Genomic DNA, 46,561 nt, shown 5'->3' with positions numbered 1-46,561 from the left:
GCTTTTACTACCGATCGGCTAGAATTGTTAAAACTTTTATCTGCCCAAATTGCTATTTCCATTGAGAATGCTCAACTTTACAAAAATTTACAGGAGTTTAATCAAAACTTAGAGCAATTAGTGAGCGATCGTACTCAACAATTATCGAACACCCTAGAGGCTTTAAAAGCCACCCAAACTCAGCTAGTCGAATCTGAAAAAATGGCATCTCTAGGAGGATTAGTTGCTGGTGTTGCCCATGAAATTAATACTCCCATCGGAGTGGGCGTCACTGTTGCTTCAGCTTTGGCAGAAAATACCACAGAATTTGCATCTATTTATAAAAGTGGCAAAATGAAGCGCTCGGATTTAGAAGAGTTTGTCGATATTGCTAGTCAAAGCAGTAAAGCACTTCTAATTAACCTAGATCGGGCGGCAGCCTTGATTCAAAGCTTTAAGCAAGTAGCAGTAGATCGCTCTAGCGAAGAACGACGTACTTTCCAGATCAGACCTTATCTTGATGAAATTTTATTACAATTAAAACCAAAGTTGAAAAATAGCCAACATTCGCTTAAAATTAAGGGAGATAGCAAAATTGCTATAGATTCTTATCCAGGAGCCTTGTCCCAAGTTGTGACAAACTTGCTAATCAATTCTCTGATTCATGCCTATGAACCAGGAATTTCTGGGGAAATAATCTTTGCTTGGGAACAAGAAGGTAATCGGCTAAGGTTTGAATACGCCGATGAAGGTAAAGGTATTCCCCCAGAAAACTTAAGTAAAATTTTTGAGCCATTCTTTACCACTAAGCGTGGTCAAGGTGGCAGTGGGTTAGGGTTACATATTGTCTACAATTTAGTCACCCAAAAACTCAAAGGTGAAATTGAGTGTCTAAGTGAGGTGGGAAGAGGCACTAAGTTTATTATTAAATTACCCATGCAAATTGATTCACCAATGTAGAGTTCCAATTCCGATTTCCTGACCAAGATAACTAAGTAAGTCCACCTCATTAAAAGTAAAGTAAGGATGACTGAAAAGGTTGCTGTGTAACTCTTCTCCCTTCTGCCTTTTTCTTAACAGGTTTTCTAACTTCAAACCTAAACATTAGTAAAAAATAAAGGTGTACAGCAATGAAAAGTGATTTTGACGATTTGTTAACTCAACCATCTCCAGAAACAGTATACTTTGCCGAAGTAATCGACTCGGATGACGAGATATTGTTTGCAGATGAAACCACAGAAGAAAAACTGAGTGAAAGCTGGAAAATTTTAGTTGTAGATGATGAGGCTCAAGTTCACACCGCTACCGAAATTTCACTCAGGAAGTTTGTCTTTGAGAATAAATCTTTAACCTTCATTAATGCTTACTCCGCTCGTGAAGCTAAACAGCTAATCCAAGAAAATCCTGATGTTGCCATCATTTTACTTGATGTAATTATGGAAACAGATGATGCTGGCTTAAACTTTGTTAAATATGTCCGCGAAGTCTTATGGAACCAGTTAGTGCGAATTATTTTACGCACGGGTCAACCCGGACAAGTACCTGAAAAAAGCATTATTATCAATTACGATATTAATGACTATAAAACTAAAACTGAATTAACGACATCAAAGCTATACACTACGATGCTAACAGCTTTGAGAAGTTTTTCTCTAAGTCATAAATTGCAGTCTGAAATAGAGCGACGCGAACAAGTAGAGAAAGCACTCCGTCTCAGTGAAGAAAAAGAGCACCAAAAATCTGTTGCCTTAGAGCATTTTGTCAAAGAACTCCAAGAAACACAACTCCAGCTAGTTCAAAGTGAAAAAATGTCTAGTCTCGGTCAATTAGTTGCAGGTGTCGCTCATGAAATCAATAATCCGGTTAACTTTATTTATGGCAATCTGTCCCACGCCAACGACTATATTAAAGAACTCATTAATATGTTGAATCTTTACCAAAAGTATTACCCGCAACCAGAAGCAGAAATTATCCATGAAATAGAAGATGCAGAGTTGCCATTTATCATAGATGATTTACCAAAATTGCTTTCTTCCATGCAGTTAGGGATCGAACGCATTCGCAATATTGTTCACTCTCTACGCAATTTTTCGCGGCTGGATGAAACTGAAATTAAATCAGTAGATATCCACGAAGGCATTAATAGCACTTTGCTGATCTTACAGCACCGACTAAAGGCTAAGTCGGATCGGCCTGCTATTAATGTGATAAAAGACTATGGTGTATTGCCACTTGTGAACTGTTATGCCGGTCAGCTCAATCAGGTGTTTATGAACCTTTTAGCGAATGCTATAGATGCTTTGGAAGAGCGGGTAAATAGAGAAGATGGTGCTGTTTTTCACCCCCAGATTTTGATTCGGACTGAAGTTGTACCCGGCAATTCGCATGACAACATTAGCTCGGCTTCCCACATCCTGGTAACAATTTCTGATAATGGTGTGGGCATGACAGAAACAGTTCGTGCTAAACTTTTCACTCCCTTTTTTACTACTAAACCCATAGGAAAAGGTACAGGCATGGGATTGTCCATCAGCCGAAAAATTCTGATAGAAAAACACTGCGGTCAATTGGAGTGTATTTCTACGCCAGAGCAGGGAACGCAGTTTATTATTGATCTGCCCACTATCTGTAGAGCCACTAAGATCGCTGTAGCGAATGCCTAGAAAACTTATCTGGCTGAATTGATTGATCATATAGCAATCCTTGCAGGAGTCGTAAACTTTTTACCCCACCCCAACCCTCCCCTTATCAAGGGGAGAGAGTAAGAAATTCACAAATGATTTAGGATTGCTATATATCGGTTTTCAGTTGCATGAGAATAGGGTAATTGCTAATTCCTCATTCATCGGAATTCTGACAGAATTTTTTCCCGCAGCAAGTCCCGCCTTTGCTGGGGTGGGGACTTGCTGCGGCTTTAGCCATATTCTTCTAACTTAATTGTGTTGGTTTGCAATATATTTTTTAACAATCTCTTCCGAGGCGTTATTAACTGTGCCGTAAAAATACAGCATATTCCATGTATATTTAGTACGCTGCATTCCGTAGAGAAGCAGAAAAATGAAAATTTATGCGATCGAGTTTCGTGAAAAAATAGTCAAAGCTGATGAACCCGGTGATACATCAATTAGGGCGGTGTTGAATTGTTGAGCGCGTAAATACAAGATTAACACATCTTGATAGCTCGTTTGACAGGAAAAACTTTTTGTTATTCTACATCAGATAACAAGTTGCTCAGACATTCCCTTCGGTTATTAATTCACTATCTAAAATTGGCTAATCTTCCGATGCCATATCAAAATCAAATAAATTATTTTGGTTCTATGCGATCGCCGGCGTTGCTTAGTTATACCCTAATTTATAAACGCCTTTTTTGGTAAAATAATTTAGGCGCTCAACGTTCTTCCCTCTGCTGTAAATGCCGCCCGATTTCTTGATGACATACGTGCCAAAAATACAGTGCTAAATTCAGAAGAGCTAATAATTTAGTGCCATCTTCTAACATCGCGTGTACTCCTAGACTTTGAGACTCAAAAATATCCTCAAACCGTGAGATAGCAAACAAGAGGAATGCTACGACTAATGGCAGGTAAGGAGTGGTTTTGATGTCTCGCCAAAACTTAACTCCGTAAAAAAAGACAGCACTACCATAACAGAAATAAATTAATTTGCTAGATATTCCCAACCCAGAAAGAATCAAAGTCATCCGAAACCTGTCATCTAGGAAAAAGACTCCGAGTAGTAAAGCACTAAAAAATAAGAACATCCCCGATCGACTCTGCGGCTCTTTTTGTTGGCGCAGCACTCCGAAAGTAAATGCACAAATTGCTACTGGGATGCACCAGAGGACTTCGGAAACTCCGGTGAGAATTCCTTCGTAAGGGAACCAGAAATTAAAAGGGTCGCTAAACAGGCGTTCAACTCCGTCTCCCTGGTTGTTGAGTTTTGCGTATACACTCAGCCCGCCCAAAATCAGAACAGTCAGAATGTTAAAAGCAGCTAAAAACCGTACACGAAAAAAGTGTTTTTTGAAAATTTCTAAAGAATTTGACAACTTGGGAATTTTATCGAATAAAGGTAGATGCTTCATAAAAAATGTCTCTAAGCAATAGAGTTCGTTACTTATTCACTGGTAGCCAAACCACAAATGTAGTGCCGCGATCGGTTGGATATAATAAATTAGTTTCTGCAGAGGGCAGCCATTCTGGATTGACTGGGGAAAATACTTCTATTTCTCCTTGCATTTGGCGGACTAAATCGCGGGCGATCGCCAAACCCAATCCTGTACCGGGAATTTCTGTCTGCGCTTTTTCTCCCCGGTAGTGCCGCTCAAATAAATGCTCTAAATCCTGGGGAGGAATGCCGGAACCTGTGTCGCTGACGGCAACTGCTATGGCAGGCAATTGGCTGTATCCTGCCCGATCGCCATCCGCTGCTTTGTACCGGACTTTAATATAAATTTGGCGGCCGGCGGGGGTATATTTCAAAGCATTGTCAATTAAATTGCTCAAAACTTCGCGCAAAGCTCGATCGTTCGCTGAGACTGGTGGCAAATTCGCCTCCAGGTCGGCGACCAATTTCAGATTCCTTTCAGATGCGATCGCCTCGGCGGAAATTAACAGCGGTTTTAAGACTTCTGTAACAAAACAGGATTCCTCCAAATTGGCCGCAGGTGACAGCGAGAGAGGAGAATGCCGGATTGATTCCACATTGGACATTGCTTTTTCTGAAGTGTCCGATCGCAGTTTTAGATGTGCTTCGCCGGTGTCAACAGTTCGATCGAACTGGCCCAGCAACTCTTGTAGCCGATCGCTCTCTCGGACAATACTAAAAGCCACATTGCGGTTTTTGTCTTCCGGTACCAGCCGCCGCGCTAACAGCTTGCCAAAAGTTCGCAACGCTGTCAGCGGACTTTTGAACTGGTGCAGCAAATTGTGCATCGTGTCGTAAACCTGAGCCTGGATTTGTCGGGCCGAACCCAATTCCTGCTGCATCCACTGCGATCGCTGGTCTAAAATGCAGGCTAGGGCTAAGGTGCGAGCAATTTGTTGTATTTGAGCCTCTTCTCGCTCGTTCCAAGGCCTGTCTTGCCGACCGCTGACTAGGAGTCCCATTACAGCTCCCTCGTGTATCAGAGGCGTCACAATTTGCATCCGCTGCTGCCACAAATTCTCCGGGCCTTGGCACTGATGGGAACTGCGCTCCTTACCCGGAAGTCGATCGGGTGCGATTGCCTCTACCGTTGATTCTTCCACAGGCCGAACAGGCGGCGCCAGCAGTCGCGGTACCGGTTTCACTGTCGAGCTTTCGGAAGATTGCAACCTCAACCCCTGATTTTCTTCCAATTCGGCTGAGGTTTCTGGGTAAACTGCGATCGGCACCAACTTTGCTTCGCTGCCTTCTACCAACTCTTGTGTCAGGTATACCGCGCTGAATTTCGCTCCCAAACTAACGGCGATAGCCACCTGCGAACGGCAAAGTTTGACAAATTCTGAACTGGCTGGCATTAACATGAGCGCCACATTAAGATATCTAACGGAATTCTAAGTAAATTACAAATGATCGGCGGCCGATTACTGATGAGATACTTCTCGATTTCAGATTTATTCCCTTTGATAGAAGGCAGCTATGTTGAAGGCATGGGGCTTTCATGAACCAACATTGCCCCGCATCGCCCTCCGCGCAGCTTCCACCGATCCCCAAGCTTGGCTTTTGCCGGAACTTGCGGCCAACCATAGCACAACCGCTACACTTTTGTCGATCGGCACGAATGTTAAGATTATGTCGATATATTAAAAACAGTTGAAATTTTGAGCTAGAACGGATATACTGGCCTCGGATTTGGTAGCTATCATTACAACCTGTCTGCTCATACTGTCTGCTCACAGAGGAGGTAAAGAAATTGGCCAGGAGACGCAAACGCAAGAGTCGCCGCCGACAAGAAGGACGCAGAATTTTAGAGTGTGTGCCTCAATATAGCATCGAGAGCGGCGAAGATAAACCCGTAACAGCGGCTCGCAAGTTCATCCATGCAGAAGGCATTGCTCCCCCAGCTTTGCTGTTAGTCAAGCGTAACGAGCATACCACTGACAGATACTTCTGGGCTGAAAAAGGTTTATTTGGAGCCCAATACGTAGAAGAGAACCATTTCTTGTTTCCCAGCTTAAAGGTGATGTTGGAAGCTACCACAGAAAAAATTCCTGTGGTGTCAGCCAGCCGCGCATAGCTCAAAATGTTTAGCTCAAAACATTGACAGCAATGTTTTTCTAAGTTTTTTAACAAAAGCGCGAGAGTTCTCATTGTCTGGAGAGTGCCAACTGAAATTTCTGCGAAAAGTCCTTAGAAACTAGGGTATAAGGAGCCATCGCAACAGGCGTGATCGCAGCCCAAGGGTGATCGCCACAATTGGCACTTTCACGATAATGGTTTTTTTTTGACTGTTTTGTCGATCGAATTTGTCGATCGAACAAGTGGATCAAAAAAACAGCCACGGGTTTATCAACGAAAGAGCCACTCTTGAGTCATCGGTTTGTCAGCTCGAAGTCTAACTACGGCATCTAGCATATCAAAAAACGTTCCGCGTCAAACTTTATAATCGATCGGTTTCAAATCTAAAGCTTTTTGCATGGCTGCTAGTTCATCGCGGTGAGCTCTGACAGTAACAAAGCTCTTGGTTGGGCTTCCCGACTCAGCAACTGATTCGAGTTTGAGGGAGACTTGCTCAGAGCGTCCAGCTTTTTTCCAGTAAAATACCCCCGCCAGCGGGGACAGCAGTACCAAAGCTAGGAAAATTTGACCCTGCTGAGGAACTAGCATTCCCAAAACCAGTCCCAAGCACAGAGTGCCACCTGCACTCAGCAGAGTTAGAAAAATAGCTAGAAACCAACTCGGCCGCACAAAACCCTCAAACGTGACTTTATAGTTGGGGGCATCGACGGCTGCAACTCGGTAAGCTCTATCGGCAAAATACTGTTGTAAGTCGGTTAACAGTGACTCTTGGGCGCTCTCGGAAGCCAGCTTGACTTGTTCGATGCGATCTTTGACTGAAGCCTTGATGAAGAAAAACAAGCCTACGGCCAACAGCAGCGTCAGCACAAAGGTAGAGGGAAGAACAGCAGTATCCATTGGTAGAAGTTTGTGTAATTGAAATTATCTACTATTACTTTACAGAACTTTACATAAGAAAGCGATCGAGGACTTACGCAGACACTTTTTTATCAAAATTCGCAGAAAGCTTCTTCTGCAAGGCGTTTTGCTCTCCATCACCCAATAATTTCCATATCTCCCCATCATCCCTAATTCTTAAGTGACAATGCGTAAGTCCTGATGTAGTGTAGCTGCTTTAATCGCTGTGTGGCGATCGAGCAAAGCGAAGGCAATCGGGCAAATCGCTTTGCAAGTAGCGCCAGCATCTCCAGGGTTTAGGCATCCGATTCCAACTCGGCTAACCTGTGTGACCAGTTTCTAAGGCGCGGGAACGACGCTCTGACGAGCCGTTTCCCTGACCAATGTACTCATGCCAGAGACGAGCGAGGTCTTGAGCTTGGTGGCGCCACTCAGGGAGGATTTGATACATCCGGCGGGGGCGGCCGCGTCCTTCTACTTTTTTCCAGTAACCGGTGATTACGGCTTCATCTTCGAGGAATTTCAGAGCGCTGTAGAGAACGGTATCAGATAGTCGGTAGATGGGGAATTCCCTCTCTAGTTGGCCAATCAGTTCTGTACCGTAGGAATCTCCGCGCAATAACACGGAGAGAATGTAACACACAGCTAACTCCTTGTTTAGATAAACAGGAGGGGGGTCTTGAAAAAATTGATAGATATGTTCAAACTTCATCTGTCTTGTCCGCTGGAAACTCTCGTGATACCGTCAGGTTAACGGGAGAGGAAAGCGGGGCGGGGTGTGCCGCTTCCTAATGATTAAGTGGGACACCGGGGAAACAGAGGTGCAGTATTTCCCCAGTGAATGTTGATAGCCCCAAACGCTTGTCCTGCACTTCGGTAATGTGGGCCTGCGGCTTGGTTGAGCAGCGCTGACGTAACGCCGCTTACTAACTTCCTCTTCCAATCTATCGCAGCGACTATTGTCAAGTGTGCGATCGCCTGCAAGAATTGGCAGTTACTTTGGGAGTTAGTGTTTTAACTGAATTTGCCGTTGATGTTTGCGTTCAAGCGCAGGCTTTAAACCGAACTCAGGCCTAACATAGCCCGCAGTGTAAAAGTTAGAAAGACAAAAGTCGCTACAATCGAACTAATCAGGGCGATCGCACTTGTCGGTCGATCGAGCAGGGGTTTGAGTCGCTCGAACAGGAAAAAGAAAATTCCCAGACATATCGTAATGAAAAAGCGCGGGTAGCGAGAGACGTTATTAATAAAATCTTGCATTGGCTTGGTGGGGTAAAGTGTCACAGCACGATCTTTGACTGGTAACACTTGTGAGCGAGTTAGACAATTTTGGCACAGCCGGAGCTAAATCTGCCGATCGGGCGATCGGGCATTTTTGCCGGCCAGGCTGACATATATAATTCTAACGAAAACTTTTCGCCGATGGCTCCAGCACTGTCTGTTTAATGCCACGCGACCTCCGGTAAGAACTTCAGAAGTATGTCTATTGAGTTCTAGTTGTGATAAATATTATAGGGCCGTTATTTCTAGATAAATGTCTGCTGCCGCACCTTCTTTCGTCTTGCCACGTCCGTTTCTGAAATGGGCAGGAGGCAAAACTAGGTTGATTGGACAATATCAACCTTATTTTCCTGAAAAGTTCACAACTTACTACGAGCCTTTTTTGGGTGGCGGAGCTATATTTTTTTACTTAGCACAGCAGCACCCTGGTTTGCAAGCTGTTTTAACAGATATTAATCCTGAGTTGATTAATGCTTATCGCTGTGTCAGGGATAAAGTGGAGGAACTGATTCTACTTTTAGAGGAACATCAGTTAGAACATACCAAGGACAATAAAGATTATTATTACTCGGTGCGATCGCGCTCCTACAAAACAGATACAGAACAAGCAGCACGCCTGATTTACCTAAATAAAACTTGTTACAACGGCCTCTATAGAGAAAACTCAAAAGGTGAATTTAATGTTCCTATAGGTCGATACAAAAATCCTAACATTTGTCAAGCAGATTTACTGCGATCGGTCTCATCTTTACTCGCGCCCGCTCAAATTGAAGTCAGAAAATTCGATGAAATTTTGGATTTTGCTACCAGTAGCGAAGACTTTGTTTATTTTGACCCGCCTTATTATCCAATCAGTGCCACCAGTAACTTCACGACTTACAGCCGGGATAATTTCAAAGAATCGGAACAGATTAAACTGAGAGATATTTTTGCAGAACTTGCAGAACGGGGGGTGAAAGTTATGCTGTCTAATTCAAACTGCGATTTTATCGAAAAAATCTACAGCGATACTCAACTTTTTCCAAATAAATCTCTGCCAAAGCTCCTTGAAATATCAGCATCTAGGGGAATTAATTCTAATAGTTTTAAGCGCGGAAAAATCACGGAATTATTAATACGTTCATTTTAAGTCTTACTTACGCAAAGTCTCTAATTAAGTATATTTCGTAGGATCAATACGTGGTTGCCCCACACGCGGGAAAGTCCCCTAACTCCTGTTACAGATATTTGTTAGCCCAGGTAATGAAACCTTCGAGCTTGTGGACTGCCAACAGATTTTGATTGTCAGGAATTTGTTTTTTAAACCAGTCGATCGAACCTTGCCTCATACCGTCCCCACCCACTATAACAATAGTAGGAACCCGATAACAATTTTTAATATTTAAATTTAGGTAAGGATACTTCTCGTCTACTGAACCTTTGTCTTCTTGCCACTTGCACTCAACAATTAGACCCCGAGGAAACAAACCGGAATCAACAATATAAAAATCGACATTTATTTCAGTTTCATAGATGCTAGACCCGATATAAACCTGTTTAGCATATCGCTTGGGATTTTCAGTAGAGCTTAAGAGCCACTCTCGCTTGCGCTTTTTCGGCAACTGGGGGCATATTTCGAGATATCCGTGGCCTCTCAACGTACCTTCTACAGTTGTTTCTAAAACAAAACCAGTTTTATTGGCTCTAAAACCCCTATTCATTTTGTTGGCTCCTGAATATAATCTGAATTAAGCCGATCGCACTTCGATCACTCCCCTGTCAAAAACCCCTTTGTCAGTACCGATAGAACTGACAAACATCCGGTCTTCATAGACATCAAACGTCGCAAAACTCAGGCGGCTAGCAGAATACTCCGTCCACTCAGAACGGCTCACCGGACGAGTACCCGCGCCGGCCCCACAAATTAAATAAGTCGTACCGTTAATCGAGCGAGTGCGTTCGTAACTGTGATCGTGTCCGTTGATATAAAGCTGCACGCCGTACTTTTGAAACAAAGGCGTCAAAGTCTTAATAAAAGATTGACTCACTCCGTACACCCCAGAGGAATAAATCGGGTGGTGGCCGAACACAACTTTCCAAGGTGCGGTGCTCTGACTCAACTCTTTTTCCAGCCAAACAAGCTGATTTTTCCAATCCGCATTGTGATTGGTATCTAAAGCAAAAAACTGTACGGAATCGCGGCGAAAAGTATAGTAGCGACCTTGCATATTAAAACCCGCATATTTAACTTGCGGATCCCCGTTAGCAGTGCGGATGTCGTGATTTCCCAGACAAGCATAAAATTTTACACCTTGCTGTAATAAGGGCTGATAAGGCCGCTCGAAAACAGCATTAATTTTTTCAATTTCGCCGTTATTGTAGATATTGTCGCCGGCAAGAACAGCAACATTAAAAGGGTTTTCCCGGTGATATTGCGCCATCGCCTCAGCCACAGCATACTGACCTTCTGCGCCGGTACCGGTGTCGGCTACCGAAATAAAGCGTAAAATAGGCGGTGAGGCCGGCAAAGGAACGATCGCCCTTTCTGCCTCAACGTTAGAAGGCAAAGCAGCGTTGGCGTCTGTATCCCAGGCAGTCCGAAGCTGAAACATTTTCCAGACTCCGGCAAAACCTAAGCTGCTGAGACTGCCTAAAATTAGAAAGTGACGGCGTTTGATGCTCATTTTGATTCGGTTACAACTAATAAAATGATAAATTAAGGTTGAGATGGCTCAACTAAAATTTATCGCGTTTAGATATATTTGCAACGCCCCAAGGCAGAGAAAATGTCAGAAGAACAGCTAAACCAGTCAACTCCAGAACCCTCTCAATCTCCGACAGCGGAGGTTGATTCGGCCGCCAAGTCTGCCCCCACTGGCAGCACAACTCAAAATGCCAGCAGCGCGGTTCCCAAAAATCAGAGAATCAAAACTTTGATTGCATCGATCGGGAATTTGGGAAAAAAAGGCAAAAAATTACCAGCCGAACCGCCGTTGCAGCAAGAAAAGCCGCTCGCACCCACCGCTTCAGACTCAGCAACAGCAACTCCTCCGGCTGTTGCTGTGGAAGTTAACAGCGTGCCACCAAAAGTTGCTGTAAAAGTTGAGCAAAAGCCTGTATCCCAACGCAAGGAAGGGAGTTTTTTAGAGAAAGTCGTTGTACTTTGGCAAAGTATTGTACGGCTAGTGCGATCGCTACTGCCACCATCTGCCAACGAGAAGCTGTCCGATCCAATTTTAAACGCCGCCATAGCAGCAACTCTTATCGTTGTAGTCGGTTTAACTTTCAACAGTTTCTCAGCAAAACCGCCGGAGAAAGTAGCAAAAGTGCCTCTCCCAGCAACGCAGCAGTCGCCGCAAACTTTTGGTGATTTTATGGCATCGGGAACGCCGAAATCGCCAGAGTCGATCGTACCATCTGAGCCAATCTCTACTAAATTCAAAAGCAAGTTGCCCGATTTAGTGGCGCCGGAAAAACCCCAACCAGTAGAACTTATCCCACCGCCACCGCTGACGCCCGAACAGTCTCTGATTGCTGCGATTCAAAATCAAGTTACTGACATTAAGAATCGACTGGGCGGCGGTTTAGTTGAGTCTGTTCAAGTTAATTTTTCCAGCAGCATTTTGACAGTAAAAGTCGCTGAAGATTGGTACAAACTCAGCGAAGTTGAGCAAAATCAACTCGCAACAAAGATGTGGAAGGAGGCTAACTCACTCGATTTCAGCAAGTTAGAAATTGCGAATATGGAAGGGAAGTTAATAGCTAGAAGTCCGGTTGTTGGTTCGGAAATGATTATTTTAGATAGAGGGATTAATTAGAATTTAAAGAGTCTGTATCTGTAGACTCTCAAACAGATGTTATATCATTTCCGGCTGCATCGGAATCATACCGAGGACACGGCTTTTGGAGTGTCCATACCCCATTAATTGTAGGGACAAGGCAGTGCCGTGTCCTCCGTTTATACAGCATATTCCATGTATATGTGATACACACAATATTACGAGATCCCGTGTAAGGTGCGTCGCCATCTATAATCTGCAAGTTTTATCCAAGATATCGCAGCGACGCACCCTACCAAACTTATTTACCGGACATTAAATTAATTAACTTTGAGGGAAATTGAAAAATGACAATTTTAACTCAAGTCGAACAACTAGAAATTGAATATCCCAGCAGCGACGGAGAGCCGATGGCTGAAAGCGACATCACGCGCGATTACATGACTTACAGCGTTGAAGCTGTCAAGCTTTACTTTCAAGAACGTTCTGATGTTTACGTGTCAGCTAATTCTTTCATTTATTATGAACAAGGGAACAACCAAGCGGTTGTTGCTCCGGATATTTATGTGGTGTTTGGAGTAGCTAACCGCAAAAGGGATAATTATAAAGTTTGGGAAGAAGGCGGAATTACTCCCGATTTTGTGTTAGAAATTACTTCGGAAACTACTCAGACGAAAGACCAACAAACGAAACCGAAAATTTATCGGGATTTGGGAGTTAGGGAATATTTTCAGTACCATCCGTCGGGAGATTATCTGAATCCGATTTTACAGGGAGTACGTCTAATAAACAATCAGTACGAGCCGATTGCAGCCAACAATATCGCTTTCGATACGCTGTGGTTGTTCAGTGAAGTGCTGGGACTGGAATTGCATATAATTTCAGGAGAATTGAGGTTTAGAGTTCCTGAAACGGGTGAGTTTTTGAAGACTCATAAGGAAGAAAAACTGGGACGACTGGCCGCAGAGTCAAGATTACGATCGCTCGTAACTCAACTCTTAAATTCTGGAATGAGTGTGGAACAGGTGGCGCCAATGATGAATTTATAGACCGTGGAAGTGAGACGATTGGTAGGGGAAAACTTTTGAACATCGATCGCACTTTTCCCAGATATCAAGAATAGTGCGATCGAAGTATTGGACAAAATGTCAACAGTCAACAGTCAACAGTCAACAGTGAAGTCATGACTAGAGAGGCTTATTAGTAGGTTTAAAACCCTGCTTTTGGAAATAGGTTCGGAATACCTCTTGAGCAATTGGTGCCGCCGATACAGAACCAAATCCGCCGCCTTCAACTATAACTGCGATCGCAACTTCCGGTTTGTCAGCAGGAGCAAAACCCACATACATAGAATTGTCAGGATGACCGGGCATTTCCACCGTCCCAGTTTTGCCCGCACTTAAAGGAATAGTACCATCATTCAAGCCGCGGCCTGTACCTTTTTTCACCACCTCAATCAATCCTTGTTTAATGACATTTAAAGTTGCCGGCTTAATACCTGTTGAAATTTTTTGAGTAACAGGCGTATTGGTTTGAGAAGCCAACAAATGTGGCTGCACTCGCCAACCACCGTTGGCAATAGTTGACACCATCACTGCCAATTCTAGCGGAGTACAAAGTACCAAACCTTGACCGATCGCCATTGTTACCGTATCGCCAACATACCAATCTTCCCCATACATTTTCTGTTTCTCTGCTGGTATCGGAACTTGACCGTGATTGGCGCCGTCTATCCCCAAAAGATCTAAATTAATAGTACCGCCAATGCCCATTTTTTTAGCCCATTTCGCCATTTCTTCCGGCCCTGCAGTCATACCTACTTGATAGAAAAACGTATTGCTGCTGTAGGCTAAAGCATCGCGGAAACCGATAACGCCGTAACCGGCACCGTGTTCGTTAAAGGAAATTCCGCCGATGTTAATTGAAGCAGAACTTACCAAAGTCGAGTCAGGAGAAAACTTGCCCGACTCCATCCCGGCTACAGAAGTTACAATCTTAAAAGTGCTGCCGACTGGATAGCCTTGAACTGCCCGATTTAAAAATGGCTTGTCTGGCCCTTGCAGCCGATCCCATTCTGTTTGAGTTACCTTGCGGGTGAAAATATTGGGATCAAATGTCGGCCAACTAGCCATTGTTAAAAGAGCGCCGGTTTTCACGTCGATCGCCACAACTGCACCAAGGCGATCGCCCAAAGCTTTTTCCGCAGTTTTCTGCATATCTAAATCTAAAGTTAGCTGTACCGGTTTGCCGGGGATAGGCTCTTTTACACCTAAATCTTGGATTTCCTCGCCCTTAGCATTTACCTCGATTAAACGGTTTCCCCAAACACCCTCTAAAGTTGAATTGGCTAATTTTTCAACTCCCATTTGACCCACGATCATTCCCATCGGATATGCAGGATTAGCTTTTAATTGATCTAAACTAGCTTCGCCGACGTATCCCAAAAGGTGAGCTGCTAACTGCTGGTTGGGATTGTCTCGGCTCGATTCTACGCGAATTTCAACTCCCCGCAAAGCATTACTTTGTTCTCCCAAAGCGACGAAAGTACCGACATCAATATCCTTACTAATTCGCACTGGCAGGGCTGATCTGTAGCCAGCTACATCGATTTTTTTGATAATTTCGGCCGCGGGAAGTTTGACGATCGGGCCCAGTGTAGCGGCGATCTCTTGCCACTCCTTGGCCGATCGTTCTTTTGGCCACACATATACTGATCGAGATACGCGGCTGGCCGCAAAAATTTTGCCGTTGCGGTCTAAAATTTGACCGCGAGTCGCTGGGACTGAAACAGGGCGAATGCGGTTATTTTCCGCCCGCTGTCGATTGTAGGCTCCCTGTACCAGTTGCAGTTCGGCTAGACGAAATATTGGTAGCGTCACCAACGTAGTGACGAGCAGCATAAAAATCATAACTTGGAGCGATCGGCTGCGTTGCCGTGAAGCATTGTCCAAGCCATTTTTGTCGAATCGGATTTTAGAGTTAAAAGAAAAATCGCCAGCCATATTAATTAATCTGCTCTTTTTATTCAACTAACAGGTTGATACGGTTCCCATCCGGATGATTTGGCAGAGGATACAGGGATTATAACTTCTAACTCTTTAGTAACAGACATAAATTCTATCGATTGGCAGATGAATCAGCCGGATTTGTTGACTAAGTTAGACATTAAATATCAGGTTTTTCTGACAATTCAACTGTTAAGGAGGTAGGTGCTCTGTGGAACCGATCGATTTTTTGATTGCTTGGCTCGTGACGGGCAGCAGCTTGCTGCTAATTTCTCAACTGCCGATCGGCGTAGAAATTGACAGCACACCGAAAGCAGTAATTTCCGCTGCGGTTTTGGGAATGTTGAATGTTTTAATTTTGCCAATTCTGAAAGCAGTTTTTTTCGTGCCGAACCTACTGACGCTGGGATTGCTTTCCGGCGCGTTTGCTTTTGTAATGAACGTGATTGTTTTTGCCTCGGCTGCGAAGTTAGTTGAAGGATTTAGTTTGCGGATGGGCCTTTGGAGCGCGGTACTGGGGGCGATCGCCTTGGCTGTAGTTAGCAGCTTTATCAACGGCGTACTGATTTAGTAACTTCCCCTGATAAAGGGCGATAGAAATCGCCCGATATTTCCCACCCTTAGCAGGCGCGTTTCCTGTGCCTACAAGCCATTTCTATCGCCGAATATTTCTTCTCCCTTCTTCCTTCAATCCGTTACATCCGTTACATCCGTTAAACAATCGGTTGCCGAACTTCCTTCAATCCGTTACATCCGTTACATCCGTTAAACAATCGGTTGCCTAACTTTTTTCAATCCGTTACATCCGTTACATCCGTTAAACAATCGGTTGCCGAACTTACTTCCCCATCAGCGACTTATAGGCCGTCACCTTAAGATCAATCCCAGTAATATCTGTCCCCACAACAACAGCCATCGCTCCTAAATCCAAGGCTTTTTTAGCCATTTCCGGCCCCGATATCCCGCCTTCGCAGATAACGGGAACCTTAAGCTTTTCTACCATTTCTGCAAGCAAATCAAATCCCGGCGGCGAAAAATTTTCCGTCTGGGCAGTGTAGCCAAAAAGAGTAGTTGCTACAGTATCTGCACCAGCTTCGGCGGCCGCGATCGCAGCTTCTATTGTATCTACATCCGCCATCACTAATTTACCCAATTCACTGTGAATTCGCCCGATTAATGTCTTTAACTCTTCGCCAGCAGGACGGTTTCTCAGAGTAGCATCAACGGCGATAATATCGGCTCCAGAAGCCGCGATCGCCCCCGCGTCTTCAAACCGAGGAGTAATGTAAATCTCGCATCCCGGCAATTGCTGCTTCCAAATCCCAATTATGGGAGCGGATATCTGTTTTCGCACCGCTGCAATGTGAGCCGGAGTGTCAATCCGCACGCCCGACGCACCTCTATTGATGGCGGTTCGAGCCATTGCCGCAATTACGATCGGATCGTGCAGCGGCGAATCAGCAGGTGCTTGACAAGAAACAATTAATCCTGTAGGAATTTGACAATTAATCATGGGGAATTGCGGATGGGGCATGGGGCATGGGGCATGGGGCATGGGGAATTGGGCATGGGGCATGGGGAATTGGGCATGGGGCATGGGGCATGGAGCATGGGGCTTTTTTGTAATTTATTCCCTGTGCCCTATTGAAATCAAATAAGCGTTAAGTTTTGGTAGTAATTTACCGACAATTGGTTTAAATTTGCTTACTTTTTCGCTTGTGATAAGTTGTCTAGCGTAGGCTAATCTTAACCAGTTTACTGTTTCGTACAAAGAGCCTCTCGCAATTTTTACAAAACGCCGATTATCTTGGTCATTATAACGACCTCTTCCTTCAGCAATATTAGCACAGACACTATCAGCAGACCGAACGATCTGTTTACCCATCGTATCTTTTGTGAAGTAATCCCATTTTTTAACAATTTCCCAAATCTGATTCGCCAAACTTTCCGCCAACTTATAAACCTCTAATTCCTCAAAATCAGGTCTTCCCATAATTGCCTCAAAAACTGAATTATATTAAATGACCAATGCCCCATGCCCCATGCCCCATGCCCCATGCCCCATGCCCCATGCCCCATGCCCCATGCCCAATTACCCATTACCAATCCCGGCCATTAAAGAAATAATTTTGTCCAGCAATTGCTCAGGGTGAATCGGTTTAGCCAAACAATCGTTAGCTCCCGCCGTCACGAAAGATATCTGATCTAGCGGAATTTCATGAGCGCTTAAAGCTAGAATCTTGATATTTTCAGTAGCTAGTCTTTGGCGCAGTTGGTGAATTATTTCGCAGCCATTCATACCCGGCAAACGCATATCGACAATCACAGCATTGGGCTGCAAAAGTTCAATTTGTTCCACCGCCGCCGAACCTTCAATCATCCACACCACTTGCAGTCCTGCTGCTGTCAGGATATCGCAAATCAGCATGGCAGTTTCTTCATCTTCTTCGACGAGCACGAGACTGCCCCGCAAGGAGGAAGAATGCAGCGGTAAAGATGAATTGGATTTTTCATATGTGAATTTTGTGGATTCATCTTTGGTTAGAGTTTGGATGGGTATAAAAACGGTAAAAGTAGAGCCGACATCAACTGTAGAGTTGACTTCGATCGCACCGCCGTGAAGCTCTACTAACTGTTTAGTTAAAGCCAATCCCAGACCGGTGCCGCCGTATTCGCGGCGGTAGGGGGAATCCAACTGCTGGAATTTTTGAAACAACAGCGATCGCTGATTTTCGGGAATTCCAATGCCAGTATCTTTGATTTGAAAAACAGCGGTACTGCCAGCAGGTGCAGTACCGGCCTGCCGAAATGCCGGCGTTCGATTTTGATCTTCTGTCACCCAAACTCGCAGGATGACTCGCCCGCCTTTGGGAGTAAACTTAATCGCATTTCCTATAAGATTGAAGAGAATTTGTCTCAAGCGGCGCGGGTCAGCGATGAAGCGATCGCACTCTTGTTTTATTCGCTGTTCTTGCAGCAGTTCCACGCCTTTAGTCGCAGCTTTTTCTTTGAGGGCGTGCAGGCTCTGAGAAGCTAATTTAGAAAGTGAAAATTCACTAATTTTTAATATTGCTTTTCCAGCTTCTACTTGCGATAAATCTAAAATATCGTTAATTAATTCTAATAAATGGTCGCCGCTGTCTCGGATAGTTTGCAGGTACTGCCGCTGCTTTTGTATCGGCACTTCTTTGCTGCCAACTTTGCCGTAAGACCACCGCAGCAGCGTGTCGGAAATACCGATGACGCAAGTGAGAGGAGTCCGCAATTCGTGGCTCATAGCTGCCAAAAATTCGCTCTTGGCGAGGCTGGCAGACTGGGCGGCAACCAGTGCATCGCGCAGTTCTCGCGTGCGCTCTATTACGCGCTGTTCTGAGGTGCGCTTTTGCTGCTGGACTTGTGCATAAAGTTCGGCTTGGTAAATGGCGATCGCCAAATGTTCTGCTATTTGTCGCAAAAAAGTTTTTTTGCTTTCTTCCCACTCCCGAAAAGTACACTGGTGGGCAATTAGCAGCCCCCACAAGTCATCTTGAACTACGATCGGCACTAGCAACTTTGCCCGCACCTTGGCCCGCCGCATCAACTCTAAAAAACAAGGCTGCGAAGAGTAAGTTGTTTCCACATCCGCGACGCACAAAGCCAAACCTTTGCGATATTTCTCTCGGTCAATGACTCCATTAGTAAAACACTGCGCGCCATCACTAAAATTCAGTACAGACGAGATAGCATCGTTGGCTAAAGCTTCGTAGGTAACGCGACCTAAATACAAGTAAGACCCGGAATTTTCTGGGATTTCGCCAGACCCAGAAACCGCCGTAGGTCTTTCTTTCGCTAACTCGATCTTGTGCGGTGCTGGCACTTTTTCAAATTGATAAATTAACAGGCGATCGACCTCCAAAAACTCTCGCACTTGCTCGACTGCTTTTGACAAAATTACAGGCAATTCCAAACTCTGGCGGATTTGAGTTGTGACCTGATTCAAAAGTCGCTCTTGTTCGAGCTGCTGCTGCAAAGCATCTTCTACTGGCTGACAAAATGAAATACAGGGACTGGCAATTTGTAATTGATTGACGGCTTCAGCAATCTGGCTTTGTAGCGTTTCTGGATCTATAACTTTGGGCGCGGATTTTCCCTCTATTTCTCTTTGGCTGTGTAGGGGCGGGCGATTATTTGGGCTGGCATTGGCAGCGAGAATATCCAGCAAATTTAGGGTGAATTCACTTTGAAGAACGGCCGAGTTAGTCTGTATATTTTTAATTGCTTGTTTGAGGGCGCGAATGTCGATTTGCCACGAGGGTGCGGGCGTTATTTCTGCGAGTTTGTCTGTGAGGGGAGACAGGAAATCGGCGATCGCCCCGGGGTCGAAAGTCAACTGCACATTCAATTGCGAATGGAAATTTTTTTCGCTGTGCTTGTGTCCGTTTGTTGCGAACTCATCTAATAGATTGCCCCGCAGCAGTGCGCTAAAATGCTCTGATACCACTGCTGCAAACCTTTCCGACGAATTTTCCAGATTGTGAGAATCAGCGATCATCGCATCGTCGGTCAGCCAAATCGCCCCTGGGAGTTCAGCCATTTGCTGTAACAACTGGTAAGCAGCCTCAAAGGTTGCTAGGGGCAAAGTCCGATGTAAGGTTTTTGGTTTCAATCTAGATATTTTCCCGGTTGTTTTAAAGAACAAAATATGAATGCCCCTGTTGTGAGGACGGAACCCGTGGCATAACAGGTGCGGCCGATCCAACAGGCTTGAGATGACAGTAGTCAGAAAGTAGGTAATAGAAGGCCCCGGAGCCAGAGAGCTTATTTCTCCCTATCATTGTTATTACTTGAAACAATCTTATTCCAGTATAATATTAATATATAATTTGTTAACTTGTACTTAACACTATCCGGGTAAATGAGCAATCCAACTCAACTCACCCCCGATTTCACGATCGGACATCTGCCGTGTCACGACTTTCAAGTGAGCGCTGCAACTCTAGGACAGGTAGTGGCTGAAAGATTTGAGCAAGAACCAGACCTGCCGGGAGTCATTATTACTCATGAATCACAGGTATTGGGCATGATTTCTCGCGTCAAATTTCGAGAGCAAATGAGTTTTCCCGATCGCGCAGAACTTTACGGGTCACACCCGATTCGAGCATTGTTAGATTTTATTAGAATTCCGCCTTTGCTGCTTTCGGAAAACTGGAAAGTTGACGATGCCGTCCAAGCGTCTTTCCACAGGCACAAAGACTTGATTTATGAACCAATTATTGTGGTAAGGGAAGACCAGAGCCACCACCTTTTGGACGTTCATACTCTGGTGATTGCCCAGTCGAAACTTTTAGCGCAAGCCAACAAAGCTATTCAAAAATACCGAGTAGAAAGACACAAGTATTTGGCGCTAATTCAACAAGAACAGGCTAAGGTTCACGAATGTAATGAACTTTTAAAAATCCACCAACGTCAAACAGAAAATTCCCATGCCAATCCTAGTTCCCAGCAAGTGGCACTGGTCAAACAAGCTGAAGAAATCGCTCAAATGAATCAGCGATTTGTAAGGATTGCGAAACTGATTTCTTCGGAAGGTCGCCAAGCATTTCAAGCTACTTTTCAAGGTGCTAATTCTATTTGCAACAATACAGATAAAATTTTGGGGGTGGGCAAAGCAATAGCTAATGATTTAGAAACGGTTAACCGCACTTCCCGAACCATCCGGGAGGCGATCGAACAAGTCAGGCATTTAGCAGTACAGGTGGCTGTAGTTACCAATCAAATGGGAAGTCAGCCTAGTGGCCTGAGCAAAGTGAGTCTAGAAATTGGCAGACTGGCAAGTAAAACTTTTGAATTGGGGACTCAAATGGAGCAAATTGCTAGCCGATTTAAACTTCGAGTTCACGAACTCACGGAGGCAGCAAGAGCGGGTGCTAATGTGGCTAAATCAGTGACTATCAAGATCGATCGCGCCGAAATGGCCCTATTAGAGTTGGAAGAATTAATAGCGGAAAAAAATTTCAATTCGTTGACCGCTATCCAAGAACCTTTGGGAGTCATAAAAAGTGTTACCGCTGATTCTTTAGTTAGAGATATAGAACACACAGAAGTCGCGGTCACCGAGTTGGAAGACTTAGTTAAAAATCAAGATTCCTCGCAATATTTGATTCAAAAGATTCAGCAGGCGCTGAAGTACAAAAAACCATAAAATATCAGCCCGAATCTAATGAAACATTTCGAGAGGAAAACAAATAAAATCAAAATAATAATTGACAATAATTCTATTTCAAGAATAGTATTTGTTATACTGAAGGTGGGGATTTTTTGAATTCAGTTGTAAAAAGGCTATTTAATTAGCCCCAAAAACCGATAAAAAGTTCCAAGAATAGTTGGAAGGACAGGTGAAGTTTATGAAAATCCTGCTGGTAGAAGATGACATAGTTACAGTCAGTTTGCTGACTCAAGCGCTGAACTCTCACAATTACAATGTGAATGCGGCAGCAGACGGTGAAACAGCGTTGCATTTGGTGCAGGCATACGATTACGACCTGATTGTTTTGGATGTGCTAATTCCTAAACTCGACGGCATTAGTTTGTGTCGAAAATTGCGATCGTCCGGCTGCCAAATGCCGATTTTACTGCTGACAGCGCTAGATAGCAGCAACGATCGAGTCCAAGGTTTAGAGGCGGGTGCAGACGATTATGTGGTCAAACCCTTTAATCTCGAAGAATTAATCGCTCGAATTCGGGCTTTGCTGCGCCGGGGTAAGGCAACTTTGTCAAGTACAAATTTGACTTGGGAAAAACTGCAAGTCAACCCAGACACTACGGAAGTAACTTATGCCGAAAAAGTGCTGCACTTGACTCCCAAAGAGTACAATTTGCTCGAACTTTTCCTGAGAAATCCTCGGCGCATTTTCAGTCGCAGCGCTATCCTCGATCGCATTTGGTCGGCCGGCGAATTTCCTCAAGAAGAAGCAGTTACCGCTCACATCAAGGGGCTGCGACAGAAGCTGAAAGCAGCCGGGATGACTGTAGATTTAGTGGAAACCGTGTACGGATTGGGCTATCGGCTCAAAAGTCTGCCGGAGGAGATTGAGAGCCAACAAGTTGGGCAGGAAACGGCAGAAACTGCTAAAAATCAAGAGACTTTATCTACTGAATCCAGCGGGTCTAGCCAGGAATTAAACAAAGACGAGCGCCGTCTCAAAGTCTTGAATGCGATTGCCCAAATGCGGGAAAATTTAAAAGCTAATTTTATAGAAAAGGTGGCGATATTCGATCGCGCGATCGCTCAACTGAAAAACGGAAGCTTGGAGGGCGAACTGCGCGAGGAAGCCCAGACCCAAGCTCACAAATTAGTCGGTTCTTTGGGAACGTTAGGCCTGCCGAAAGGTTCGGAAGTTGCGCGCCAGATAGAACATTTGTTCAACGCTGAAAATATCTTGAAACCGGGGACAGCTCAGCAGATTGAGGGATTTCTGCATCAGCTCAAACAGGTATTCGATCGCCCGTCGCCCGAACCAGAAGGCGCTTTGGTTCCTGCGGTTTCCCAAACGCGCCGAATGCTGATTGTTGATGATGATACTTTTGGGAGCGAGCAACTGAAAACAGTAGCATCCGGTTCCGGCTTTCAGATAGAAGTCGCCAACTCTCCGCAAGCGGCAAGAAATGCGATTTCTCAACAGCCTCCCGACGCGATTTTGCTGGATTTGAAATTTTCCCGATCTCAGGAAAACGGACTTTCTCTCTTAGCCGAACTCCGCAGTGAAAAGCCAGAAATTCCGGTGATGGTTTTTAGCGGACACAATCAATTGAGCGATCGAATAGAAGTTGCTCGTTTGGGAGCTTCGGGCTTTTTACACAAATCTATACCCCCAGCAGATATACTCAAAGCAGTCGCCCAATTAATCGACCAGACTGGCCCTGCTGAAGCTAAAGTTATGGTGGTAGACGATGACGTGCATCTATTGGCTGTACTGCAAGTGATTCTACAACCTTGGGGATTTCAAGTAACAACATTGGACGATCCCGAAAAGTTCTGGGAGGTACTCGAAACGACTTGTCCGGATTTGCTAATTTTAGATGTGGAGATGCCCGGTTACAGCGGTATCGAGCTGTGTTTGGCAGTTCGCAACGATTTGCGCTGGAGCAAGCTCCCCGTCCTATTTTTGACAGCTCATTCCGAGTCAGAAATAGTGCGCCAAATGTTTGTCGCAGGTGCTGACGACTACGTGAACAAGCCGATCGTGAAACCGGAATTAATTGCTCGCCTCCTGAATCGTTTGGAGCGGACTCAACTAAGAAACAGACTGGCTCAGGCACAGCGCTAATCCCATTTTAGATTAAAAAATTAAAGAATTAAAGAATTGAAGAATTGGGAATGAATGATGAAGCTCGTGGTTGGGAGCACGGGGCTACAGTTGTATTCTTGTTTAAAACTGGTATAACCATGAATAAATATGCAGTGCGTGTCGGAAACGACTCAGGAAGCCTTAGCCAAGACTTGGGATTGTTTGGTTGTGCGATTCGGACGCGATGGCGTTAATAGATGCTTGCCAGCTCATCAAGAACACAGACTTATTTAGAGAAGTATTAATCAGGTGAAAGCCATGATATTGCCCTCAGACAAAAACAATCTCAATGACAGCGACTGCGAACTAATTTACGCCCCGGGTTCGATTCAACCTCACGGCATCCTTTTGGTGCTGGAATCTCCGGCGTTGAAAATTTTGCAAGTTAGCAACAATACTTTTGAGGCGATGGGCCTTTACCCCGAACAACTTTTGGAGCAATTTTTAGAGGAATTTGTCGAGACTGAGGAAATTCAAGCTATTGAAAAAGCTTTATTTGAAAACGACCAACAACGTAACGCTATCAGATTATCATTCAAAAGTCAAGACCGCAAGTCTTTTTTTGAGGGGACGCTACATCAATCAAATTCAGCATTAATTCTTGAGCTCGAGTCGGCTGTTTCCCTAAAACCTAGCGATTCTTTCGATTTTTATCATTTAGTCCAAGAGCCGATCGACAAAATCCACAAAACACCAAACCTGCAAGTGCTGTGCCAGACAGCAGTTGCAGAGGTGCGGAGGATGATCGGTTTCGATCGAGCGATCGTCTATCAATTTGATACCACCGGTGCGGGGGAAGTTGTCGCCGAAGACAAAGTAGAAAGTTTGGCTCCTTTATTGGGACTGCACTATCCGGCTACCGATATTCCTCCCCAGGCAAGAAAGCTGTTCAACATGAATTTAATTCGGTTTATTCCCGATATTAACTGTCAGCCGATAGAACTAATTCCTCACTGCAATCCGCTGAACGGCCGCCCCCTGAATCTGGGCTTCTCTTTGTTGAGAGCAGTTTCCCCTTGCCATGTTCAATATCTCAAAAATATGAACGTTGGCGCTAGCATGACCTTGGCATTAATCAAAGATCGAAAACTCTGGGGATTGATCGCCTGTCACCACCCAACACGAAAGTATGTCAACTACGAAACAAGAAAGGCTTGCGAACTACTAGCAAAGTTTGTGAATCTAGAACTTAGCTATAAACAAGATAGCGAAAATTGGGAATATGCAATTTATTTAAAAGAAAATTGCCATAAATTTATTACCAAAATTTCTCAATCACACTGGTTTGTAGAAGGTTTACTTAAATCCGGAGATGAATTGCTGACCTTAGTGGGCGCAACTGGTGGAGTTGTGTGTGCAAATGAAAATTTAACAACCATCGGCAAAACCCCGGAATTACTAGAAATTGAAAACTTAATTGCTTGGATAAAAACTCAAATAAATAATGATATTTTTTATACAGATTCTCTCTCAAAACTCTATCCGCCCTCGCAGACTTTTAAAGAAGTTGCTAGCGGTTTGCTCGTCCTTGCCATGTCCGAGATGCAAAATTATTACATTTTGTGGTTCCGTCCCGAAACAATTCAAACTGTCAACTGGGCCGGCAAACCAGACGGGGAAATTGAAATGAAACCGGATGGCAGCCGGCCGCTGTCTCCTCGCAATTCCTTTGACTTATGGCAAGAAACTGTGAGGTTAAAATCTTTGCCTTGGCAGCGGTGCGAAATCGAAATAGCCCGAGAACTACGAGTTGCTATTACTAGCATGGAGTTGCGGAAAACTAATCAGCAGCTTAGCTTAGCTTTGTCGGCTACCAAAATCGGATTTTGGGACTGGGACTTGCAGAAAAATCGCATTGTTTGGTCGAGGGAACACGAAGAGTTGTTTGGGTTTGCCCCTGGAACTTTTGCGGGAACTTATCAAAGTTTTGCAGCTTGCATTCACCCAGAAGATTTAAAAAATACGGATAATACTATAAATCAGACCCTGGCCCAGCGAGCAGATTACTTTCTGGAATACCGCGTGGTTTGGCCCGACGGCAGCATTCACTGGATCGAGGGAAAAGGTAAGTTTTTTTACAACGAAGCCGGCGATGCAGTGCGGATGGTGGGGACAGTTACAGAAATTACCGATCGCAAAGCTAGAGAATTGCAGTTGCGCCTGTTGGAATCAGCAGTCACCACCACTAACGACGCCGTGTTAATTACCGAAGCTGAACCGGTTGAAGAACCGGGCCCGCGAATTATTTATGTCAACCCAGCTTTCACGCGGATGACCGGCTATACGCTAGAAGAAGTTGTGGGCAAAACGCCGCGCATCTTGCAAGGAGAAAAAACAGACCGCGCCAGTCTCGATCAAATTCGGACAGCTTTGGAAACCTGGCAGCCGCTGCGAGTTGACTCGATCAATTACCGCAAAGACGGGACGGAATTTTGGGTAGAAATGAGCATTGTGCCCATAGCGGACGAAAATGGTGAGTTTACCCACTGGGTCTCAGTGCACCGAGATATTAGCGATCGTAAACTTGCTGAAGCAGCCCTTCAACAGCTCAACGAACGGTTAGAAATGCGAGTTTTGCAGCGAACCAGAGAACTAGAAAGCTCTCAAGCAGAACTCCGGGAAAGCGAAGCTTTATTTCGCTCTCTGAGCGAGAGCTCCCCTGTGGGCATTTTCAAAATCGATACTGAGGGGAAATGTACCTATACAAATCCTCGCTGTCAAGCAATTGGTGGCTTCACACCGGCAGCAGCTTTAGGAAACGGCTGGATGCGGTTTGTTCACCGCAAAGACCTCAAACTAATTCTGTCTAAGTGGTCCCAATCGCAATCGCTAGATGGGGAATTTTCCTGCGAATTCCGACACATCCAGCGAGACGGAACCATCCGGTTTTGTCGGCTGAAAACAGCTCCGATTTTTTCCGACAGATCTCAACTAATTGGTCACGTCGGCACAGTCACAGATATCACAGAAAGTCGGGCAATTGAAAAAATGAAAAATGAGTTTATTTCGATTGTCAGCCACGAACTGAGAACGCCGCTTGCCTCCATTCGCGGTTCTTTAGGTTTGCTGGCGGCTGGGGTACTGAAAAGTAAACCGGAAACTGCCAAACAGATGTTAGAAATCGCTTCGAGCGATACCGAACGGTTAGTGCGTTTGGTAAACGATATTCTCGACTTAGAGCGGCTCGATTCGAGCCAAGTTATCCTCGTCAAGCAGTGGTGCGATGCCCAGGTTTTGATGCGGAAGTCTGCAGAAGCTGTACTTTCTTTGGCTGCTGAAAATAATATTGATTTGTCGATTTTGCCCGAAACAGCCCAAATTTGGGCTGACCCGGACAGAATCGTTCAACTGCTGGTAAATTTGTTGAGCAATGCGATTAAATTCTCCGCTCCAGGGAGTACAGTAACTCTCAGGGTGGAAGATTTAGGCGATTCCCTACGGGATAGCTACGCTTCACGGGTTTTATTTGAAGTCAAAGATCGAGGGCGGGGGATTCCTGCAGATAAACTAGAAACTATCTTTGGACGGTTTCAACAAGTCGATGCTTCTGACTCCCGCCAAAAAGGAGGTACGGGTTTGGGTTTGGCTATCTGTCGCAGTATCGTACAGCAGCACGGCGGCAGAATTTGGGCCGAAAGTGTTGTCTCAGAAGGAAGCAGTTTCTATTTCACAGTGCCTGCACCGTTGGAAGGCGAAGGGGGAAAAAGTTTGGAGGTTTGAGATTGCTTTGATCGGAACTCGCGAAAGCTAAAGTTTCTGGAAACGCACGCGGTTAGGATGATTTTGGGAGTCTGATATGTCGATTTTTATGTTCAGGGTTTCAGTAGGTGAGTGGCTACATACCAACCGCTTGATTAGAACGTTCTTAACTGCTGAAACTCTTAATTTTATTGCTTCTTTCTTCTTCTCTATCTGTGAAGAAGCCGAGTTGATGAGGCAGGGTGCTTAAGTTTTTTTCAGTTTACCATAATTAATTTAAAATTTGAGTTTTAATTATGTCAGCAAAGCGCATTCTGGTCATCGATGATGAAAAAAACCTCTGCAGCGTGATTCAGGCCTGTCTGGAACATTTAGGCGGCTGGATTGTACTAAGCGCGCCCGACGGCAGCCAAGGATTGCTGTTAGCTGAAACTCAACTTCCTGACGCTATCCTGCTAGATGTGATGATGCCGGATATGGACGGACTTACTCTGTTTGGTTTGCTGCAAAACAATGTGGCTACTCGGGGGATTCCGGTGATTTTCCTGACGGCTAAGGTGCAGGCGATGGATTTGAGCGAATTTGCTGATTTGGGGGTAGCGGGGGTGATTGCCAAGCCTTTCGATCCTTTGAGTTTGGCACAGCAAGTGGCGGACATTCTGGGTTGGGAACCGTTGCTGTAAACTGGGGTAAAAAGCGATCGCAGATACCATATCAAACTCGGCATTTGAAACCCCTACTAGACAAACAAAGTTGGCCCAGCCCGACTAAAGAATCAAGGGGGCATTAAAGCCGGATGACGATCAAAAATCCGCTTTCTCCTTTTCTTGATTGTTGCGAAAATTATTCAATTATGTTACATAACCCGGTTTATGCGTCCAGGAAATTCCTAGTTTTTCCGGCTATGTTCATAATTTCCTCATTTTTTTGATTTAGCTTTGAGATCGATCGGTGATTGGTTAACTTAAACTCTGATTCCCTAGAAGTTCTAGAGATGATCTCAGGGAGTCGGGGTTTTTTGTTACCCGCAAAGCCGATCGCCGATCACCGTATTTACAGGCAGAATAACTCCTCCAGAAGTTACAAACACTTGCCTCAAGAACGGTTTTTCTTAACCCGGAATCACAGATGCAGCCAAGTTTTTTGCTAAAAAACTCCGTTTCAACCTGCTAATCCAAGATTTATGCAGATTTCCCTCAGAAACCTGGTTTTTTAACCCAGGATCACAGATGCAGCCAAGTTTTTGGCTCAAAAACCAGGTTTTTGCCTAACTGTTGTAATCTCTCCTTCGGCAAAAGTATATTTATCAAAAAAATGATGGCCTTCATAATTTCCTCATATTTTCTAGATAAAGTTTACCCGAAGCTCTGGATCTGAAGGTCGCTCGCACTCTCAGCACCATTCCGCTGCCAAAGAGCGAACCTGTTGTCAGGAGAGTTCGGGGGAGTGAGGGTACTTTCGATTAACTCGTGCTACAGCACAACCAACCTCCATAAGTCAGGATCTAGGCGCTGCATACCAAACAAACCGGGTTTTGTACCGGGAAAAACCGGGTTCCTGCGCCAGTCCTCTAAGTGTTGGCAGGATAACTAAATGCTACAAAAATTAATAACTGAAGATGTGATTCGCGCTCTCGAATAACACCCCAAAAATAAGTCGATCGTTTGAACAAGAGCCAAACTCGTAATTGCTACTAACAGGCAAGGCCAAGTCTCAGTAAGTTTTAGAAAGAGTGTGGAGATTTTTTAAATGTCTGATCAGCTATCTTATAAAGGTAACAAGCAGATTCTGTGCTATTACGCAAATGTTAGCAACCAAGTTCAGGTGGTTCGGATTGGGAACATTCCTAATTGGTACTTTGAAAGAGTGATGTTTCCGGGACAGCGACTGATGTTTGAAGCTGCTGCAGAAGCAGTCTTAGAAATTCACACTGGTACGGTGGCAAGTGCTATTTTATCCGACAAGATTCCCTGCTACGTGCTGCGGGTTATAGAAGAGGTAAGTTCCGAGTTCGAGCTGGGGATGACCGAAGAACGATTGGGGGTATTAGCGGGTTAAAATTCATGAGAAATCAGACGAGATCGAGAACGGCCACAAAAATATTAGTTAACGAGTGTTTGGGGACGGGGAAAATGCAGAAAAATCTTGTCAATATTACCTTAGCTGTAGTCACAGAGGAAGTAGAAAATATCTTGGAGTCTTATCCGAAGCACCCTTACCAACAAGCTTTTTCGCCTTCGGGATTGCGACAGGATTTAATTGCTTATGTGCTCAGCCGAGTTCCTAATAGATATACTGCGATCGACTCCGGCGAGTCTGTGTCAAACCAAACAGTTCAGGTTCGCTGTTCTTCTGAGCAGTTGCTGCACATAGAAAATTTGATTCATACTGGCATTCGCGACGTGCTGCACAGCTATCAGAAGATAGATTACCCCCTGCCTGAAGAAGTTAAATTCGGTTCGAGGGTTGCTAGTGGGTTTTGATAGTTTTTTGTAAATGAATGAGGGAGAAGCCGAGATTCTCGGCACTCTCGGTTGGAGGAGATGGAATTGTACTGACAGAAAGCATCCAGGATACCCGCCACGTGATTCATCCGTCCAGAAATAAAAAACCTGTATCCGATAAAGGCGCCCCCGAATTTATCTCGCGCAAGTCAATGCTAAAATCTAAAATCTAAAATCTAAAATCGATTGACTTGATGATTCAAGACTTTTGGTAATCGCCGCAGCAGTTGCACGGGCCATTGGGATTGACAGCACAGCGCAGAATTTCCGATCGAGCATTAAAGCGACAGCTAGCATCTCCGATAACCCAGATGCCACTTACAAAAGTTCTTTCCGTCGGCGGTGTAGCCGACTGCACGTACAGGGCAATTTTTTGCAGTCGGTAGCGGCCACATTTGAGTTGATAGCGGTGGTGGCGTTCCAATACAGCGTAGGTTTGTCCCTCTAAATCTAGATAGTTCCCCGGTTGTGGCGTCCAATCCAGCCGAATGCTGCCTAAATATTGGCGGGGGTGAGAGAGAATCACCTCTACGGGTAAAGTATTTTGTTCCATGTGGCGGTGCGTTTGCGAACTGAACTAAAGGGGCAAATAGTTGACTCAACCTACATCTTGTTCATCTAGAAAGATAAGTTTTTATAGAGAGAGTAATTTAGGTTTAGGCGCTCAACTTAACTATAGAACCTTTGGCGATCGGGGAATAGGCGACTTATCTTGGGATAGCCGACTCCCTCCACTACGTTGGGCCCAACAGACTAGGAAATAAACTTCAACTCGCTTGAGGTAACTAAAGTTAAGTTCGATTAGGTTTGATCAAGCAGTACACGCTGATGCTATCGCAACTGGCAGGTTCGATCGATACGCGGTTGAGATTCCTGAACAGATTTTAACGGTTTGCAGGACTTGGGGTGCTTCGGATGCGTTTGTACTGAGGACTTCAGTGATCACTACAAACCAAACCGAATTTTTGGCAATCAAAATTCCCAAAAATATGCCATTCCTTCCATGATTCCCCAAGCGCAAGCAGAACCTGCTAAATAATGATTTTCAGTGCCGCATTTGCGATGCCATTCTAAAAGTTCTGACAGAGCATTAGCGACGATTACTCCCCGGACATCTTGGCAAAACATACTGATATCATTGCCAGAATTACCGCAAACTAATGTTGCCTCAGATGCAATTTGTAGACGCTTTTGTAAATAAGCAAGGGCATTGCCTTTATTGCTAGTTTGTGGTAAAATATCTACATTACTATTGCTGCTAAAAATAATTTGAGCTGGCAGTCCCGATTCAGTTAACTTTTGCTGCAAAGCCTGGACAGTCGAGCTATTTTCTGCTCCTGGTTCCAAACAATAACTGATTTTCCAAGGATTTTGTTCTTTTAGGGATTGGGGTTTGAGCTGGGAAAACTGCTGCGCTAAAGAGGCGATCGCCATTTTATCCCAGTCTTGAGAAAGATATTCCGCCCAATCTAAATCGAGGATTCCGTCTTGGTAAATTTCGCTGCCTACACCTGCGATCAAATAGTCGGGTGAGAGCAGTTGCTTTTGGGCAATTAATTCGCAAGTTGAAGCATAAGAACGCCCGGTAGCGTAAACCAAACAAATTTGCGATCGCACAGGTTGCAAGCGCTGGTTTAAAACTTGAGTTGCTTCGTCATCTCCGACTAGCGTGTTGTCTAAATCTGTAACTAATAAAAACTTCATTGGGGGAATTAGTCAGGAGTCAGTAGTCTTCAGTCATTAGTGATTGGGAATCGCTCGCTTCCTAAAATAAATTTAACTATTTATAAGAATTTGTTAAACCAAACACATTTATAAGCAAGCTTATCGTTTAAGATTGGCCAAATTTAATTTTCAACAAGTGGTGTGAGTGGTATGGTGAATAATTCAACCTCCGTTAAAGCTTTTTGGCTGTCTTTCTTGATTTCTGGTGCGGCAGTGCCTTTGGGGCCGATCTCCGCAACAGCTCAAATTCAGGATACCTCAACTCCAGAAGTTGCGCTAGAAGCGAGTGCCGTCCCTACGGCTACCCCAGACGCAGCGCTGGCAGAAGGTAAGATTGAGATACCGCAGTTAGCGGCGATCACCGCAGAGGCTAACTCAGCAGTCGATCGCGCTTTACCCGACACAGATGCAGCATGGGTGAATAGCGCTTTACCCGAAACAGATGCAAAAGTCGATCGCGCTTCACCCGAAACAGATATAGCAAAAGTCGAGCGCGCTTTACCCGAAACAGATATAGCAAAAGTCGAGCGCGCTTTACCCGAAACAGATGCAGCTTGGGTAAATAGCGCTTTACCCAAACAAGATATAGCAATTGTCGATCCTGCTTTACCCAAACAAGATATAGCAATTGTCGATCCTGCTTTACCCAAACAAGATATAGCAATTGTCGATCACGCAACAACAACCCCAGAAATAACGGAGGCAATTCGCGAATTGCCCCCACAGGAGTTAGAAACTGCAAACTCTCCTCAGTCTCAACAAGTTGCTGAAGCCAGCAAAGTTGACGACATCAGCAGCGAGACGGGCAGCGCTGATGACCTCAGCATACAAGAAGACGCAGCACAAGTCACTTCTGTTTCCCAACTCTCCGACGTGCGGCCGACAGATTGGGCTTTTCAAGCCTTACAATCCCTAGTAGAAAGATACGGCTGCATTGCGGGATATCCAGACGGCACATTCCGAGGCAATCGAGCCATGACTCGCTACGAATTTGCTGCCGGATTAAACGCTTGCTTAGACCAAATTACCAAACAACTTGGCGGTTCTACTGGTAATTTAGTCAAGCGAGAAGATTTACTTGCTTTGCAAAGATTGCAAGAAGAATTTGCAGCAGAATTAGCTACATTGCGCGGTCGAGTAGATACTTTAGAAGCCCGCACTGCCGAATTGGAGGCCAACCAATTTTCAACTACTACTAAACTCAACGGATTTGCTTGGTTTAACCTGACTGGAGCTTTTGCGGGCGATCGAGTCCGAGTTGAAGCAACAAATGGAAATGCTGCTCCGCTCGATCGAGTAGCCGGACGCGATCCAGTCACCAACAGACCAATTGTGCAGAGAGTGGACGATGATCCAGAAATCACTTTCAGTCAGTTAGTTTGGTTGACTCTCACTACTTCCTTTACAGGGAAAGACGAATTGATTACACAGCTAGCTGTAGGTAACGGCAATTCCCCAGCCAACCAGTATACTTCAACGGGTTTTTTCAATACATTCGGCACTCCTTTTCTCGATCAAACTGCCGGAGCAAATCCCAATGAAGTTATCCTGCGGGAACTTTCCTATCGGTTCCCTGTTAGCAACAGCTTGCAAGTAGTAGTGGGGCCGCGGATTAATTTTTACCGCTACTTTGACAACAATAAATTTAACTTTTTCGTAGACGGTGCGAGCAGCTTTAATTCTAACAACAGCCCTTTGTTAAGCGCTACCCGACGCGGTGCCGGTGCTGTGGTTTTGTGGGATATTGCCCGCGCATTGAAACTGCGTTTTGGCTATTTGGGCGAGAGTACGGAATTTTTGCCCACTTCCGTATTTAATTCCGCTTCCAATCCGTCTCAAGGATTGTTTGGTGGGACAAATACGACTACAGCAGAATTAACATTCAGTCCGAGCAATCGGACTAATTTGCGTTTTTTGTACAGCCGTTCCAACATCCAGCAAATCGGCGGCTTAATTGGCTCTCCTAACAGCAAGCCGTTAAACGGTGTGGCAGATGACGGTTTTGGTGGTCGGCTGGGGAATGCTACTGCGAATACTTATAGTTTCAATTTCGATTGGTCAGTCACTCGTGGTTTTGGTCTTTTCGGCCGTTACGGCTACGCCGAAACCAATATATTTCCCAAGACTAACCGACCCGACGGCACGATCAAAAATCAATCTTATCAGTTAGGACTTGCATTTCCCGATTTGTTCAAAGAAGGAGCTTTGCTTACCGTGTCATATTTAGTACCTTTTGACTTTACTGGCGGTCGGAGATTTCTGATTTCTGGCGGGGGTAACGGTGGCACGCAGTACGAAATTGAGGCAACTTATTATTTTCCTCTCACCGACCATGTTTCGATCGTGCCGGCATTTTATGCGATCGGCAATGCCAACAATTTCGATAACAACCCGACAATTTTTGTGGGCAATTTGCGGACGCAGTTTAGTTTTTAAGTAAGTTAGGGCTGATATCATTTCCGGTTACACTCATACATGATGTTGACTGTTGACGGTTGACGGTTGACGGCGTCAACCGTCAACATTGAACTCGAATTTACTATTCCGATGCTAACGGATTTGATATGACTTGAACATAATTATATAGCCATCCTCAATGAGTCGTAAATTTTTTACGCCACCCCAACCCTCCCCGAACCCGCGGAGAGGAAGTAAGAAATTCACAAATGATGCGAGGATTGCTATATCCTGATTAGCGTCGTCCTGATGTCAACGAATTGGAATTTCGATGATAAATTCAGTACCTTTACCCGGTTCCGAGTGACACTGCAATTTCCCGTTGTGTTTTTCAACGACAATTTGGTGTGAAATTGATAAACCTAAACCTGTGCCTTTACCTACGGGTTTTGTGGTAAAGAATGGGTCAAATAAACGCACAATATGATCTTCGGGAATGCCCTGACCGTTGTCTTTAATCCGAATTAAAATGCTCTTGTCGTCAACCGTTTTAGTTTGAATGGTAATAGTAGGAAAGATCGTAGAATTTGCGATGTTTTTTGCTTGGTTGCAGCTTTCTTCCAAGGCGTCGATCGCATTTGCAAATACATTCATAAAAACCTGATTTAATAGTCCGGGATGACAGTTTATTTGCGGCAGTTCTCCGTATTCTTTAATCACTTTAATGCCCTGCCAGTTGGGTTTGGCTTTCAGTCGGCTGTTCAACATTAACAAGGTACTTTCTAAACCTTCATGAATGTCGGCAGTTTTGATTTTTGCTTCGTCCGCCCGCGAGAAATTTCGGAGAGTTTGAATAATTTCTACAATGCGCTCGCATCCGGTCTGCATCGAATTGAGCAATTTTGGCAGGTCTTCTGCTAGAAATTCTAAGTCTATATCTTCGGCTTGTTGCTGAAGTTTTGCTGGGGGATTTGGGTACTCTTCTCGATACACCTGTACGATTTCTAATAAGTCTAGAACGTAGCCTCGCACGTGGCAGAGGTTGCCGGCGACAAAGCCAACTGGGTTGTTAATTTCGTGGGCAATTCCTGCTAGCACTTGTCCGAGGGAAGACATTTTTTCGGTTTGTACTAACTGCATTTGAGTTTGCTGCAATTCGCGCAAAGCTGTTTGCAATTCTTGGGATTTTTGCCGATCGCGAGAGGCGGCGGCGGCCCGTTCTTCCTCAACTCCGATCGCCCCAGCAATAATTCCGATCAGCTTGCAGTCGGCTTCTGTGGGCGCGATCGACTCAGTGTAGAGAACGCACATCGCACCCACATAATTGCCGCCCAGCCGCACTGCTTGTCCCAGATAGCTTCGCAGTTGGTAGCGGATGACAGCGGGATCGGTTTGGGCGTAGATCGTGTTCTGCAAGTCAGGAATAGCAACAGCCCGATCGCTTCCTTTGCTGCATACGTCGGTGCAGATGTGGCCCTCGGCGCGATCGACCAGCGGGTAGTCCGGCGGCGCTTGCCAAGTCGCGATCGCCCGCAGGAGTTCGCCACCGACGTGGCTGTAGATGGCGCAGCTTCCTCCCAAAAGCTCGCCGGCTAAGGATGTCAGGCGCTGGATGTTCTCAGCCGCGTCGGTGGTGAATCCCAAAAAGCACTCGTTGATTTTGCTGAGACGGTACTCTGCTTGCCTGCGCGCCGTCATGTCGCGGGAGTTGATCACAATTCCTTTCACAGCGGGGTCTGCTAGCAAGTTGATGCCGACACCTTCGAGAAAACACCAAGAACCGTCAGCGCGCCGGAACCGACCTTCTAGGGCGATCGGATCGCCTGGATTTGCGATCAGTTTTTCGCCGTCGGACATCAGCGAGGGAAGGTCGTCAGGGTGGATGAAATCGAGAGCAATTTGACGGGCGAGTTCCTCTGGTTCGTAGCCTAAAACTGTTTCTACAGAAGGGCTTTCGTAAACAATGCGACCACGGGCGTCGAGAATAGTAATGATGTCGGAACTGTTGAGAATTAGCGATCGCCACTTAGCCTCATTTTGGAACAAAGCTGACTCGGCGTGTTTGCGATCGGTAATATCCTCTACCATTTGCAAAAGAAACTGTGGCGTTCCCTGACTGCTGTCGATGACAGAGGCGCTGAGGCGTCCCCACCTGATGCTGCCATCTTGGCGGAGGTAGCGCTTCTCTATTTGGTAAGCTTCGCGGGAGCCCGCGGCCAACTGTTGGCGCAACTCGCGCGAAGTTTGTGCGTCTTCCGGGTGCGCGCAGTCGTCGAGGCAGACACCGCGCAGTTGAGCTTCCGAGATCCCCAGCATAGCTTGAAATGCCGGATTAGTGGCGATCGCAACACCTTCGAGGGTAGCGACTACCATGCCGATGGCAGCGCGTTCAAAAATTGCCCGAAACCGCTGTTCGCTGTCTCGCAAAGCTGCATCCGCTGCCACTTCCTGGGTGATGTCCCGCCCCGCCACTGCCAAACCTTTGCGCGAACCGTCGGGGTTGAACAGCGGCACTTTCCGCACTTCAAACAAATTGCTGCCGCCTGTGGGCAAGGGCACAATTTGGCGGCTGGAGGTGAGAGTGCCTGCTTGCCAGGTGGTTTCGTCGGTTTCCTGCCAAGTTAGCAGGATTTCTCTGACTCTGGGATCGGCGGCAGCAGCGAGTTCGGCAGTAGTTTTGCCCTGGTAGTCTGCGGTTTCCCAGCCCAAAAGTTGGAGGGCGCAGTCGTTGGCAATCAGCCAGCGCCCCTCGCTGTCTGTGAGGTTGATCGCGTCGGGGACGGCGTTAATTGCGGTTTTCAACCAGTATTCTTGATTTCGCAGGGCTGCTTCGGCTTGTTTGCGATCGGCGATTTCGGCGACGGTTCCTTCGTAGTAAAGAATTTCTCCGCCTGCGTCGCGGACTTCGCGCACGTTTTCCGAGATCCAGGTAGTGCTGCCGTCTTGGCGGCAGATGCAGGACTCAAACTCTTTCAGGGAGCCGTTTTTGCTGATTTCTGCCATGAATGAAGCGCGGCGGGTGCGATCGGCGTAAATGTTTTTTGCCGAACATTTTGCGATCAATTCTGACGGGGAATCGTAGCCGTACATTCGGGCTAGTGCGGGGTTGGCGCTGAGGTAGCACCCGTCTGGGGCGGTTTGAAATATGCCTTCGGTGGCGTTTTCAAAGATGCTGCGGTATTTTGCTTCGGCTTCTTTGAGGGCTTCTTCTGCTTGGAAGCGATCGGTGATATCAGATTGAACGCCGATGAAGTGGGTAACGAGCCCGCTGCTGTCGCGCACCGGCGAGATAGTGAGTTCGTTCCAGAAGGGGGTGCCGTCTTTGCGGTAGTTTTTCAGAACTACTTTGCAGTCGTGTTGTTCTTTCAGGGCCGCGCGGATTTGATCGACGGCAGCGCGATCGGTATCCGGGCCTTGCAGGAAGCGGCAGTTCTGCCCGATTATTTCGCTGCGATTGTAGCCTGTAATCCGCTCGAAAGCCCCGTTACAGTAGACTATAGGCTTGTCCGGCCGGGTAGCGTCCGCGATTGCGATGCCGTTGCTGGTAGCTGCTAGGGCGCGATCGTACAGCCGAAATACTTCTTCTATTAAATTCGGTGTGCCGCCAGTACGAGTCGGCGATAGCGTTTCAGAAGGAATGCTTATATCTATCTGCATGAGTTTCTATAAATTGAGTTTATTGTAGATACCGACTACCAGCACACCCTAGAGTTTAACAAAATTGTCTCTTTTCCGAAGGCAGAAGTTAAAATGCTATCATGCAGAATTTTGGCGGTAAATACTACCTAAAAAAAATCGGGATTCCCTCGTTTCTTTCCTATTTGCTCCTGCCTTGTGCCTTCTACCTTCAAAGGAATCCTACTTGTTAATTTATAATAGCTGTTCCAGGGATCACTCTATCTTTGGTATGGTTTACTTGGCAGAGTTTAGGTAGCTTACAAGTTCGCGCATTTATTTTTACGGTTGAATCAAAATAGAATGTCCGGAGTCTTTATTGATTTTTTTTGAATAAAAAAACTAGGACTTAAGGTATTCAAACTATTACTAAAAAACCAGGAAAAATTAATTTTGAACGAACACAGCAAGTTCTGAAATATCGTCGATCGCGAAAGTCGGTTCTAGGGCGAGACACTGAGTGCGATCGCCATATCCGTAAGCCGCCCAACAAACATCTATCCCAGCATTTTTAGCAAACAGCAAATCAACCGCTGTATCGCCCACCATTAAAATTTGACTGTTATCCAAATCCAGGAACAGTGGTTTAATAATGGAGTTAAAAACAGTCGGATTTGGTTTTGGAATTATTTGTCCGTTATCACCTAAAATTAAATCAAAAAAACTGTGGATTATCAATTTTTGCAGTAACACATTCACAAAACTAACGTGTTTGTTGCTAAAAACCCCCAGGTTCAATCCAGACTGACGCGCCAACTCCAAGACTTGCTTTGTCCCGGTAAATAACTCTACTTGCTTTTCACCTTCAGTCCGATAATAAGATCGGTAAGTTTCAACCCATTCGGGAATTGCGCTTTCGTCGATTGCCGGATGGAGGATTTTAAAGCTATTTGGTAAATTGATGCCTATTGTACTTATAATAGTATCAGCAGCAGGCGGGGCAATATTGTAAGTTTCAAAAGTTTTGGTAAAGCAAAATACAATAGCTTTGTGAGTAATTGCCAAAGTGCCGTCAAAGTCGAAAATAATTAACTTGTACTGACTCATATTCCGTTCCCAATGTGAAGTATAATTTTTAAACATTCAAGAGGTCAACATGAGTGTCACCGAAAAACCCGAACTTCTAGTAACAGATTTTACAGATTTTCCAGACCACACTCAATTACCCGATTCCGACGGTACTTTTGTGAAAAACTTTCAAGAACTCCCTCAAAGCATCCTGTTAACAACATCTGTCCGACCCATTTTAGACCAACTTCATCCCGACGGACAATACTGCATCGGTCAAGATTCAGGTATTTATTGGCGAGTCCCGAAACCCCCAGAACCGCCAGAAAAAGGAGCCGAAGCCCCAGATTGGTTTTACGTGCCCGACGTGCCGCCAACTCTCGACGGAAATATGCGGCGTTCCTATGTGATGTGGAAAGAATTAATGCCCCCGTTAATCATACTAGAATTTGTCTCTGGAGATGGCAGCGAAGAAAGAGATAAAACTCCCAAAAAAGGCAAATTCTGGATTTACGAGCGGATTATTCGACCTGCTTTTTACGGAATTTATGAAGTCAAAAAAGCCAAAATAGAATGCTATCATTTGGTGGAAGATAGATTTGAGTTAATGTCAGAAAATCAGCGCGGACATTACCAAATCGAGCCAATGGGATTGGAATTAGGCATTTGGCAAGGAATTTATCAAGGCGTAGAATTGCCTTGGATGCGCTGGTGGGATGCTGAGGGGAATTTGCTGCTGGCTGCCGATGAACGAGCCGAACAAGCGGAATTGGCAGTCGAACAAGCGCAGTCAGAAGCAGAACAAGAACGGCAAAAGCGAATAGAAGCCGAGCTGCGAATTCAAGCTTTAGAAGCGCGTTTGCGAGAGCTAGAAGGAGGCTAAAATCAGAATCAAGAGGGCGGGTTTATTAAAATATTCGTTGAGAGACTTAAATGGCTGGTAAAACCCGCCCATAGCCACATATTTTTATCGTTTACGCAGATATTTTTTTTCTTTTCTCCGGTTTGTTGTAGGGGAATTTTAAAAATTACCACTTCTAATCCAGAAGCTGCTTGTATTATTTGATAAGTATTTTGTAGCTTTGTGTAGAATCTATGGCACTAATTGTTCAGAAATATGGCGGAACCTCGGTTGGTACAGTCGATCGCATTTTGGAAGTAGCCAGACGAGTAGTAAAAACAGCACAGCTTGGCAACTCTCTGGTTGTCGTACTTTCGGCGATGGGCAAAACCACCGACGGTTTAGTTAAACTCGCCAAGGAAATTTCCGCAAATCCCAACAAGCGGGAAATGGATATGTTGCTCTCCACTGGGGAACAAGTCTCGATCGCACTTTTAAGCATGGCATTGCAGGAAATGGGACAGCCCGCCATTTCCCTCACCGGCGCCCAAGTCGGCATTGTCACCGAAGCCGCCCACACCCGCGCCCGGATTTTGCGAATCGATCCCAATCGGATTGAGAGCCAGTTAAAAAGCGGTAAAGTGGTTGTGGTTGCGGGTTTCCAAGGCATAGCCGATGCCGGAGAATTGGAAATTACCACCTTGGGCCGTGGCGGTTCCGACACAACCGCAGTAGCCCTCGCTGCAGCGCTGCGGGCAGACAGGTGCGAAATTTATACCGACGTTCCCGGAATTCTGACTACAGATCCGCGCTTGGTTCCCGACGCGCAATTAATGGACGAAATCACCTGCGACGAAATGCTGGAATTGGCGAGTTTGGGCGCAAAAGTCCTCCACCCGCGCGCGGTAGAAATTGCCAAGAATTACGGCGTACCGCTGGTAGTGCTTTCTAGCTGGAGTGACGCCCCCGGTACGCGGGTAGTGTCCCCACCCCCGCAACCCCGGCCTTTGGAGGGCTTGGAGCTCGCAAAAGCCGTCGATGCGGTGGAATTTGACTTAGATCAGGCGGGGGTGTCGCTACTGCGTTTGCCTGATCGCCCCGGCGTAGCAGCGCGGTTGTTTGGTGCGATCGCGCAACAAAACCTCGATGTAGACTTAATTATCCAGTCAATTCATGAAGGAAATACTAACGATATTGCCTTCACAGTGACGCGAAAATCTCTCCAACAAGCTACTGCCGTTGCAGATGCAATTATCCCCGCCCTCGGCAAGAATTCTCGCCCAGAATTGGGAGAACCGGAAGTGAAAGCAGAAGAGCGGCCAATAGCTAAAGTTAGCATTGCGGGTGCGGGAATGATCGGTCGTCCGAGGGTAGCGGCGCAGATGTTTAAGACTTTAGCGGATGTGGGAATTAACATTCAAATGATTTCTACATCCGAGGTGAAAGTTAGTTGTGCGATCGATGCCGAAGATTGCGATCGGGCCGTTGCCGAACTCTGCAAAACATTTGATGTCGCCAATTCCCCTATTGGGCTGCATTCATCATCCCACAAACCGCCCGCAGTCCGCGCCGTTGCGTTGGATCTCAATCAAGCGCGTCTAGCAATTCGCCAATTGCCCGATCGACCCGGAGTAGCAGCAAAACTGTTCGGACTTTTAGCCGAGGAAAATATCAGCGTAGATACAATTATTCAGTCGCAGCGCTGCCACAATATCGACGGCATATTAACTCGCGACATTGCATTTACTGTCGCACAAATTGACGCCGAAGCTGCTAAAAACGCCCTCGAAAAAGCCGCCCCAGAATTCGGATGGGGCGAAGTAGCAGTCGATACACAAATTGCAAAAGTTAGCGTTGTCGGTTCCGGGATGGTAGCGCATCCGGGAGTAGCGGCAAAGATGTTTGAAGCGCTTTCCCGCCAGCAAATCAACATTCAAATGATTGCCACTTCCGAGATTAAAATTAGCTGCGTTGTGGATGAGGTACAAGGTGTAACTGCTTTGAAGGCAATACACGCAGCCTTTGAACTTGCCGGCACTGAAAGAATCCAAGTTCCAGCTTAAGACAAGTTTGCAGTCGGGAATTAAGATTGCCTCCTATCGGTGCTTGTATGGCGGTTTTCGGTAGGGACACGGCATTGCTGTGTCCTTGCAAATATCGCGGACACAGCAGTGCTGTATCCCTACAAATATATTCGGATTTGGACACCGCACTGCCGTGTTCATACAAATATCGATCGACCGTCAACAATGGGATTTTTGAGTGCAAATTTCACAGCATGAGGCTGTGTTAAAATGAAATTGGCGATCGGCTAAAATGGATTGAATCTTATGACTGTAGCAAAGGAACAAATTACTGATAGCAGTAGCAATAGCGGTTTATTAAATTTCCGAATCACTGTTGAACGTCTGATCGAGCTTTTAGATTTAGAAGAAGAGGATGAGTACGGGATTTTGAGACCGACTGAATATGCTTTCAGGACAGCTATGAAGTTAGTTGTAGAAGCCTACGATAGCATGGGAAACAGTTTTCCAAAAGCCTCAACAGGTACAGATGACAGAGGCAGTATTACACTTGATTGGACAAGCTTAGAACCAGAGCGTACAGTTCGCCTATTTTGTCCATTCTGTGCGGAGCAACCAGTTGACATTTATCACCATGCAAAAAATGAAAATGCAGTCGAAGATATCGCTTCATCATCAACATTAGTTGACTGGTTGCAGTGGTTTAACAAAATATGATAGAACAATCTTCAGCAAGTGCGTCAGAGTTTGAAACATTACCGGATCGTACACTTGTTTACCGAGCTCTCCGAAAAGGATGGATAGATCGGGATAGATCGTCAAATCGGACACTATTTGCGGAAAAATATAAACGAACAGGGTATTTCTGTCAATTTTTCCATAGAGCAATCTTTGAGTGCATTGAGAAACTGTGAAGGAGTCGCTAGCCTTAATGTAGGGGGAATTCGAGAACTAGGTCTAAATGTAGTACGTGACTCTTCATCTCATGGGAGTATTATAGGCTTGCCCTATCGTGAAGATAACCGTCCAAGGGCTGATGAGCTTGCACTTTTATTGGCAAGACAGTCTCGAATTGTATGGGAATCTTCGTCAAGATAGTAAAATAAGTTGTCAGATTAAGTAATAGTGTTAGCTAGAGTTTTGACTTCTTCAAGAAATCGAGATTCTGGGTGTCTTTGTGGTTCCTTCGTTTCATTTGACAATAAATTTTGACTTAATATTTCTTGGGCGATCGCCTCTACAACGGGCACACAAACCGAATTCCCAATTTGCTTGTAACTTTCCCCCGTACTCGGATAACTCTTAAAATCTTCAGGAAAACCCATAAGACGGTAACATTCCTTCAGCGTCAACTTTCTCACCATATCTTGCTCAGGAATGTAGATAAAAAACCTGCCAGATGTTTCTTGCGAAGGAATGGTGGGATGCACTCCATCTACCGAATAAATGCGATTAGGCTGTCTGTGAACTCTCGATAAATGTTCTGTATTCGGCCTCACGCCAGTTTTCCAAGTACCTTTATTTCTGTAACCTACAAACAAAAGTCCCGAATCTTGCTTTCTCGGATAATCAATTAAAGTATATTCGGATTTATCCACTATTTCAAAATCCCCTGTCTTGTCTAGAAATTCCCTGAGTTTTGGAGTAACCTGGGTTTTAAGCCGAGAAAAATTGAATGGTTTACCTTTAGTTGCAATAATAAATATTCTTTCACGATGTTGAGGAATTCCAAAGTCTTTAGCATTCAGCATTTTGTGATTCACGCTGTATCCCAAATCTTCAAGACTGGCAATAATTACTTTTAAGGTATTTCCCTTGTCGTGATGGATTAAGTGCTTGACATTTTCGAGAACGATAACTTTAGGCTGCTTGATTTTGATAATTTTACAAATCTCGAAAAACAGTGTGCCTCTAGTATCTTCAAAACCGAGCTTTTTGCCGCAGATGCTAAAAGGTTGGCACGGAAACCCGGCGACTAAAATATCAAAGTCTTCTAACTCGACGGGATTAATTTTACTGATATCTCCAAAAGGAACCTCACCGAAATTTTCCGTGTAAGCTTCTCGGCATTTACTGTTAATTTCGCACGAAAAAACGCATTGAAAGCCGATTTTTTCAAACCCTTGTCTGAAACCTCCTATTCCTGAAAACAAATCTATAAATTTCATTTTGGCTCAGCTTTAACACAAACAAATCATCTATACAATAATAACCGATTTTGCATCATAGATAAGTGAGCAACGGCTAAAAAAACAGAATTCCCAGATCCCGGACTTCTTGAACAAGTCGGGGATCTAACAGCGATCGCGTCTTAAGTTCACTCATCAATTTCTCTGTCGAGCCCGATCGACTGTAGCATAGGAGCGATCGGCAAATTGCAGGAAGTATCGATCGCCCGAAACTTCCCCCCGCATTCAACCAACCAATGTCCCAAACTTGTCCCACAGCCGACTAAACTAGAAATAGCAAAAAAAATATAGCTATTGTTTACTTCCTTTCACCAACCATGAGTCAAACCTTGGAAAATCTCACCGCCATCGATGACAGCCTATCCAAACGCCACATCGACCTCGATCCAGGTGGCTACTTCATCATTTATCTTGATCGCGAAACCAGCTTAATTTGTGCCAAACATTTCACCAACATCATCGACGATCGAGGCCTCGCCGTCGATCCCGAAACTGGTAAACCAATCCCCGCCCGCGGCAAAGTAGAACGCACTGAGGTCACACTTTTTACCGGCAGAACCGCCAAAGAACTTTGTGTCAAAATTCTAGAAGAAACCCGCCCCAGCCCGGTGACAATGTTAGATCACGCGGCTTATCTGGGACGGGAATTTGTACGGGCAGAAATTGCATTGTTGAGCGATCGAGAATACGTTCAAGATTAGTCGAAGCATCAACTGTTTAAAAACCTCGCTGTCAACAGTCAACAGTCAACAGTCAACTGTTCAAGAAAAACCTTGATACCAGAAATAAGTCACCATCGGAATCACTGTCGCCAACACCAACAGCACAACCACAACAACTGTGGCATTGCCTTGATCTGTTTCTTCAGCTTTTTTAAACGTGCCTTCAACTTGAATGTTGTCAACAACTTCAGGGGGACCCGGATCGGGTTCGCCCGACAAAACAGTTGCAATGCGCGTACTTGCAGCCGCAAATGCCTCGTTGTATTTATTGGCTTCCCGCAGCGGCACTTGCACGGTTTCCCCGGCTACACTCTGGGCAATTTCATCGGTTAGCAGGGACTTAATCCCTTCGCCGGTGCGAATTGCCGCGCTGTTGGTAACAGTGTCGAGAACGAGTAAAATTTGATTAGTCTGGTCTTCTTTTTCGGGAAACCACTGTTCAAACAATTGGTCGGTGAAAGTGGCAGTCGTTTCACCGTAGTCTAAGCGATGGATGGTGACAAATCGGACTTGTTTCCCTGTTTTGTTTTCCAGGTTGTCGAGTACGCTGCTGATATTGCTTTCGCTGCTGCGGCTGAGCACGTCGCCTTTGTCGAACACCCAAGTTCGATCGCCCGCCGACAACACCGGTATTTCGTAAACGCCAGTCGCCAATGCTGGCAATACGGCCATCTGGGATGCGATTAGGGCGATCGCGATCGTCGCGGCCAAAGGTTGGAGATATTTTCTCCAGTTAAATAATTGCTTCAGGAGTCTAGTCATGAGGTTAACCGTAAAACTGACTTTTTTCCAAAAATACTATAGAAACCCCCGTAAAATTCATTTTATGCAGGGCAATATTTACAATTAGCTCGTCAGTGGAACTCCCCGCCAGATTATTTTAGGATTCTAACTATGGAACCAGCAGACACTTATAAAGGTTGGATTATTCAATCCCAGAAAGTCTTCTACGTCGAGGTTTGGGATAGTCGCGGCAACCGCCACGTCGCCGTCCAAAATGCCAAGACTGAGGAGGAAGCTTTGGAATTGGCAAAAAAGTGGGTAGACAAATATGAGTCAAAACCCGGAAGAATGCCGATCGACGTACCCCATCCTTTCGGAGACATGATCGATATGCCATTTTAAGTCAGTTGACTGTTGACTGTTGACTGTTAGTATCACAGCTTGTAGGGTGCTCTACTAGAGAAAAAACCTCTTCAAATCGAGGAATTATGGCAACTGACGCATCCGAGTAATATGCCAGTTGCGTCCAAGAGTGCGTTTTTCCTGAAATACAATTACGGAATTCCTCGCAATTTCCGCGTATTTTCTACTAAACTCCGAGCAAATTCGTCGAACCTTTCCGACAGTTTTTCATCCAACAATTTACCATCAGGACTAAAAGCTTTCCAAGCTTGTCCGATCGCAATTTGTTCGGGTATTACCCAAGCGTGCACCCATCTCAAAATCACGCGCAAATCGTTGAGTGCGTTGTTGTTAACTTGCCCTCCCAAAACGCTAATCCCACCCGCAACTTTCCCGTCCAAATGCTCAAAACTCATCAAATCCAGGGCATTCTTGAGAGCACCGCTGACGCTACCGTGATACTCCGGCGTTGCCAAAATCAAGCCGTCGGCTTGCTTAACCGCATTTCGCAGCTTTGCCACATCCGGGTAATCGAGATAATCATTCTCACCGTTGCAGAATGGCAGATTGAGCGATCGCAAATCCAATATTTCAACTTCCGCGCCCAGGGCCTGCGCCCGTTCTGCTGCCACCTTCAATGCTAACTGGCTGTAGGAACCAGCCCGCAAACTTCCACCAATGCCGACAATTTTTACCATAAAGCTTAAAAACAAAAACTGACTTACTAAAGCGTACTCATTACGAGTATGATTAACATAGCAAGTTCGATCGACAACTGTCAATCGATTTTAGATTTTAGATTTTAGATTTTAGATTTACCGACGGAGCCCACAAACCGGGTTTTTTGAGCAAAATCCTGGGTTATAGCCCGCAGATGAGGTAAAAAACCCGGTTTCTTGAGCAGCCGTGGGTAAGTTCAGTTGAGGGGGCCCAGCAACCGGGTTATTTGAGCAAAATCCTGGGTTATAGCCCGCAGATGAGGTAAAAAACCCGGTTTCTTGAGGAAGCCGTGGATTCAAAACCCCCCCTCTTGAGGGGTTTCTTAAGATGCCCGCGAGAGATAAACCCATTCAACACCCGCCCTCTTGTTAAAATAAATGAACGTAGGTGCGATTCGTTTAGTCGAAAGGAGTAATAATACTCAGGGATGGCTAGTATGGCTTCCAAAGTCATAACAACT

Annotated in this window: 40 protein-coding genes; 20 read left to right on the top strand and 20 right to left on the bottom strand. The window is 45.3% G+C overall.

Annotation, left to right across the window (positions count from 1 at the left end; genetic code table 11):
- Together QUA03_RS16780 and QUA03_RS16775 are read left to right on the top strand one after the other, a co-directional pair.
- A partial coding sequence (locus tag QUA03_RS16780; protein WP_333213388.1) for a GAF domain-containing sensor histidine kinase occupies positions 1–939 on the top strand: 939 nt, incomplete at its 5' end.
- A gap of 170 nt (positions 940–1,109) precedes the next feature.
- On the top strand, positions 1,110–2,642 hold the full coding sequence (locus QUA03_RS16775; RefSeq protein WP_333213387.1) for an ATP-binding protein: 1,533 nt from the start codon (positions 1,110–1,112) through the stop codon (positions 2,640–2,642).
- A 728-nt stretch (positions 2,643–3,370) separates the two neighbouring features.
- Here QUA03_RS16775 and QUA03_RS16765 read toward each other — a convergent pair.
- The gene (locus tag QUA03_RS16765) at positions 3,371–4,066 is read right to left on the bottom strand and encodes a hypothetical protein (protein WP_333213386.1); all 696 of its coding nucleotides are present in this window, start codon (positions 4,064–4,066) and stop codon (positions 3,371–3,373) included.
- A gap of 28 nt (positions 4,067–4,094) precedes the next feature.
- The gene (locus QUA03_RS16760) at positions 4,095–5,483 is read right to left on the bottom strand and encodes an ATP-binding protein (protein ID WP_333213385.1); all 1,389 of its coding nucleotides are present in this window, start codon (positions 5,481–5,483) and stop codon (positions 4,095–4,097) included.
- 121 nt (positions 5,484–5,604) lie between these two features.
- Here QUA03_RS16760 and QUA03_RS16755 point away from each other — a divergent pair, with 121 nt between their 5' ends.
- Both QUA03_RS16755 and QUA03_RS16750 read left to right on the top strand, forming a co-directional pair.
- A complete protein-coding gene (locus tag QUA03_RS16755) occupies positions 5,605–5,772 on the top strand; it encodes a hypothetical protein (protein WP_333213384.1) in 168 nt (55 codons plus the stop codon).
- A gap of 106 nt (positions 5,773–5,878) precedes the next feature.
- Positions 5,879–6,202: a DUF3155 domain-containing protein gene (locus tag QUA03_RS16750; RefSeq protein WP_006635576.1), complete on the top strand. Its 324-nt coding sequence runs from the start codon at positions 5,879–5,881 to the stop codon at positions 6,200–6,202.
- 70 nt (positions 6,203–6,272) lie between these two features.
- On the opposite strand, the gene QUA03_RS16745 is transcribed toward QUA03_RS16750, so the two are convergent.
- The 4 genes from QUA03_RS16745 to QUA03_RS16730 form a co-directional block, all read right to left on the bottom strand.
- Positions 6,273–6,467, bottom strand: coding sequence for a hypothetical protein (locus QUA03_RS16745; protein ID WP_333213383.1), 195 nt, complete (start codon positions 6,465–6,467; stop codon positions 6,273–6,275).
- Positions 6,468–6,558: 91 nt separating this feature from the next.
- Positions 6,559–7,101, bottom strand: coding sequence for a cofactor assembly of complex C subunit B (locus QUA03_RS16740; protein WP_333213382.1), 543 nt, complete (start codon positions 7,099–7,101; stop codon positions 6,559–6,561).
- Positions 7,102–7,420: 319 nt separating this feature from the next.
- Entirely contained in the window at positions 7,421–7,813 is a 393-nt protein-coding gene (locus QUA03_RS16735; protein ID WP_333083597.1) for a PadR family transcriptional regulator, read from the bottom strand.
- Between the two features lie 344 nt (positions 7,814–8,157).
- Positions 8,158–8,361 (bottom strand): DUF751 family protein, encoded by a 204-nt coding sequence (locus QUA03_RS16730; protein ID WP_333083642.1) that lies wholly within the window; start codon positions 8,359–8,361, stop codon positions 8,158–8,160.
- A 274-nt stretch (positions 8,362–8,635) separates the two neighbouring features.
- On the opposite strand from QUA03_RS16730, the gene QUA03_RS16725 reads away from it, so the two are divergent.
- On the top strand, positions 8,636–9,511 hold the full coding sequence (locus tag QUA03_RS16725; protein ID WP_333213381.1) for a DNA adenine methylase: 876 nt from the start codon (positions 8,636–8,638) through the stop codon (positions 9,509–9,511).
- 88 nt (positions 9,512–9,599) lie between these two features.
- Here the strand turns inward: QUA03_RS16725 and QUA03_RS16720 are convergent, their stop codons facing one another.
- Entirely contained in the window at positions 9,600–10,082 is a 483-nt protein-coding gene (locus QUA03_RS16720; protein ID WP_333213380.1) for a PD-(D/E)XK nuclease superfamily protein, read from the bottom strand.
- A gap of 27 nt (positions 10,083–10,109) precedes the next feature.
- Positions 10,110–11,045: a metallophosphoesterase gene (locus QUA03_RS16715; protein WP_333213379.1), complete on the bottom strand. Its 936-nt coding sequence runs from the start codon at positions 11,043–11,045 to the stop codon at positions 10,110–10,112.
- A 102-nt stretch (positions 11,046–11,147) separates the two neighbouring features.
- On the opposite strand from QUA03_RS16715, the gene QUA03_RS16710 reads away from it, so the two are divergent.
- Together QUA03_RS16710 and QUA03_RS16705 are read left to right on the top strand one after the other, a co-directional pair.
- Positions 11,148–12,179, top strand: coding sequence for a hypothetical protein (locus QUA03_RS16710; protein ID WP_333213378.1), 1,032 nt, complete (start codon positions 11,148–11,150; stop codon positions 12,177–12,179).
- Positions 12,180–12,487: 308 nt separating this feature from the next.
- Positions 12,488–13,189, top strand: a complete 702-nt coding sequence (locus QUA03_RS16705; protein WP_333213377.1) for a Uma2 family endonuclease — start codon at positions 12,488–12,490, stop codon at positions 13,187–13,189.
- A 138-nt stretch (positions 13,190–13,327) separates the two neighbouring features.
- On the opposite strand, the gene mrdA is transcribed toward QUA03_RS16705, so the two are convergent.
- Positions 13,328–15,142, bottom strand: a complete 1,815-nt coding sequence (gene mrdA / locus QUA03_RS16700; RefSeq protein WP_333213376.1) for a penicillin-binding protein 2 — start codon at positions 15,140–15,142, stop codon at positions 13,328–13,330.
- Between the two features lie 214 nt (positions 15,143–15,356).
- Between mrdA and QUA03_RS16695 the strand changes: the two genes are divergently transcribed.
- Positions 15,357–15,716, top strand: a complete 360-nt coding sequence (locus QUA03_RS16695) for a phage holin family protein (protein ID WP_333213375.1) — start codon at positions 15,357–15,359, stop codon at positions 15,714–15,716.
- 267 nt (positions 15,717–15,983) lie between these two features.
- On the opposite strand, the gene QUA03_RS16690 is transcribed toward QUA03_RS16695, so the two are convergent.
- From QUA03_RS16690 to QUA03_RS16680, 3 genes are all read right to left on the bottom strand, one after another.
- Positions 15,984–16,658 (bottom strand): N-acetylmannosamine-6-phosphate 2-epimerase, encoded by a 675-nt coding sequence (locus tag QUA03_RS16690; protein ID WP_333213390.1) that lies wholly within the window; start codon positions 16,656–16,658, stop codon positions 15,984–15,986.
- A gap of 114 nt (positions 16,659–16,772) precedes the next feature.
- Complete coding sequence (locus tag QUA03_RS16685; protein ID WP_333213374.1) at positions 16,773–17,138, bottom strand: four helix bundle protein; 366 nt, start codon at positions 17,136–17,138, stop codon at positions 16,773–16,775.
- Positions 17,139–17,237: 99 nt separating this feature from the next.
- Positions 17,238–19,790: an ATP-binding protein gene (locus QUA03_RS16680; RefSeq protein WP_333213373.1), complete on the bottom strand. Its 2,553-nt coding sequence runs from the start codon at positions 19,788–19,790 to the stop codon at positions 17,238–17,240.
- Between the two features lie 249 nt (positions 19,791–20,039).
- On the opposite strand from QUA03_RS16680, the gene QUA03_RS16675 reads away from it, so the two are divergent.
- The 6 genes from QUA03_RS16675 to QUA03_RS16650 all read left to right on the top strand — a co-directional run bounded on the left by QUA03_RS16675 (position 20,040) and on the right by QUA03_RS16650 (position 29,654).
- Entirely contained in the window at positions 20,040–21,326 is a 1,287-nt protein-coding gene (locus QUA03_RS16675) for a chemotaxis protein (RefSeq protein ID WP_333213372.1), read from the top strand.
- Between the two features lie 202 nt (positions 21,327–21,528).
- The gene (locus QUA03_RS16670) at positions 21,529–23,451 is read left to right on the top strand and encodes a response regulator (RefSeq protein ID WP_333213371.1); all 1,923 of its coding nucleotides are present in this window, start codon (positions 21,529–21,531) and stop codon (positions 23,449–23,451) included.
- 279 nt (positions 23,452–23,730) lie between these two features.
- Positions 23,731–27,192, top strand: coding sequence for a PAS domain S-box protein (locus QUA03_RS16665; protein ID WP_333213370.1), 3,462 nt, complete (start codon positions 23,731–23,733; stop codon positions 27,190–27,192).
- Between the two features lie 275 nt (positions 27,193–27,467).
- Positions 27,468–27,854, top strand: a complete 387-nt coding sequence (locus QUA03_RS16660) for a response regulator (RefSeq protein ID WP_333083611.1) — start codon at positions 27,468–27,470, stop codon at positions 27,852–27,854.
- A gap of 1,066 nt (positions 27,855–28,920) precedes the next feature.
- Entirely contained in the window at positions 28,921–29,229 is a 309-nt protein-coding gene (locus QUA03_RS16655; RefSeq protein WP_333213369.1) for a DUF1830 domain-containing protein, read from the top strand.
- Between the two features lie 5 nt (positions 29,230–29,234).
- Positions 29,235–29,654 carry a late competence development ComFB family protein gene (locus QUA03_RS16650; protein ID WP_333213368.1) on the top strand — a complete coding sequence of 140 codons (420 nt, stop codon included), beginning with the start codon at positions 29,235–29,237 and terminating at the stop codon, positions 29,652–29,654.
- A 220-nt stretch (positions 29,655–29,874) separates the two neighbouring features.
- On the opposite strand, the gene QUA03_RS16645 is transcribed toward QUA03_RS16650, so the two are convergent.
- Together QUA03_RS16645 and QUA03_RS16640 are read right to left on the bottom strand one after the other, a co-directional pair.
- The gene (locus QUA03_RS16645) at positions 29,875–30,228 is read right to left on the bottom strand and encodes a DUF6464 family protein (RefSeq protein ID WP_333213367.1); all 354 of its coding nucleotides are present in this window, start codon (positions 30,226–30,228) and stop codon (positions 29,875–29,877) included.
- Positions 30,229–30,647: 419 nt separating this feature from the next.
- A complete protein-coding gene (locus QUA03_RS16640; RefSeq protein ID WP_333213366.1) occupies positions 30,648–31,379 on the bottom strand; it encodes a sucrose-phosphate phosphatase in 732 nt (243 codons plus the stop codon).
- 171 nt (positions 31,380–31,550) lie between these two features.
- Here QUA03_RS16640 and QUA03_RS16635 point away from each other — a divergent pair, with 171 nt between their 5' ends.
- Positions 31,551–33,836 (top strand): iron uptake porin, encoded by a 2,286-nt coding sequence (locus tag QUA03_RS16635; protein ID WP_333213365.1) that lies wholly within the window; start codon positions 31,551–31,553, stop codon positions 33,834–33,836.
- A gap of 273 nt (positions 33,837–34,109) precedes the next feature.
- On the opposite strand, the gene QUA03_RS16630 is transcribed toward QUA03_RS16635, so the two are convergent.
- Complete coding sequence (locus tag QUA03_RS16630; protein WP_333213364.1) at positions 34,110–37,454, bottom strand: PAS domain S-box protein; 3,345 nt, start codon at positions 37,452–37,454, stop codon at positions 34,110–34,112.
- Positions 37,455–37,859: 405 nt separating this feature from the next.
- A complete protein-coding gene (locus tag QUA03_RS16625; protein ID WP_333213363.1) occupies positions 37,860–38,519 on the bottom strand; it encodes an HAD family hydrolase in 660 nt (219 codons plus the stop codon).
- 49 nt (positions 38,520–38,568) lie between these two features.
- Between QUA03_RS16625 and QUA03_RS16620 the strand changes: the two genes are divergently transcribed.
- The 3 genes from QUA03_RS16620 to QUA03_RS16610 all read left to right on the top strand — a co-directional run bounded on the left by QUA03_RS16620 (position 38,569) and on the right by QUA03_RS16610 (position 42,062).
- Complete coding sequence (locus QUA03_RS16620; protein ID WP_333213362.1) at positions 38,569–39,363, top strand: Uma2 family endonuclease; 795 nt, start codon at positions 38,569–38,571, stop codon at positions 39,361–39,363.
- A gap of 212 nt (positions 39,364–39,575) precedes the next feature.
- Complete coding sequence (locus QUA03_RS16615; protein WP_333213361.1) at positions 39,576–41,384, top strand: aspartate kinase; 1,809 nt, start codon at positions 39,576–39,578, stop codon at positions 41,382–41,384.
- 267 nt (positions 41,385–41,651) lie between these two features.
- Positions 41,652–42,062 (top strand): hypothetical protein, encoded by a 411-nt coding sequence (locus QUA03_RS16610; RefSeq protein ID WP_333213360.1) that lies wholly within the window; start codon positions 41,652–41,654, stop codon positions 42,060–42,062.
- A gap of 398 nt (positions 42,063–42,460) precedes the next feature.
- Here the strand turns inward: QUA03_RS16610 and dcm are convergent, their stop codons facing one another.
- The gene (gene dcm, locus QUA03_RS16605; protein WP_333213359.1) at positions 42,461–43,513 is read right to left on the bottom strand and encodes a DNA (cytosine-5-)-methyltransferase; all 1,053 of its coding nucleotides are present in this window, start codon (positions 43,511–43,513) and stop codon (positions 42,461–42,463) included.
- A 76-nt stretch (positions 43,514–43,589) separates the two neighbouring features.
- Positions 43,590–43,790, bottom strand: coding sequence for a hypothetical protein (locus QUA03_RS16600; RefSeq protein ID WP_333213358.1), 201 nt, complete (start codon positions 43,788–43,790; stop codon positions 43,590–43,592).
- A gap of 61 nt (positions 43,791–43,851) precedes the next feature.
- Between QUA03_RS16600 and QUA03_RS16595 the strand changes: the two genes are divergently transcribed.
- Positions 43,852–44,235, top strand: a complete 384-nt coding sequence (locus QUA03_RS16595; RefSeq protein WP_333213357.1) for a DUF4346 domain-containing protein — start codon at positions 43,852–43,854, stop codon at positions 44,233–44,235.
- 60 nt (positions 44,236–44,295) lie between these two features.
- Here QUA03_RS16595 and psb32 read toward each other — a convergent pair whose 3' ends face one another.
- A complete protein-coding gene (psb32, locus tag QUA03_RS16590; RefSeq protein ID WP_333213356.1) occupies positions 44,296–45,018 on the bottom strand; it encodes a photosystem II repair protein Psb32 in 723 nt (240 codons plus the stop codon).
- A gap of 132 nt (positions 45,019–45,150) precedes the next feature.
- Here psb32 and QUA03_RS16585 point away from each other — a divergent pair, with 132 nt between their 5' ends.
- A complete protein-coding gene (locus tag QUA03_RS16585) occupies positions 45,151–45,381 on the top strand; it encodes a hypothetical protein (protein ID WP_333213355.1) in 231 nt (76 codons plus the stop codon).
- Between the two features lie 152 nt (positions 45,382–45,533).
- Here the strand turns inward: QUA03_RS16585 and QUA03_RS16580 are convergent, their stop codons facing one another.
- On the bottom strand, positions 45,534–46,079 hold the full coding sequence (locus QUA03_RS16580) for an NADPH-dependent FMN reductase (protein ID WP_333213389.1): 546 nt from the start codon (positions 46,077–46,079) through the stop codon (positions 45,534–45,536).
- Positions 46,080–46,561: the final 482 nt, after the last annotated feature.

It is taken from the genome of Microcoleus sp. S36b_A4 (assembly GCF_036700645.1).
Classification (GTDB): Bacteria; Cyanobacteriota; Cyanobacteriia; order Cyanobacteriales; family Microcoleaceae; genus Microcoleus.
The sequence above is the reverse complement of the archived record's forward strand: the minus strand, read 5'-3'. Positions and strand labels throughout refer to the sequence as shown.

Bases quoted from the DNA above. Each gene is read 5' to 3' on its own strand.
- QUA03_RS16775 (WP_333213387.1), top strand. From the start codon at position 1,110: ATGAAAAGTGATTTTGACGATTTGTTAACTCAACCATCTCCAGAAACA.
- QUA03_RS16765 (WP_333213386.1), bottom strand. From the start codon at position 4,066: ATGAAGCATCTACCTTTATTCGATAAAATTCCCAAGTTGTCAAATTCT.
- QUA03_RS16760 (WP_333213385.1), bottom strand. From the start codon at position 5,483: ATGCCAGCCAGTTCAGAATTTGTCAAACTTTGCCGTTCGCAGGTGGCT.
- QUA03_RS16755 (WP_333213384.1), top strand. From the start codon at position 5,605: ATGTTGAAGGCATGGGGCTTTCATGAACCAACATTGCCCCGCATCGCC.
- QUA03_RS16740 (WP_333213382.1), bottom strand. From the start codon at position 7,101: ATGGATACTGCTGTTCTTCCCTCTACCTTTGTGCTGACGCTGCTGTTG.
- QUA03_RS16735 (WP_333083597.1), bottom strand. From the start codon at position 7,813: ATGAAGTTTGAACATATCTATCAATTTTTTCAAGACCCCCCTCCTGTT.
- QUA03_RS16730 (WP_333083642.1), bottom strand. From the start codon at position 8,361: ATGCAAGATTTTATTAATAACGTCTCTCGCTACCCGCGCTTTTTCATT.
- QUA03_RS16725 (WP_333213381.1), top strand. From the start codon at position 8,636: ATGTCTGCTGCCGCACCTTCTTTCGTCTTGCCACGTCCGTTTCTGAAA.
- QUA03_RS16720 (WP_333213380.1), bottom strand. From the start codon at position 10,082: ATGAATAGGGGTTTTAGAGCCAATAAAACTGGTTTTGTTTTAGAAACA.
- QUA03_RS16715 (WP_333213379.1), bottom strand. From the start codon at position 11,045: ATGAGCATCAAACGCCGTCACTTTCTAATTTTAGGCAGTCTCAGCAGC.
- QUA03_RS16710 (WP_333213378.1), top strand. From the start codon at position 11,148: ATGTCAGAAGAACAGCTAAACCAGTCAACTCCAGAACCCTCTCAATCT.
- QUA03_RS16705 (WP_333213377.1), top strand. From the start codon at position 12,488: ATGACAATTTTAACTCAAGTCGAACAACTAGAAATTGAATATCCCAGC.
- mrdA (WP_333213376.1), bottom strand. From the start codon at position 15,142: ATGGCTGGCGATTTTTCTTTTAACTCTAAAATCCGATTCGACAAAAAT.
- QUA03_RS16690 (WP_333213390.1), bottom strand. From the start codon at position 16,658: ATGATTAATTGTCAAATTCCTACAGGATTAATTGTTTCTTGTCAAGCA.
- QUA03_RS16685 (WP_333213374.1), bottom strand. From the start codon at position 17,138: ATGGGAAGACCTGATTTTGAGGAATTAGAGGTTTATAAGTTGGCGGAA.
- QUA03_RS16675 (WP_333213372.1), top strand. From the start codon at position 20,040: ATGAGCAATCCAACTCAACTCACCCCCGATTTCACGATCGGACATCTG.
- QUA03_RS16670 (WP_333213371.1), top strand. From the start codon at position 21,529: ATGAAAATCCTGCTGGTAGAAGATGACATAGTTACAGTCAGTTTGCTG.
- QUA03_RS16665 (WP_333213370.1), top strand. From the start codon at position 23,731: ATGATATTGCCCTCAGACAAAAACAATCTCAATGACAGCGACTGCGAA.
- QUA03_RS16660 (WP_333083611.1), top strand. From the start codon at position 27,468: ATGTCAGCAAAGCGCATTCTGGTCATCGATGATGAAAAAAACCTCTGC.
- QUA03_RS16655 (WP_333213369.1), top strand. From the start codon at position 28,921: ATGTCTGATCAGCTATCTTATAAAGGTAACAAGCAGATTCTGTGCTAT.
- QUA03_RS16650 (WP_333213368.1), top strand. From the start codon at position 29,235: ATGAGAAATCAGACGAGATCGAGAACGGCCACAAAAATATTAGTTAAC.
- QUA03_RS16645 (WP_333213367.1), bottom strand. From the start codon at position 30,228: ATGGAACAAAATACTTTACCCGTAGAGGTGATTCTCTCTCACCCCCGC.
- QUA03_RS16640 (WP_333213366.1), bottom strand. From the start codon at position 31,379: ATGAAGTTTTTATTAGTTACAGATTTAGACAACACGCTAGTCGGAGAT.
- QUA03_RS16635 (WP_333213365.1), top strand. From the start codon at position 31,551: ATGGTGAATAATTCAACCTCCGTTAAAGCTTTTTGGCTGTCTTTCTTG.
- QUA03_RS16630 (WP_333213364.1), bottom strand. From the start codon at position 37,454: ATGCAGATAGATATAAGCATTCCTTCTGAAACGCTATCGCCGACTCGT.
- QUA03_RS16625 (WP_333213363.1), bottom strand. From the start codon at position 38,519: ATGAGTCAGTACAAGTTAATTATTTTCGACTTTGACGGCACTTTGGCA.
- QUA03_RS16620 (WP_333213362.1), top strand. From the start codon at position 38,569: ATGAGTGTCACCGAAAAACCCGAACTTCTAGTAACAGATTTTACAGAT.
- QUA03_RS16615 (WP_333213361.1), top strand. From the start codon at position 39,576: ATGGCACTAATTGTTCAGAAATATGGCGGAACCTCGGTTGGTACAGTC.
- QUA03_RS16610 (WP_333213360.1), top strand. From the start codon at position 41,652: ATGACTGTAGCAAAGGAACAAATTACTGATAGCAGTAGCAATAGCGGT.
- dcm (WP_333213359.1), bottom strand. From the start codon at position 43,513: ATGAAATTTATAGATTTGTTTTCAGGAATAGGAGGTTTCAGACAAGGG.
- QUA03_RS16595 (WP_333213357.1), top strand. From the start codon at position 43,852: ATGAGTCAAACCTTGGAAAATCTCACCGCCATCGATGACAGCCTATCC.
- psb32 (WP_333213356.1), bottom strand. From the start codon at position 45,018: ATGACTAGACTCCTGAAGCAATTATTTAACTGGAGAAAATATCTCCAA.
- QUA03_RS16585 (WP_333213355.1), top strand. From the start codon at position 45,151: ATGGAACCAGCAGACACTTATAAAGGTTGGATTATTCAATCCCAGAAA.
- QUA03_RS16580 (WP_333213389.1), bottom strand. From the start codon at position 46,079: ATGGTAAAAATTGTCGGCATTGGTGGAAGTTTGCGGGCTGGTTCCTAC.